The sequence below is a fragment of the Streptomyces diastaticus subsp. diastaticus genome (assembly GCF_011170125.1).
GTDB lineage: Bacteria > Actinomycetota > Actinomycetes > Streptomycetales > Streptomycetaceae > Streptomyces > Streptomyces diastaticus.
Window position 1 is genome coordinate 1,882,522 of record NZ_BLLN01000003.1, and the last position, 57,671, is coordinate 1,940,192.

Genomic DNA, 57,671 nt, shown 5'->3' on the forward strand with positions numbered 1-57,671 from the left:
TCGAAGAGGTGCCCACTCCTCAGCCTGGCGACCGCGAACTTCTGGTCCGCAGCACGGTCATCGGGGTGTGCGGGTCCGACACGCACGCCGCTCTCGGGCACCACCCCTTCATCGGCCTGCCCTACCGGCCCGGACACGAGGTGGTCGGCGTGGTCGTCGCCGCCGGCCGGGGTGCCGAGGACTTCACCCCGGGCACCCGCGTGATCATCGAGCCCAACCTGTACTGCGGCGAGTGCGACCAGTGCCGCTCCGGCCGCTACAACATCTGCCGGCACCTGCGGGTGTTCGGCTGCCAGACTCCCGGCGGCATGGCCGACCTGTTCACCATCGACGCCGGCCGCGTCCACCGTGTGCCCGAGACGATGTCCGACCTCCAAGCGGCCCTGGTCGAACCGCTCGCCACGCCCGTGCACGCCGTCGCCAAGGCCGGTGACCTCACGGGGCGTGCGGTGGCCGTCCTCGGCGCCGGGCCCATCGGGCTGCTCGTCCTGGCCGCCGCCCGGCACGCCGGCGCCGCGCGGATCGTGGTCACCGACCTGCTGGACACCAAGCGGGAGCGGGCCGTCCGGCTCGGTGCCACCGACGCGCTCCCGGCCGACGCGGACGACCTGGTCGCACAGGCCCAGGCGGTCCTCGGTGGTCCGGCCGACGTGGTCTTCGACTGCGTCGCCCGCGAGCAGTCCATGGCGCAGGCCACCGACCTCGTGGCCAAGGGAGGCCGGATCATCGTTGTCGGCGTCGGAGCCGCCGGGACCACCCCGGTGCGGCTGGACCTCGTCCAGGACCGTGAGATCCGCATCGAGGGGACTCTCATGTACACCGCTGACGACTACCGCGGAGCCATCGACCTGATCACCTCCGGCGCCGTCGACGCCGAGGCGCTCGTCACCGCCACCTACCCGCTGGAGGAAGCGGCTGAGGCGTTCGCCGCCTCGCTCCGACCGGAACACGTGAAGGTGCTCATCACCGCCGCCGCACCGTGAGGGCCGTCCGCACCTCGACGCCCGCGCGAAGAGGGCAAGCCGGCTCGGCCCGGCGCGGGCCAGCACCGCACGGCTCCGCCGGAACCGGCCGTGGGCTGCGTCTCGCGCCAACGCGCCGCGCCCCCGGGGGAGTTCCGCTCCTCGCCAACCGTGAAAGGAACCCGCAGTGATCGCTGTCGCCGGTGAGGCACTGATCGACCTGGTGCCCGAGACCGTCGGAGACACCTCGGCGCCGCTACTGCCCGTCCGGGGCGGTGGGCCCTACAACACGGCCGTCGCGCTGGCCCGCCTCGGTTCCGCCACCGCCTTCTGCTCGCGGATCTCGACGGACGCCTTCGGCGCGATGCGGGCCGACCGCCTGCGGGAGGAGAAGGTCGACCTCGCCCTGGTGCAGCGGGGGCCGGAGCCGACCACACTGGCCGTGGCCTCGGTCGGAAGCAGCGGCTCGGCCGAGTACGCCTTCTACTGCCAAGGCACCGCCGACCGCTTGTTCACGGTGCCGGGGGCCCTTCCCGACGGGATCAGGGCGGTGTCGTTCGGTACCTGCTCGCTGGTGCTGGAGCCCGGAGCGAGCGCGTACGAGGCGCTCATGCACCGGGAGGCACGGCTCGGACGGTTCGTCGCTCTGGACCCCAACATCCGGGCGGGCCTCATCCCGGACCCGGACGCCTACCGGGCGCGTTTCCGCCGTCTCTTGCCGTCGGTCTCGCTGGTCAAGCTCAGCGACGAGGACGCGCGATGGCTCGGGGGCGACATCGCGGGCTGGTTGGAGGCCGGCCCGTCCGCCGTCGTGGTCACCCGGGGCGAGGCCGGCCTGACGGTCCACACGCGCACCGGCGGCGCGTACTCGGTGCCCGGCGAGCCCGTCCGGGTCGTCGACACCATCGGCGCGGGTGACACCGTCAACGCGGCCCTCCTGCACACCCTGGCCGAACGGGAGCTGCTGTCCGCCGACGCCCTGGCCGGACTGTCCGCCGACACCTGGCGGCAGATCCTCGGCTTCGCCGCCCGCGCCGCCGCGATCACGTGCACCCGCGCGGGCGCCGAACCGCCCTTCGCCCGCGAACTGCCGCCCCCGGCACCCGCCGAGCAGGTGGGCCCGGCACACTGAACCTTCTCCCGCCTCACGCTGAACGGTCGCGATGCCGATGCCGAACCTCGTGGCGAGCCGGGCGCAGGTGCCACGGACGCCGCTCGTGATCGCGCACGAGCTCCGCGCTACTTCCTGGGCGTGCTCGACCGTGGTGATGCCGGTTCCCCGTCACCTGCGCGTAGTCGGCGAAGGGGCGGGATTCACCCGCGGGAGCGGGACAGAGCCGCCGTCTCGCGGGAATCGCAGAAGGCGAAGATGAGCGGCCCCAGCAGTGCTGCGCCCGCACTCGCGGCGAGCACCGCACCGGGCCGGAACCATGCCGGGAGTTCGGCGAACAGACCGCCGGCGGTGGACACCAGGACGATGAGGCTCACGACGGTCAGCAGGATGCCTGCCACCGAGACGAGCGCACTGCACTGAGCGAGAAGTCTCCATGCCCGCGCACGTCCCGCCCTGGGACCCTCAAGACCGGCTCGACACCGTTGCAGGGTTCTTCCGACCTCGACCGGCCACCGGACGACGCGCACGTCGTCCATGTCGTCGGGGTCGTGCGTGCGGTGCCGGATGCCGACGGCCCGTCCGACCAGGCCGCGTCCACTGCCGGGTAACGGCAGCGGGCAGGTCACCCTCCGGCGGAGAACGCCGTGCCCGTGCACGTCAGCGCCGATGATGAGCATGTCGGGGCCTTGGACCTTGCTGGGGCCGTCTTCGATCGCTTCCTCGATCACACCGACGGCGAGGTGCCCTTCGGTGAAGGGTTCCCGTGGCGGGCGGGCCAGGCCACCAGGGCCTTTGAAGGTCATCGGCGGCTCTCGGTCCAGTCCTCGGGCCACCCGTCGAAGAGCACGTCGTGCTCGTCGTCGGGGTCGAACGTGTTGTGGCGGAAGCAGACCGCCCGCCCGGCCCACCGATCGTCCGGCCCCGACGAATCCCCCGACCCCCAGTCGATGGTCCGCCGAAGCGCGGGCCGTCCCGGAAGCTCGGCGCTGACGAGGAGGTGGTAGGCCGGGTTCCCGTCGATGTCGGTCTCGGGCAGCTCGACCACCTCTCCGATGACGCCCACGGTGCGACGTCCGTCGGCGAACCGGGCTTCCACGAGCCGGGAGTTGGTCCACACGTCGAGGCCGGTCCCGATGAGCAGCACTCCCAGGCCGGATCCGTACAGCCAGGCGAAGACGTCGAACCGTTCGACGCCGGCGATCCAGAACCAGAGGGCGAGCCCGATACCGGCCGGGACCGCCGCGGCGAACGCCACCGCACCGACCGACAGGATCCACCGGGAGAGGTCCTCCAGCCGCGCCCACCGGCGGATCCGTGCCCGGGTCTGCGGCGTCCTCGCCCGGCTCATCCACTCCTCGGGCCGCCCATGCGTCACGACGCCGCCGCCTTCCTCGCGTGGCGGTCGTCGGCGAAGCGGCGCAGCAGCAGGTCCGACCCCGGCCCCGGCCTTTGATGCAGCACGTAGGTGCCGAGGTCGTATCCGGTACGGACGACGTCCTCGTGGGCTTCGGTGAGGATGACCCGGGTCCGGTGGTCGTTGTTCAGCTCGGCCGGGTCCTCGAACGCGTACACGTCCCAGACCGAGCCGACCGCGAAGCGCGCCAGGCTCTCCGCGGCGACGATGTCGGCGATCGTCGTGCCGACCTGGACGCCGTCGATGTCGACGCGGGCTTCGATGAGATCGAAGGCGGGCACGTCGCTGTCGGAGTCGGGATCCACCGCGAAGTGGACGCGCCCGGTGACGGTGGCTCGCCGTGGAGTCCGGTCGAGCGCGGGGAGTGTCCCGCGCCAGCCCCTCGTCACCAACAGGGGCACGGCGAAGCAGCAGGCGAGGACCGCGACGATCGACCGCTCCGCCCCGGAGGCCGCCGGCTCCCGGACGAACCCGAAGAGCAGCCAGGCGACCAGCACGGCGACCACGACCCACGTGGCCCGCACCAGCGAGCGCTCGGAGCCCAGACGGTCTTCGGGCTGCGGGTGCACGGGCACACCACCGGTTTCCGGCTCATGACCGGGCGGACGCTCATCGCTCAACGCAGTGAGCCTCCTTCGCTCGTCATCGCGCAGGAACGGTGCCCCCGAGCCGGTCGTGAGCGGCCGACGAGACCGTGAGGCCCCTGGCGAGCGTTGTCGACGGACGTCGGAAGTGCCTGGTCGCCCCGCTGCGGTCCGGTCTGCGATCTCTGCCTGCTCGGTTCCACCCAGTCGGCCCCTCGTCCTTCAGAGAGTGGCCGGACCGGCGCGCGGCGTCAAGGGCCAACAGAACCCGGGCCCTCGGCAAAGAGGTTGACACAAGCGGCCGGGCACTTCTCATGCCACCTTGACGACGACCTTGCCCGAGGTGTGACCGGTCTCGACGGTGGCCAGGGCGGCCGGGGCGTCGGAGAGCGGATGGACCGCGGTGATGACGGGGGTGAGGAGTCCGTCGAGGGCCAGCCGGGCCGACCGCTGAAGGTTCTCGCGGTCGACGCGACGCTCGACGAAACGCCCACCGAGATCGGGCACGGACCTGTCGCCCACGGCGATGACGTTGCGGGGATCCCGGGCCAGCGGAGCGACCGTCCGCAGCGAGGTGCCTCCGGCCAGGTCGACGATCCCGTCGAAGCCGTCCGGAAGCAGCGCGCGTGCCGTGCCGACGACGTCCTCGGCGGTGTAGTCGACGAACCGCACCCCGATGGACTCGGCGTGCTCGCGTTTGGCGGTGCTCCCGGTGCCGATCACCCGCAGCTCACGCCCGAGGGCCAGTTGGGCGACGGCGAGGCCGACCCCGCCCCCGACTCCGTTGACCAGGACCGTGGCGCCGGCCGGGAGGCTGAGCTGGTCGAGCACGTCCACCGCGGTCGTCCCGGCCACTGGCAGGGTCGCCGCCACGGTGGCGGACAGCCCCTCAGGGATGCGTGCGGTGTTCGGCGCGGACAGCACCGTCGTCTCGGCGTAGGTGCCGCCGCCGGTGAGTGCGAAGCCGAAGACCGCGTCACCCACCTCCAGCCCGTCGACGCCCTCGCCCCGCGCGAGAACGGTTCCGGCCGCCTCCATGCCCAGTACACGGGGAAACGGACGCCCGCCGTCGAGACCGTCGACCAGCCCCGAGCGCAGAAGGTGGTCGAGGGGATTCACGCCGGCGACGCCGACTCGGATCAGCACCTCGTCGCGACCGGGGACCGGGTCGGGACGATCGAAGAACTCCTGCACCTCGGGTCCGCCATACCTGCCGAAACCCCATGCCTTTCCCATCTTCCGCCGCCTCTCGTGTGACCGGCCCGGTGTTTCCGGGCACAGGTGCATCCTCACCGCTGACATCGATGTGAGGGGCAAGGGGAAGAGACGCAGGTCACAGCGTCAGGTCGACTGTGTCACCGGTCTCGCGGCCGTGGACAGCTCCGCACGGTGCCGGCTGTTGGTTCTGATCAGGACGTCGAGTGCCTCCCGGGTCTCGGTCAGACGCGCGATGTCGGCGTCGATCCGGTCACGCTCGCGCATCATCGCCGTGAACGTCTCCTCGGCGATGCCCAGGTCACCTGGGATGTCCACGCACGGCAGCACGGTCGCGATCACTCTGCTGGACATGCCCGCGTCGAACAGCTGTCGGATGAGTGACACGCGCTGGACCGCGGCATCGGAGTAGTGACGCTGCCCCGCGTCGGAGCGTGAGCTGGTCAGCAGGCCCTGCTCTTCGTAGTACCGCAGTGAGCGCGGACTCGCGCCCGTGCGCTTGGACAACTCGCCTATCCGCATCCCCGGGAGCCTACGCCCGCGAGCTCCAGATGCGGAGGGCCGTCGAGTCATGGGGGCTCCCGGTCACTCTCACGTCAGCGGTGGCGTCCTCGCCGGAGTCCGGGACTGAGCGCCGGCAGGGCATCCGTCGCCCTGACGGAAGAGGCCCAGCTCATCGTTTGTGACGAGACGGATCTTGAGCAGCCGCACCGGGCGGTACGCGCCGGAGCGGAACGGGAAACCCCCTACGGGCGGCTCGGACGGAAGGAGGCCGGGCGATGGGCCGGGAGCCCTTCGGCTCGGGTCCGGTGACGATCGTGATGGTCCTCAGCGGCAGATCGCGGGTCGGAGCAGCGCGAGGCCGTCCCGACCTCCGCGGCCGGGGAGGCCCGTTCTGCTCTCGATGCCGCCAGGGGGCCGGCGAGACCTGACCAGAGCCCTGTACCAGCGGGGCGCGAACAACCGGACGCGTCGGCGTCCTGATCGAGGAGGGCCGCGCTGGACGCCAGGGCGCACGCGGTGTCGGCGAAGAACCGCTCGTCGGCCTCGGGGGCGAGGCCCAGGGTGACGCCCTGCGCGAGACCGACGAACAGCGCCCTGAGCGCGGTGACCAGACGCTGTGCCTGATGGGGTGCCACGATCTGCCCGTTGTGCGATCGGCCGGTGAACCACGCGATCAGGTGCCTCTCCTGCGTCTGGACGGTCGCGGCCAGTCGGGACCGGAGTTCGGGGCCGTGGAGGGCCATGTCCAGCAGGGTGATCTGCAACGACAGGGCGGAGGTCGCGGCCGGGGCGTCACAGCTGCGCCGGTAGTGGCGGGCGAAGGCTCCCACCGCTTCCAGGAGAGCCAGTTCCGCGGGTACCGCCTGCTCGATCTCTTCCTGGTGCGGCCGCAGGCGGTCGGTGACCAGGGCCGCCACCAGGCCGCCCTTGCTGCCGAACATTCGCCCGCCGGACGGCCACCACCCGGCGTCTCGTCTCCGCCCGCCTCCGGTGGCCCGCGCCGCCCCCCCCGCCGCGCGGATGCCCTGTGCCTCCCGGGCAGCCGTGAGCAACTCCCGCGGGAGCCGGCCCATCCGGGTCCGTGGTGCGCGCGAAGGCGGACGTCCGTCGTGGTTCAGCCCTGGCTAAACAGCCTTCCCCCGGCCTCGTCCCTCCCGTTGGAATGACGCCGGACCCAGCCGCCTCACCGGGGAGAGCCAGTGACCCATTCCGGTGCACGCAGGCCGACCGCACCGCTCGCGGTCCGGGCGGTGGGCTCCTTCCTGCCGCCGGCCAGGACGAAGTTGGCGGAGCTGCCCTCGATCCTCGACCTGCCGGAAGAACAACGCGCCGTGTGCGCGCAGTTGGGCATCGAGACGGTCGGGGTGGACGACGCCGACGCGACCACCCTGGCCGAGCGCGCCGCCCGGCGGGCCCTGGCGGAGGCCGGGATCTCCGCCGAGGAGCTGGGCGCGCTGCTGGTGGTCGAGCAACGGGCACCGCGGACGCTGCTCAGCTCCGAGGCGACCCTGCTGCAGGCCCGTCTGGGCGCGACCCACGCGCTCACCTTCACCGTGGGCGGACTGGGCTGCGTCTCCGTGACCCCGGCGCTCCTCACAGCGAGGGGACTGCTGGCCGCCGACCCGGAGCTGGGGCCGGTCCTGGTCGCCCACGGCAGCAAGCCCGTCTCCGAGCACCGGTACCGCCACCCGGTCACCGTCAACGGGGACGGCGGACAGGCCCTGCTGCTCGGACGGCGGGGGAAGGTCACGATCGTGGACCAGGTCCAGGAGACCGACGGGCGGTACTGGGACCTCTTCCACGTCGACTACCGGGGCCGGCACCCGTCGCGGTGGCGCGAGGAGTGCACGGACCAGCCCGCCTACTCCTTCCGGCTCGCCGTGGAGACCCGCAACCGGCTGCGGGCCCTGCTCGACCGGCTGCTGCGGCGCAACGGCCTGGTCCGCGCGGACGTACGCGGCTTCGTGAGCCAGAACCTCTCCGCCGGCGGCCTCACCTTCACCGAGGAGGCCCTGGACCTGACGCTGCTCCCGGACTGCCGGGAGAACCTCCGCACCCTCGGGCACCTCGGCCCCAACGACGTCTTCCTCAACCTCTCGTCGGCCCTTCAGACCGGTCGGCTCGCCGACGGCGATCACGCCGTGCTGATCAACGTGAGCCCGGTGGCGGCCTGGAGCCTGCTGCTGGTCCGCATAGGCCCCGAGCGGGACGGGAACGCCCCGTCCCGCCAGAAATCCCAGGAGACGACGGCGTGAACGAGATCACCGGGCAGGTCACCGAGTTCCTCACCCAGGCGCTGCGCCGTCCCGTCGCTCCGGACGACGACTACTTCGCCCTCGGACTGGCCGACTCCCTGTTCGCGCTGGAGCTGGTCACCTTCGTCGAGGAGCGGTTCGCGGTCACCGTCGAGGTGGAGGACCTCGACCTGGACAGCTTCCGCACCGCCGAGCGGATCACCCGCTTCGTCCAGGCCAAGCAGGGCCACCCCGCCGGACTGGGCGCGGGCGATGACACGTCCGCCTGAGGCCGTGCCGGAGCCGGTGCGCGCCGCCCGGGAACTCGCCGCGCGCTGGCTCCTGCCGGCGGCCGCGTGGGACCGCTCCGAGGGGCTGCCCGGGGAAGTGGCCGGCGACCTGGCCCGCGCCGGACTCCTCGCCCCCGACGTCCCGGCGGAGTACGGCGGCGCGGGGGCCGGGCAGCAGGAGCTGGGCGAGGTCTGCGCGACGCTGGGCGGCGTGTGCGGCGCGGTCCGCGGACTGGTCACCGTGCAGGGCATGGTCGCCGCCGGGCTGCGCCGCTGGGGCACCGCCGGCCAGCGCCGGACGTGGCTGCCCCGGCTCGCCTCCGGGGAACTGGTCGCCGCCTTCGCCGCCACCGAGCAGGACGCCGGCAGCGCTCTCGCCCACGTGGCCACCACCGTCGAGGAGGACGGTGACGACCTCGTGGTGAGCGGCCGCAAGAGATGGGTGACCTGCGGTCAGCTCGCCGACCTCGTCCTGGTGCTGGGCCGGGCACCCGGTGGCCTGGCCGCCGTCCTGGTGGAGACCGGGCTGCCGGGGGTGCGCCGGGAGGCCGTCACCGGGCAGCTCGGGATGCGGGCCGCGCGCATCGCCCACCTGGAGTTCGACGCGGTACGGGTGCCCCGCGACCACCTCGTCGCGCCGGTCGGCCTCGGGCTCTCCCATGTCGCCGCCACCGTGCTGGACCACGGCCGCCACACCGTCGCCTGGGGCTGTGTGGGCATGGCGGAGGCCGCCCTGCACGACGCCGTCACCCATGCCGGCACCCGCCTCCAGGGCGGCACGCCGCTCAGCGCCCACCAGTCGGTGCGCGCCGTCCTGGCCCGGTCGGCGGTGGCCGCCACCGGGGCGCGGGAACTGTGCCGGCGCGCGGCCCGCGCCCGTACCCACGAGCCGGGGCGCGCCGTGCACGAGACCGTCCTCGCCAAGTACGCCGCCGCCGACGCGGCCGCGGCCGTCACCCGGGACGCCGTGCAGATCCTCGGGTCCGCCGGCTGCGCGCCCGACAGCAGGGCGGGGCGGCTGTTCCGCGACGCCAAGGTGATGGAGATCATCGAAGGAGCACAGCACGTGGCCGAGACACACATCGCCGACCGCCTCTTCCGCGACCACGGCGTCCCCGCGCCCCGGCCGGACGGAGCGACGGCATGACGGCGGACGCCCCGGCAACGGTCAAGTGCCTGGTGTGGGACCTCGACGACACCCTCTGGTCCGGCACCCTGCTGGAGGGCGACGACCCCCGCCCCGCCGAGGCCACCCTGCACACCCTGCGCGCCCTCGACGAACGCGGCGTACTGCACGCGGTGGCGAGCCGCGGCGACCACGCCACCGCCACCGCCCACCTCGCCAGGCTGGGCCTGGCCGAGCTGTTCACGGCGGTGGAGATCGGCTGGGGCGCCAAATCCGCCTCGGTGCGGCGGGTCGCCGAGGCGCTGGGCATCGGCGTCGACAGCCTCGCCTTCGTCGACAACGACCCGGTGGAGCGGGCCGAGGTGGCCGCCGCCCACCCCCGCGTACGGTGCTACGAGCCGGAGGCGGTGCCCAGCTTCCTCTCGCTGCCGGAGTTCCGCCCCCGCCACCTCACCGAGGAGTCCCGCAGGCGCCGCGAGATGTACCGCGCCGAGCTGGGCCGCAAGCGGGCCGAGGAGACGTACGAGGGAGCGCCCGGGGAGTTCCTCGCCTCCCTGCGACTGGAGCTGACGGTCCGGGAGGCCACCGAGGCCGACTTCGCGCGGGCCCACGAACTGACGGTCCGCACCCACCAGCTCAACACCACCGGCCGCACCTACGACCTGGCGGAGCTGCGGCAGCTCAGCCGCTCTCCGCACCACCGGGTGACGGTCGCCGGGCTGGAGGACGTGCACGGCTCGTACGGGACCGTCGGGCTGGTGGTCACCGAGAACGAGGCCGACCGGACCGTGCTGCGGCTGCTGCTGCTCTCCTGCCGGGTCATGTCCCGCGGTATCGGCCCGGCCCTCATCGGACACGTGGTGCGCCAGGCTCTCGCCGAAGGACGGCGCCCCCAGGCCGAGTTCGTCCCCACGGACGTCAACCGGGCGATGCTCGTCAACCTGCGCTTCGCCGGATTCCGGCCGCCCGGCGACGCCACCCGGCCGACGCCGGGCGAGCCCCTGCTGCTGGAGTTCCCGGCCGACGCCCCGCCCCCCGCCGTACCCGGCCACGTACGGCTCCTCACCCCGACCGGAGGTCCTGATGAGTAGCGGCAGCCGCCCCCCGACGACCACGCCGATCGGGGTGGTCGGCGCGGGGACGATGGGCGTCGGCGTCGCACAGTGCTTCGCCGAGGCCGGGCACCCGGTCACCCTCCACGACCCCGACCCGGCGGCGACGGCCGCCGGGGAACGCCGGCTGCGGGACGGCCTCCGGGCCGCCCGGCTGCTGCGCCGGCCCGCGCCCGGCGACCCGCCCGCCGAGGTCGCCGCCCGGGTGCGGTGGGAGACCGCGCCGGACGCACTCGCCGACGCCGCGCTGGTGGTGGAATGCGGCCCGGAGCGGATGGACGTCAAGGAACGCATCCTGCGCACCCTCGACGCCGCCTGCGGCCCGGACACCGTCCTCGCCTCGTGCACCTCCGCCATTCCCGTCGAGATCCTGGCCGGGCACACCGGACGCCCGGACCGCGTGCTCGCCACCCACTTCATGAACCCCGCGCACCTCAAGGACGCGGTCGAGGTGGTCCGCGGGCCGCGCACCTCCGAGGAGAGCCTCGCCACCGTCCTCGCGCTGCTCGACGCCATCGGGAAACGGGCCCATCTGGTGCGCGACAGTCCCGGGTTCGTCTCCAACCGGGTCCTCATGCCGATGATCAACGACGCCGCCGCCCGGGTCGAGGAGGGCACCGCCGACGCCGAGACGGTGGACCTCCTCTTCACCGACTGCTTCGGACACGCCATGGGACCCCTGCGCACCGCCGACCTGATCGGCCTGGACACCGTGCTGGACTCGCTCGTCGTCCTGCGGGAGACCACCGGCGATCCCCGCTTCGAACCCACCGCCCTCCTCCGCGGCCTCGTCGAGCGCGGACACCGCGGCCGCAAGAGCGGCCGCGGCTTCCACACCTACGGAACCCGGTGACCGCCGTGAGCGCCCCCGACGTCGCCGAGCGCCTGCGCGCCGCCCTGGGCAGCCACCCCGAGCGGACCGCCGTGGTGGTCGGCCCCGAGACCCTCGGCCACGGGGAACTGGACACCGCCAGCGGCGCACTGGCCGCCCGGCTGCGCGCCCTCGGCGTCCGGCCGGGGCAGACCGTCCTGCTCCACCTGCGGCAGAGCGTCCACACCCTGACCGGCATGATCGCCGCGCTCCGCGCCGGGGCCGCCTGGTGCGTCACCGAACCCGGCCACCCCGCCGAACGGCTCGCCGCACTGCCCCGGGACCTGGAGTGCGGCGCGCTGGTCTGGGACGCTGCCGCCGACCCGGACGCCCGGCAGGCGGTCGAGCGGCTGGCCGCCGAGGCCCCGTACCCGCTGCCGGTGCTCGACCTCGCCGAGCACCGGCGCGCCGCACCGCCGGACGACGGCACCTGGACCCCGGCACCCGACGGCGCCCCCGCGTACGTCGTCACCACCTCCGGCTCCAGCGGTGAGCCCAAGGCGGTCGTCGTCGGGCGCGACAACCTGTCCGCGCTGGTCGCGGACCGCGACGACGGGCCGTTCGGCACGGTCTTCTCGGCCTGCCGGTTCGCCTGGGACGGCGCCCTCCTCCTCACCTTCCCCGCACTGTGCGACGGCGGTACCGCCGTGCTGCCGGACCACGCCGCCCTCCCCGACGCCCGCGCCTGCGCGGAGCTGGTGCGGCGGTGGCGTGTCACCCGCGCCGTCTGCCCGCCCTCCTACTACCGGCTGATGCTGCCGCACCTCCCGGGCGCCGAGGCCCACCTGCGGCAGGTCGTCCTCGCCGGTGAGGTGGTGCCCGAGCCGCTGGTCGCCCAGCACCGCGCCCAGCTCCCCGGCACCGGGCTCCGCAACGAGTACGGCCCCACCGAGACCACCGTCGCGGTCCTCGCCCACACCGTGCCCGACGCCTCCTCGGGAACGGTGCCCGTCGGGCGCCCCCGGGGCGCCACCACCGTCCATGTGCTGGACGAACGGCTGCGGCCCGCCGCCCCCGATGCCCTCGGCGAGCTGTACGTCGGCGGGCCGCAGGTCACCCGCGGCTACGCCCGGAGGCCGGCGGCGACGGGCGCCCGGTTCGTCGCCGACCCGTTCTCCCCGCTGCCCGGCGCCCGCATGTACCGCACCGGGGACCTCGTGCGCGCCCGGAAGGACGGCGAGATCGTCTTCGCCGGGCGGGCCGACGGCCAGCTCAAGGTGCGCGGCATCCGGGTGGAGCGGCACGGGGTCGAGGCCGTCCTGGAGCGGCACCCCGCCGTCGGCCAGGCCAGCGTGCAGGGAGTGCCGGGCGACGGCGGCCTGCGGCTGACCGCCTTCTGGACCGCCGCACCGGACGCGGTGGCGCTGCCCGGCCCGCGCGAACTCCTCGCCCACTGCCGGCAGGAACTGGAGGCCGGCTCCGTGCCGGAGGAGTTCGTCCTCCTCGGCTCGATGCCGCTGGCCGCCTCCGGCAAGGTCGACGAGGCCGCCCTGACACGGCTGCTCCCGGCGGAGGGCGGCGGCCCGGACGGCGCCGACGACACGGCGGACGCCCTGAGCCAGGAACTCGCGGCGCTGTGGGCGAAGGTCCTGCGGCACGACGACTTCGGGCCCGAGGACAGCTTCTTCGACGCCGGGGGCAACTCCCGCAGCGTGGTCGAGCTGCACCTCTGCCTGGAACAGCGCTGGCCCGGCGCGCTCCGCGTGGGCCAGCTCTTCGACCTGGACCGTGTGGCGGACCAGGCACGGGCCCTGCGGGCGGCGGGCGCCCGCCCGGCATCGCGGTGAGCCGGCCCGGCACCGCACCACGGCGAACCCCACCACCGGTGGGCCGGACAACGGGGGAGACAGTGCGGGACAACGGTGACGCGACAGCGCGGCGGACCGGACGGACGGACGACGCCGCACCCGGCGGCGCGGCGGTCCCCGACGACGCCGTGGCCGTGGTGGGACTGGCGCTGAGGTTCCCCGACGCCGACGACCTCGCGGAGTTCCGCGCGAACCTCCTGGCCGGGCGCGACAGCGTCGGCCCGCTCCCCGAGGGCCGCGCCGAGGCGACCGGCCTCGACCCGGCCACGGCCCACCTGCCCATGGGCCACCTGCGGGACATCCACACCTTCGACCACGGCCTGTTCCGGCTCTCCCGTCGCGAGGCCGGCCTGATGGACCCCCAGCAGCGGCTCGCCCTGCTCCTCGCCCACCAGGCCGTGGAGGACGCCGGTTACGCCACCCGCCACCTCGCCGACGCGGGCACCGCCGTCGTCCTCGCCACCTCGCCCTCCTCCTACCGGGCCGCGGCGGGTGACCCGGGGACACTCAGCGCGCTCGGCAACATGACGTTCGGCGCCCCGGCCCGCGTCGCCCACGTCCTCGGCCTGACCGGACCCTGCTACGCCGTGGACACCGGCTGCAACAGCTCGCTGACCGCGATCCACCACGCCTGCCGCGAACTCACCTCCGGCGACGCCCGGTACGCCCTGGCCGGCGGGGTGAGCCTGCGCCCGGGCGGCCTGCCGGCCCAGGAGGCCGAGGCCATGCCCGAACTGGTCTCCGGCAGCGGGCGGTGCCGCGCCTACGACACGGACGCGGACGGCGCCGTGCCCGGTGAGGGCGGCGCCGTGCTGCTGCTCACCACCGTCGCCCAGGCCCGGGCCGACGGCGCCCCGGTCCACGCGGTGCTGCGTGGCAGCGCGGTGCTGCACAACGGCGGGGCCGTCGCCACCATCAGCTCGCCCAGCGCCACCGTGCAGAGCCGGACCATCCGCGCGGCCTGGGAACGTGCCGGGGCGGACCCCGCCGACGCCGGATACCTGGAGGGCCACGGCTCCGGCACCCCCCTCGGCGACGCGGTCGAACTGGAGGGCCTGGCGGCGGTGTTCGGCACCCGGACCACCCCGCTGCCGATCGGTTCGGTCAAGGCCAACATCGGACACCTGGACCACGCGGCGGGGGTCGCCGGCCTGGTCAGGGCCCTCCTCAGCGTGCGGCACGGCGAGCTGTACCCGACGGTCCACTTCCGCAGCGCGACCGGCGGCACCGACCCCGCCGGCCTCGGCGTGGAGATCCTGCGCGCCGCCCGGCCCTGGGCGGACCCGGTCCGCCTCGCCGGTGTCAGCTCGTTCAGCCTCGGTGGCGTCAACGCCCACTGCGTGGTCCAGCGCGCACCCGCCGAGGACGGCCCCGGAAAGCCGGCGGACCCGGCGCCGAAGGACCCTCCGCGCCTCGTGGGTGTCTCGGCACGCACCCCGGAGGCGCTGGCCCTGCTCTGCGTCCGGCTCTCCTCGGCCCTGCGTGACGGGCACCTGCCGCTGGACGACGTGGCCTTCACCCTCAACGAGGGGCGCGACCACTACGCCCACCGCGTCGCCGTACGGGCCCGGGACACCGAGGACCTGGCGGTGCGGCTGGCCGCCGAGGCCACCTGGCTGGCCCAGGAGGAGCCCCGCGCCGACGCCGGGGGAGCCCCGCGCGTCGTGCTGCTGCCCGACGCCGGGGGCCGGGCGGCCACCGAGCTGGCGGACGGGCTGCGCCGCGCCGGCGTACGGCCCGCCGCCGTGCTCGGCCGCGAGGGGGACGCCGGTACGCGGCCCGACCGGGGCGCCGACCAGCTGGCCAGGTTGCGGAGCCGGCGCCGGACGGTGCTCTGCGTGGCCACCGGCCCCGTGACCGAGACCGACCGGGCCCTGGCGCAGCCCGCCGCGGAGGAGAAGGGCGCCGTCGAGCTGATCGCCCCGGACCCCCGCCACGGGCTGCCGGGCGTCCTGGCCGACCTCTACCGGCGCGGCGTCGACCTCGACTGGCGGGCCCTCACCCCGGCCGGAGCCGCCAGGCCGCCCCGCCGTCACCGGCTCCCCGGCCACCCCGTCCTCGGCATCCGCTGCTGGGCCGCCCCGGCCGCCGCCCCCGCGCCCCTGCCCGCTCCCGTGCCCGCCGCGCCCGCGGCCCCCGAGCCGCGTGCGGCCGTGCCCGCCGCCCTCCCGGCGCCCGTGGAGGCCGACCGCCCCACCCGTACCGAGGACACCACCGGGTGGCTCTGCGCGGCCCTGGAGGAACTCCTCGGCGCCGGGACCCCCGTGACCCCCGAGGCCGACTACTTCGCCCTCGGCGGCAACTCGATCGTCGCCATGCAGCTCGTCCAGCGGGTCGGCGAGCGCTTCGGGCACCGCCTCAAGCTCATCGACACCTACGAGTACCCGCGCGTCGCCGACCTCGCCCGGTTCATCGACTCGCTCTCCTCGGCCCACAGGCCCGCCGTCCCGCCGGTGGTGCCCACCGACGCCCGCGTGCTGTCCTTCGGGCAGGAACGCATGTGGTTCCACCACCAGCTCGATCCCGCCACCACCCTCTACAACCTCCCGATGGTCAGCATGATCAGCGGGGAGCTGGACATCGCCGCCGTCCGGGGCATGTGGGAGGACTTGGCGGAGCGGCACGAGGTGCTGCGCTCCAACCTCGTCGACGACGACGGCGTACCCGGTCTGCGCATCCGGCGCGAACTGGGCGCGGAGTTCTTCCACTTCACCGATGTCAGCGACGCCCCCGACCCGGTCGCCGCCGCCCGCGAACGGGTCCGCCTCGCCGCCGCGCACCGCTTCGACGTGGCCCGGGACCCGCTGGTGCGGCTGGAGGTCATCCGCACCGGTCCGCAGGAGCACGTGGTCCACGTGACCATGCACCACGCCGTCAACGACGGCGGCTCGCCCCGGATCTTCGAACGGGAGCTCCCGGAGCTGTACGCGGCCCGGCGGGAGGGCCGCCCGCACCGGCTCGACCCGCTGCCGGTCCAGTACCGCGACTGGGCGCACTGGCAGCGGCAGCTCGTGCGGAGCGCCGCCCTCGACGGCGAACTGGAGTACTGGAAGCGGCGGCTGACGGGCGTCGAGCCGCTGCGGATGCCCACCGACCACCCCCGCCCCGCGCGCAAGGACCACAGCGGACAGCTGCACCCCTTCACCGTCCCGGCCGAGCTGATCGGCCGGCTGCGCCGGATCGCCGCGGAGGAGTCCGCCACCCTCTTCACGGTGCTGCTCACCTGCCTCTACCTGCTCCTCGCCCGGCACAGCGGGCAGCGCGACCTGGTCGTGGGCAGCCCCACCACCGGCCGCACCCGCCCCGAACTCCGCGACCTGATCGGCTTCTTCAACAGCACCGTCGCGCTGCGCGCCGACCTCGGCGCCGCCGCCTCCTTCGGCGACCTGCTGAAGCAGGTGCGCGGCGTCGTCGCGGAGGCTCTGGAGCACCAGGAGGTGCCCTTCGACCGGGTGGTCAACGCGCTGGTGGGGGAGCGTGACCTGAGCAGGACACCACTGTTCGACGTGTTCTTCGTGCACCAGGAGCTGCCGCGCGTGCAGCACGTGGGCGAGGCCCGCACCGACTTCTTCGACACCGTCCGCACCCAGGAGAACCTGTTCAGCGGACTGCCGCCGGGTACCGCCAAGTTCGACCTCACCCTCGTCACCCAGGACCGCGAGGGCGACGAGGCGATGACGGCCTGCCTGGAGTACAGCACCGAGCTGTTCACCGGGCGGACCGCCGCCGCGCTGACCGACGACTACCTCACCGTGCTGCGCGCCGTCGCGGACGGCCGCCGCGACACCCCGCTGACCGCACTGCTCGCCCCGGCCGGGCCGCCCGCGACCGAGCCCGTGCCCGCGGGAGCACCGTTCGGAACGGCGGCCGTCGTGCACGAGGCGATCGAGTCGTGGGCGCGGACCACCCCCGACGCGGTCGCGGTCCGCGCGGGCGAGGACCGGCTGACCTACCGGGAGCTGGACCGGCGCGCCGAACGGCTGGCCGGCGAACTGCGGGCCCGCGGCGCCGGCGCCGAGTCCGTCGTCGCGCTCTGGACCGACCGGAGCGTCGAACTGGCCGTCGCGATGCTCGGCGTACTCAAGTCCGGCGCCTGTTACGTCGCCGTCGACCCCGGACTGCCGCCGGAGCGGGCCCGTTTCCTGCTCACCGACAGCCGCCCGGCGCACGTGGTGACCACCGTCGCCCTGGCCGGCCTGCTCCCGGCCCAAGCGCCCGACGCCGTCCTGGTGGACGCCCCCGAGCCCGCCGCCGGCGGACAGGCCCCGCACCACCGTCCCGCGGGCGGCGGCAACGCCGCGTACGTCTGCTACACCTCCGGCTCCACCGGACGGCCGAAGGGCGTCGTCGTCACCCACCGCAACGTGCTCGGCTTCGTCGCCTGGTCCCGGCGGGCGCTGGGGCCGGGCGCCTTCTCCCGGACGCTCGCCGCCGCGTCGGCCGGCTTCGACATCTCGGTGCTGGAACTCCTCGCCACGCTGGCCTGCGGCGGCACCGTCGACCTGGTCCGCAACCTGCTCGCGCTGACCGAGCGGCAGGACTGGTCCGGTTCCCTCCTCGTCGCCGTCCCCTCCGTCTACCGCCGGGTGCGGCAGGCCGAGTGGGTCGACGAACGCGCCGGCCAGTACGTGCTGTGCGGCGAGCGGGTCCCCGGCGACCTGGTGCGCGACATCCACCGCCGCCACCCCGGCGCCACCGTCTGGAACGCCTACGGCCCCACCGAGTGCACCGTCTACGCCACCGCCTGGCGCTGCGACCCCGGCGCCGAGGGCGACCCGCCGATCGGCACTCCCGTCGACGGCACCCGCTGCCACGTCCTCGACCCGGACCTGCGCCCGGTCCCGCCGGGCACGGTGGGGGAGCTGTACGTCGCGGGCGACGGACTGGCCCGCGGGTACGCCGGCCGTCCCGGGCAGACCGCCGACCGCTTCGTGCCCGACCCGTTCGCGGCCGACGGCAGCCGCATGTACCGGACCGGGGACATGGCCTCCCAGGACCGCGACGGCGTGCTCACCTACCGGGGCCGGACCGACGACCAGGTGAAGGTGCGCGGGCACCGGGTGGAGCCCGGCGAACTGGAGGCCCTGCTGCGGGCCGTGCCGGGGGTGGCCGCGGCCGCCGTCGTGGCCGTACCGGCGGACGAGGGCCAGGACCTCGGGGACCACACACTCGCCGCCTTCCTCCAGCCCGGCCCCGGGGCGCGGCCGGACACCGGGGCCGCCCGGGAGGCGCTGGCCCGCGCACTCCCCGCGCCGCTGGTCCCCGCGACCTTCGAGGTGGTGGACCTGCTGCCCGTCACCGCCCACGGCAAGACCGACCGGCGGGAGCTGGGCCGGCGCGCGAGGGCCGGGGAACGGCCGCAGGGCCCGCCGCCCGCCGAGGCCACCGACCCCGTCGCCGTGCTGTGCGAGGTCTTCGCCGAGGTGCTGGGCCGGCCCTCGGCCGGCCCCGACGACAGCTTCTTCGCGCTCGGCGGCGACAGCATCCGCTCCATCCGGCTGGTCCGCGCGGCCCGCCGCCGCGGCCTCGCCCTGTCGACGGAGGACGTCTTCGTCCACCCCACCCCCGCCGGACTCGCCACCCGCCTCGGCGGCCAGTCCACACCCCGTTCCACCGACCCCGCCCCCGTGTCCGCCACCGGCGCGCGCGGCCCTCTCGACACGGCGTACCCCGGCCACCGGGGCGTGCTGCCGCTCACCCCGCTCCAGGCCGGGCTGCTCTCCGGCGGGCCGGGTGCGGGCTCCGTCATGCGGCTGGTGCTCGACCTCTCCGGGGAACTGGACGTGCCCGCGCTGCGCCGGGCCGTCCGCGAACTGGGCCGCCGCCACCCCAACCTGTGCGCCGCGTTCGTCCGGCAGCCCGCCGGGCCTCCGGTACAGGTGCTGTGCGACCGCCCCTTGACCCTGGAAGAGCTCGACCTGCGGGCCCTGACCCCCGAGGCCCGTGACACGCGCCTGGCGGAGCTGACCGCCGAGGAACGCGCCACCCGCCTCGACCCCGAGGACCCCCCGCTCCTCCGCTTCACCCTGGTGCGGCAGGCCCCCGACCGGTTCCAGCTAAGGATCGTCGGCCACCACCTGCTCCTCGACGGGTGGTCCAACCAACTGCTGCTTCCGGAACTGCTGGCGCTCTACCGGGGCGACGTGCTGCCGGACGCCGTGCCCTTCGGCGACCACCTGGCCTGGCTCGGCGGCCTCGACCGCGAACAGGCCATGACCGCCTGGGACGACCACCTCGCAGGCGCCGAACCCACCCTGCTGGCCCCCGGGGCCCCGGCGGCCGACGGCTGGCCCGGCCGGACCACCCACCGCCTCGGCCCGGAGGAGACCGGCCGCCTCACGGCCACCGCCGCCGCCCTCGGGGTCACCGCCAACACCGTCCTCCAGTGCTGCTGGGCCCTGGTCCTCGCCGAGCGCACCGGTCGCCACGACGTGGTGTTCGGGGCGATCACCTCCGGCCGCTCCCCACAGGTACCGGGGGTCGAGTCGATCGTCGGTTTCCTCATCAACACCTTCCCGGTCCGGGTGCGGCTGCGACCGGAGGAGACGCTCGCCGCCCTGCTCCGCCGCGTCCAGGGCGAACAGGCCCGCATGATGCCGCACCGCCACGCGGACCTGGCCGCTGTGACCGACAGGCTCGGCGTCGAGGCGCTGTTCGACACGGCCGTGGTGTTCGAGAACTTCCCGCCGGCCGATCCCGAGGCGGCACGGAACCTGCCAGGGCTGCGCGTGGAGGACGCCACCACGGAGTCGGCCGGCCACCACCCGCTCTCCCTGATGGTGCTGCCCCGCGACGGCGGCACCGACGTCAACCTCCTCCACCGCACCGGCGCGGCCGCCCCGGGGCGGTCCCGCGTCCTGCTGGACGGCGTCCTCACCGTCCTGCGCACCCTGCTGGCCGATCCGGACACCCCGGTCGGCCGGCTCACCGGGACCGGTGCCGCCGCCCCCACGCCCGCCGGCCCCCGGGTGGCCGCCCTGATCGGGGGCGAGGACGCGCACCCGGCCTTCGACACCCTGCTGCCGCTGCGTGAGAAGGGCGGGGAGACCCCGCTGTTCTGCGTCCACCCGGCGGGCGGCGTCGGCTGGATGTACTCGGCGCTCACCCACCACCTCGACGCGGACCGGCCCGTGTACGCCCTCCAGGACCGCGGGCTGAACGGCGCGGACCGGCTCCACGGCTCCGTCGAGGACATGGCCGCCGACTACGTGGCCGAGATCCGCGCCCGGCGGCCGCACGGCCCGTACCAGTTGCTCGGCTGGTCCTTCGGCGGCCTGGTCGCGCACGCCATGGCCTGCGAACTCCAGCGTGCCGGGGAGCGGGTGGAGCGCCTGATCCTGCTGGACTCCCACGTCCTCGCCGACCTGGACGAACTGCCCCCGGCTCCCGAGGGCGCCGGGGCACGGCAGATGTACGGCGCCCTGCTGGACTTCGCCGGGGTACGCCCGCCCGGCCTGCGCGACGACGAGCTGGACGACGCGCGGTTCCTCGGCATCGTCCGGGACGGCGACAGCCTGCTCTCCGACATCTCCGAGCGCCACCTGGTCGCCATGGGCGGGGCGTACGACAACAACCTGCGGCTGGCGCGGACCCACCGGCCCGGACGGTACACGGGCGACGTCCTCCTCGTACGGGCCCGGCCCGACGAGGGGCCCGGCGCCCTCTCGCCTGACCCGGCGGGATGGCATCCGTACGTCAGCGGGCGCGTCGACGTCCACACCAGCGAACACACCCACGGCGACCTGGCCTGCCCCGCCTCGCTGGCCGGCATCGCCCGCGTCCTGGAGCCGGGCGGCCCCGGGGAGAAGGAGGGCGACCATGGCTGACCGGAGCCGGCCGCTGACCGCCGCGCAGTCGGGCATCTGGTACAGCGGCGTCCTGGACCCCACCGGCCTGCGCTACGTGGGCTCCCAGTACGTCCACCTCCACGGCCCCGTCGACGAGGAGCTGTTCGCCCGCGCGGTCCGTACCGTCGTGGCGGGCAGCGAGACGCTCAGGGTGCGCTTCGCCGACCGGGACGACGGTCCGGTCCAGTTCCTGGAGCCCCTCGACGACTGGGAGGTCCGCCTGCTCGACCTGCGCGCGGCCGAGCAACCGCACGAGGAGGCGCTGCGGCTGATCGAGGAGAACAGCCTGCGCCCGTACGACCTCTCGCGGGCGCCCCTCTTCGACCACCACCTGCTGCGTGTCGCCGACGACGCGTACCTGTGGGCCATCCGGATGCACCACCTCATCTGCGACGGCACGGCCGCCGCGAACCTCATCCGACGGGTGGCCGCCACCTACACCGCGTGGGCGACCGGCACCGCCGGCCCGCCGCCGGCCGGCGGCCCCGCGCTCTTCGACACCCTCGACGCCATGGTGGAGCGCGACACCGCCTACCGGAGTTCCGCACGCTTCGGCCAGGACGCCGCATGGTGGGCCGGGCGACTGGCCGGCCGGGACGAGGCGCCGCAACTGGCCACCGGAGGGGCACCGGCGGGCGCCACCGGCCACGTCAGCCACGTCCGGTGGCTGCCGGCCGACCGCTGGCACACCCTGACCACCGCGGCCGCCCGCCACGACGTGCGCTGGCCCGCCCTGTTCGCCGCCGCCACCGCCCTCGCCGTGCACGCCGACACCGGGCAGCGGCAGACCGTCCTCGGCCTGAGCGTCCCCGGGCGCACCGGCCGGGCGGCCCGCCAGGCGCTGGGCACCGCCGCCAACGTCGTGCCGCTCCACGCGGCCGTGGACCCGGCCGCGCCACTCGCGGAACTGGTCGCCACCGCCTGGGCCAACACCCTCGGTGTCCTGCGCCACCAGCGGTACCGCTTCGAGGACATGCTGCGCGACCAGGGCGCGGTCCGCGACGGCCGGCCCCTGGTGGGCCCCGTCCTCAACGCCATGACCACGGAACGCGGCCTGTCCTTCGCCGGCACCCCGGCCGTCGTCCACCAGGTCACTCCGGGACGCGGCGACCACCTGGCCCTCGGCGTCCACGACAACGGCGCCCCCCAGGTCCGGATCGACCTCGGAGTCCCCGAGGCACTCTGCACCGCCCCGGCCGCCCGCGCCCAGCTCGACCGCCTCGTCGACCTCACTCTGGCCCTCGCCGACGCCGACCCCGCCACTCCCCAGGGCCGGGTCGGCGCTCCTCGTCCCGCACGACCGCCCGTACCCGCCGAGCCCGAGGCCGGGCGCGAGGCGGAACCGGCCACGCTCACCGGCCTGTTCGCCACCGTGGCCGCCGCCCGCCCGGACGCCGTCGCCGTGGTGGCGGGGCGCGACCGGCTGACCTACGCCCGGCTCGACGCGCGGGCCGAGGCACTGGCCCGCCACCTCGCCGCGCGCGGAGTGGGCCCCGGCGACCGGGTCGCGGTCTCCCTGCCCCGCTCCGCCGGCCTGGTCGTCGCCCTCCTCGCCGTCCTCAAGGCGGGCGCCGCCTACGTGCCGCTGGACCCGGCCCACCCGGCCGAACGCCTGCGCGCCACCCTCGCCGACGCCGAGCCCGTCCTCACCCTCGTCCACCCCGGCGCCGACGTGATCCCGCTGCCGGCCGAGGACGAAGTCCCCTCGCTGACCCTCGACCCGCGCCAGGGCACCCTCACCGGTCCCGACGCCGAAGGCCCTGCCGGGGTGGCGCCGCGCCGTCCGACGCCCGGCTCTCCCGCCTACCTGATCCACACCTCGGGCTCCACCGGCACCCCCAAGGGCGTGGTGGTCACCCACCACAACGTCACCCGGCTCCTGTCCGCCGCCGCCCGCCACTTCACCTTCGGGCCCGACGACGTGTGGACCCTCTTCCACTCCTACGCCTTCGACTTCTCGGTCTGGGAGCTGTGGGGCGCCCTGCTGCACGGCGGCCGCCTGGTGATCGTCCCCGAGGACGTGGCGCGCTCGCCGCACGACTTGCTGGAACTGCTGGCCGAGCAGCGCGTCACCGTCCTGAACCAGACGCCCTCGGCCTTCGGACAGCTCGCGGAGGCCGAGGCGGAGCACCCGGCCGTCGGCGACCGGCTCTCGCTGCGGTACGTGGTCTTCGGAGGTGAGCCGCTCGAACCCTGGCGGCTGGCCACCTGGCTGGCCCGCCACCCCGGCCCGGCTCCCCGCCTGGTCAACATGTACGGGATCACCGAGACCACCGTGCACGTCACCCACCACCCGGTCGACCCGGCCGCCGCCCCCTCCGGCCCGGCCGGGGGCGTCATCGGCAGCCCCCTGCCCGACCTGCGGGTACGCCTCCTCGACGCCGCCCTGCGTCCCGTCCCCGACGGCGTGCCGGGCGAGATGTACGTCTCGGGCCCCGGCGTCGCCGACGGCTACTGGCACCGGCCGGCCCTCACCGCCGGACGGTTCGTCCCCGACCCCGACGGGCCGCCGGGAAGCCGCGCGTACCGCAGCGGCGACCTGGCCCGGCGGCTGCCCGGCGGCGCCCTGGAGTACGTGGGGCGCGCCGACCGGCAGGTCAAGGTGCGCGGCCACCGGGTGGAGCCCGCGGAGGTCGAGGCCGCCCTCGTCGCGCTGCCGGGCGTCCGCGACGCGACCGTCCTGCTGACCGAGTACGGGCCGGGGGACCGGCGCCTGGCCGCCCATCTGGTGGCCGACGCCGACAGCGCGGCGCTCGCCCCCGAACGGGCCGCCGCCGTGCTCCCCGCCCATCTGCTCCCCTCGGTCTGGACCACCCTGGACGCCCTCCCGCTCACCCCCAACGGCAAGCTGGACCGGCGCGCCCTGCGGACCGCCGGCCACCAGGTGCCCGGCGAGGTCCGCGCCCCCCGGAACGCCGCCGAGACCGCGCTGCGCGACCTCTTCGCCGAGGTGCTGGGGCGCGAGCCGGACCAGGTCGGCGTGGACCGGAGTTTCTTCACGCTCGGCGGAGACTCGCTGCTCGCCGGACGGCTGGTGGGCCGGGTCCGCGCCGTGCTCTCCCGCGACCTCGGCGTCCGGGACGTCTTCACCTGGCCGACGGTGGCCGGGCTGGCCGTCCGTCTCGGGGAGGCGGACGGCACGGCGGACGCGCGGCCCGGCCCCGTGCCCCGCCCCGGGCTCGTCCCCGTCTCCCACGCCCAGCGGGGCCTGTGGTTCCTGCACCGCCTGGAGGAGGCCGGTCACGCCTACCACGTCCCGCTGGCAGCGCGGCTGGAAGGCCCACTGGACACCGAGGCGCTGCGCGCCGCCGCGCGCGACGTGCAACAGCGCCACGAGATCCTGCGCACTACCTTCCCGCACGATGGCGACGGGCCCCGGCAGCACGTCCTCCCGGAGGCCGAGGCTCCGGACCCGCTGACCGTCGTCCCGCAGGCCGAGGGGCAGGGCGCGCACGACGACGCCTACGAGGCCGCCCTGCGGCGGCCCTTCGACCTGGCCGCCGCCCCGCCCTGGCGCATCACCCTCCTGCGCCGCTCCTCACACGAGCACACCCTGCTCGTCGTCCTCCACCACATCGCCGCCGACCAGCAGAGCATCGGTCCCCTCACCCGGGACCTGGCCACCGCCTACGAGAGCCGGCGGCGAGGCGAGCCCCCCACCTGGCCGCCCCTGCCCCTGCAGTACGCCGACTTCACCCTCTGGCAGCGTGCCCGCCTCGGCGCCCCCGACGATCCCGGCAGCCCCCTGGCCCGCGAACTCGCCCACTGGCGCGAGGCCCTGCGCGGCGCGCCCGCCGAAACCCCGCTCCCCGCCGACCGGCCCGGCCGGCCCGACGCCGGACATCCGGGCGACGCCGTCGACTTCGACTGGGGGCCCCGGCTCGGCACCCGTCTCAAGGAACTGGCCGCCGCCCGCGGCGCCACCACGTTCATGGCGCTGCACGCCGCCCTCGCCTGCGCGCTCAGCCGGTGGGGCGCGGGCACGGACGTGGTCGTCGGCACGGTCACCGCCGGGCGCGAGGACCCCGCGCTGGAACCCCTGGCCGGCTACTTCGCCCAGGCCCTCCCGCTCCGCCTGGACCTGACCGGCCGCCCCGGATTCGCCACCGTCGTGGACCGGGCCCGCGCGGCGGACCTGACCGCCTTCGCCCACACCGGCGCCCCCTTCGACCGGATCGTGGAGACCCTGGGGCCGCCCCGCGAACCGGGCCGCCATCCGCTCTTCCAGGTCATGCTCAACCACCGCTCCGGCGCCCGGCCCGCCCTGCGCCTCGCGGGCCTGCGCGCCACCGAGCTGCCCCAGCGCCGCCCGGTGGCCAAGTACCCCCTCCTGTGGGACGTCGCCGAGGAGGCCGACGGCACGTTCCACGGCTGCCTGGAGTACGCCACCGACCGCTTCGAACGCCGCACCGCCGAGGCCCTGCTCGACGCCGTACGCCACTTCCTGGAGGCCGCTCTCGACCGGCCGGAGGCGCCCTTCGCCGACCTCCCCTGCCCGCGCCCCGGCACCGGCCCCGCCGACCCCGCGCCTCCCGCCCCCGTACGTCCCGCGCCCACGCCCGGCGAGGAGGCGCGGGCGGGGGAGGCGGCCACCGAGGAACTCCTGCGCTCCCTGACCGCCGCCCTGCTCGGCCGGGACTCCGTCGACGCCGACGCCAACTTCTTCCGGCTCGGCGGCGACAGCATCCTCGCCGTGCAACTCGCCTCCCGCGCCCAGGCCGCCGGCGTGCCGGTCGGCCCCAAGGACGTCTTCGCCCACCAGAGCCCCCGCGCCCTGGCCCGGACGATGCAGCGGCGCGTCCGCGACACCCCCGGCCCCGCCCGGCCCTCCCAGGACCCGGGCCCGCTGGAACCCACTCCCGTCGTCGAGTGGCTGGCCTCGCTCGGCGGTGACGCCGGGGGCTTCGCCCAGTCCGTGGTGGTGCCGCTGCCCGCCACCGCCACCGGCGCGACCGTCCGCGACGCCCTTCAGCGACTCGTCGACCACCACGACGCCCTGCGCCTGCGCCGCACCGCCGTCCAGGACGACCGCTGGGAGCTGGAGGTGCGGCCGCCCGGCACCGTCCCGGCCGGTGAACTCCTGCGCCACGTCGACCTCGCCCGGGAGGGCGCGGACGACCCCGCAGCGTGCGACGAACTGGTCGAGCAGGAGCGGCGCGCCGCCCGCCGCCACCTCGACCCGGACCGCGGCGACATGGTGCGCGCCGTGCTGTTCCACGGCCTGGAGGACCGGCTGCTGCTGGTGATCCATCACCTCGCCGTCGACGGGGTCTCCTGGCGGGTGCTCCTGCCCGACCTGGAGCAGGCCCACCGCCACGCCCTGCGCGGTGAGCACGCCCCGCTCCCGCCGGTACCGACCCCGCTGCGCGCCTGGACCCGCGCCCTGCGCGCGGCCGCCCGGTCGGAGGCGGTCCGCGCCGACGAGACCTGGTGGCGCGCCCGCCTCGCCGCCCCCCACACCGGCCTCGGCAGCCGCCCGCTCGACCCGGCGTGCGACACCGTGGCCCGCGCCGGACGGCTCAGCTCCACCTGGGACGAGACCTGGATCGAGCCGCTGCTGACGGCCGTCCCGGCCGCCTTCCGCGCCCGCGTCCCCGAGGTCCTGCTCGCCGCCCTCTCCATTGCGCTGCGCCGTTGGAGCGGTAACCCGCAGGGCGCTGCGGTCCGCGTCGACCTGGAGGGGCACGGCCGGCGCACCGACCTGGCGGGTCTGGCCGACCTCGACCTCTCCCGCACGGTCGGCTGGTTCACCACCCTCCACCCCGTGCTGCTGGACCCGCCGCCCGCCACCGGCTCACCGGCCGAGGAGTCGGCCCGCGCCGTCACCCACGTCAAGGAGCGGCTGCGCGAGGTGCCCCACGACGGCCTCACCCACGGGCTGCTCCGCCAGGAGGGCCGGCTGCCCGACGCCCGCGCCCCGCTGGCCTTCAACTACCTCGGCCGCTTCGACACCGAGGACCCCGCCCCCTGGCAGCCGCTGCCCGGTTCGCTGCGCGGCGAGGCCGACCCCCGCCAGCCCCTCGCCCACCCCCTGACCCTCGACGTCTTCGCCGAACGCGGCCCCACCGGCTCCCGGCTGCGCACCGAATGGACGTGGGCGTCCGGCGTGCTGACCGGCAGCCAGGCCGAGGAACTGGCCGGCCTGTGGCACACCGCCCTCGCCGAACTCGTCCACCACCACCCCGGCACCGGCCCGGTCCGGTCCACCCCCTCCGACTTCCCGCTCGTACAGGTCGACCAGGACCGCGTCGAGACGTGGGAGGAGCGGTACGGGCCCCTGGCCGACCTGCTGCCCGCCGCACCGCTCCAGCAGGGCCTGCTCTTCCACGCGCTGTACGGCGCCGGCACCGGGCCCGGAACGGCCGGCTCGGGCGAGGACCCCTACCTGGTGCAGCTGAGCCTGGACCTCTCCGGCGACATCGAGCCGCACCGCCTGCGCACCGCCCTGCGCGCACTGCTGCGCCGCCACCCTCATCTCACGGGCTGCTTCCCGCCCGACGCCGGCCGGCCGCTCCTCCTGGTCCCCGCGGACGAACCCGCCCTGCCCTGGCGCACCGTGGACCTCACCTCGGAGCCCCAGGACCGGCTCGCCGCACGGACGGACGAGGAGGAGCGGGCCGAACGCCGCCCCTTCGATCCCGGCCGCCCGCCTCTGCTGCGCTTCGCCCTGCTGCGTACCGGCGAGCGACGGTGCCGGCTCGTCTTCACCCACCACCACCTGCTGCTCGACGGCTGGTCCGTGCCGCTCGTCCTGCGTGAACTGCTCGACCCCGCCGCCACCGGCGGACCCGCTCCCGCCCTCGGGGAGTACGCGCGGTGGCTCGCCGCCCGTGACCAGGAGGCAGCCGCCGAGGCGTGGCGCCACGAACTGGCGGGCGCCGAACCCACCCGGGTGGCCGGCCACGCCCCCGCTGCCCCCACCACGCTGAGCCACCGTTTCGAGCTGTCCGGGGAACTGGCACGGGCACTCACCGACCGCGCGGCCCGCTGGGGCGTCACCCTGAACACCCTGGTGGAGTCCGCCTGGGCGCTGCTGCTCAACCACCTCACCGGCCGTCAGGACGTCGTCTTCGGCGTCACCGTCGCCCAGCGTCCCCCCGAGGTCGCGGGGGTGGAACGCCTTCCCGGCCTGCTGCTGAACACGGTCCCCGCCCGGGTCCGCCTCGATCCGGCCCGGACCGCCAAGGAGGTCGCCGAGCACACCCACGCGCGCCGCGCCGACCTGCTCGACCACCACCACCTCGGCCTCACCGCCGTCGAGGAGGCGGCCGGCACCACCGGTCTCTTCGACACCTCGGTGGTGTTCGAGAACTACCCCCTGGACGAGGCGGCCTTCACCCGGCTGCCGGACGGCGTGGAGGTCACCAACACCGGCATCCTCGACGGAACCCACTACCCCCTCAGCCTCGTCGTCCTGCCCCGCTCCGGCCGCATCGAGTGCCGCCTCTACAGCAGGCCCGGCGCCCTCGACCACTACGGCACCCCCGCCGACCTCGCCGCGCTCTGCACCGCCGCCTTCCACGCGCTGCTCGAAGACGAACGACGCCCTCTGGCCCGGCTCCAGCTCCTCGCCGCCCCCGCGCGGAAGGCCGTCCTCGCCGCCGGGCGCGGGCCCGCCTCACCCGTGCGGGAGGACACGTCCCACCTCGCCCAGGTCTTCCAGGCGCGGGCCACCGCCCACCCGGACCGCCCCGCCCTCTCCGACGGCACCCGCACCCTCACCTACGGTGCGCTGGAGGCCCGCGCCAACCAGCTCGCCCACCACCTGGCCGACCGGGTCCAGGTCGGCACCCCGGTCGCCGTCGCCCTGGACCGCTCGCCCGAGGTCGCCGTCTGCTACCTGGCCCTGGCCAAACTGGGCGCCCTCTGCGTCCCCCTCCACTCCGGGCTGCCGCCCGAGCGGCAGCGCGCCCTGCGCGAGAGGACCGGCGCCGCCCTCCTGCTGGACCGCCTTCCGGACGAGGAGACCCTCGCGGCCCGCCCCGACGTGCCACCGGGGCGGCACGTCCCGGCGGACCTCGCCGCCTGCGTGGTGTTCACCTCCGGCTCCACCGGTGAGCCCAAGGGGGTCCGGCTGACCCACCGCTCCGTACTCAGCCGCGCCCTCGACCCGCGCTGGTGCGACGAGGACCACCGCTGCGTGCTCCTGCACTCCCCGCACGCCTGGGACGCGGTGGTCTACGAACTGTGGGCGCCCTTGCTCACCGGCCGTCAGGTCCGGGTGGCGCCCCCCGGGGACCTGGACGGAACGGCCCTGCGGAGCGCCGTGGAGGACGGCGGCGTGACCGCGGCCTTCCTCACCTCCGGGCTGCTGGACGTCCTCGCCGAGCAGGATCCCGGCGCCCTCGCGGGACTGCGCCTGCTGGCCACCGGCGGTGACGTGGTCTCACCCCGGTCCGTGGAGCGCGTCCGCGTCCGGCACCCGGAACTGAAGGTCGTCCACCTCTACGGCCCGGTCGAGAACACCACCTTCTCCCTCGGCCACGCAGTGCCGCCCGGCCGCCCGGACCCCGCGCCGCTGCCGCTCGGCACCCCGGTGCCGGGGTGCCGCGTCACCGTCCTCGACGCCGCCCTGCGCCCGGTGCCCCCGGGAGTGCCGGGCGAGATCCACCTGTCCGGCGAGGGACTGGCCGAGGGCTACCACGGCGCCCCCGCCGCCACCTGCGAGCGCTTCGTCGCCGACCCGTACGGCCCGGCCGGCGCCCGCACCTACCGCACCGGAGACCTGGCCCGCTGGGACCGGGAGGGCCGCCTGCACTTCCTCGGCCGCGCCGACCGGCAGGTCAAGGTCAACGGAATCCGGATCGAGCCCGGCGAGATCGAGGCCGCACTGTGCGAAGAACCCGGGGTCAGGGCCGCCTGGATCGTCGTCCGCGGCGAGGGCGCGGCCGGCCGCTCCCTGGTCGCCTACGTCCTGGGCACCGACGCCGCCCCGGACACCGCCTCCCTGCGTACCCGCCTCGCCGCCCGGCTGCCCCGCCACCTGGTACCCGCCGCCGTGGTCCCGGTCGCCGAGCCACCGCTCGGCCCCACCGGCAAGGTCGACCGGGACGCCCTGCCCGCCCCGGAACGCGCAGCGGTCACCGAGGCCCCCACGCCCCGCGCCGAAGTCCTGGCCGCCGCCTTCGCCGCCTCCCTCGACCTGCCCTCGGCCCGCGCCGACGACGACTTCTTCGCTCTGGGCGGCAACTCGCTCAGCGCCGTCCGGCTGGCCGGTCGCGTCCGCGACGCCCTCGGCCTCCCCGTCTCTGTCCGCGACCTCTTCGAAGCGCCCACCCCGGCCGCCCTGGACCGGCGACTGGGCGAGGGCGCGACCCCGGGGCCCGCCTCCGACGACGCGCCCTTTCCAGCGCGACCGGCCCGGCTGCCGCTCTCCCCGGCCCAGCTTCGGCTGTGGACCGCCAACTACCTGGGAGAGCACCGCCCCACCTACCTCACCACCCTCGCCCTCGACCTGGCAGGCCCCCTGCACCGCCCCGTCTGGGAACAGTCCCTCGACGACCTCGTGGCCCGGCACGAGATCCTGCGCACCGTTCTGCCGTACGGCCCCGACGGCCCGGAGCAGCGCATCCTGCCCCCGGCCGAGGCCCCACTCGACCTGCGCTTCCTGGAGCTGGACCCCGGTGAGGAGCGCGCCGCCGTCGAGGCAGAACTCGCCCGCGGCTTCGACCTGCTGACCGGGACACCACTACGGGCCCGGCTGCTCAGCACCGGCCCCGAACGCCACCTGCTGCTGCTCGTGGTGCACCACGTCGCCGTCGACGGACACTCCCTGGGCGTCCTCCGCGGCGACCTGCGGCACGCCTACACCGCCCGCCTGAAGGGCGAGGCCCCCCGGTGGCGGACTCCCGCACCCCAGTACGCCGACCACGCCCTGCGGCTGGCCCGGCGCCGAGGCGACGAACGGGACCCCGACAGCCCCGCCGCGCGCGACGCCCGCCACTGGGCGACCGAACTGGACGGCGTGCCCGAGCGGTTGCCCCTGCCCGGCGAGCCGCCGACGGGGGAGGACGACGGCAGGGCGGGCCAGGTGCCCCTCTCCTGGGGGCCACGGGAGCACCGCCTCCTGGAGGAGGCCGCCACCCGTCACGCGTGCAGCCCGTACATGGTGCTGCACGCCGCCTTCGCCGCGGCCCTGAGCCACCTCGGCGCCGGCGAGGACGTGCCGGTGGTGGTGGCCCTGAGCGGCCGGGACGACGCGGCCACGGACGGCCTCGTCGGGTGCGTCACCAACCCCGTGGTGCTGCGCGTCCGCACCCACGGCGCGCCCACCGGCGAGGAACTGACCGCCCGGGTACGCCGCAGCCTCCTCGCCGCCCACGCCCACCAGGACCACCCCTACGAACGGGTGCTGGAGCACCTGGACCGCGACCGCGCCGACCGGGGCCGGGGCCTGTTCACCGTGGCCTGCTCCTACCTGCGCACCGAGCCCCCGCGCCCCGAGGACACCGACTGGCCGGGCGGCCTCGGCGTGACCCCCCGCGTCCTGGCTCCCACCCACACCGACCAGGACCTGCTCCTCCAGCTCCGCGACCACCGCACCCCCGAGGGCGCCCCCGCCGGCCTCACCGGCGAGCTCATCCACTCCCTCGCCCACTGCGCCCCGGCAACCGCCCGGCACCTCGCCGACACCCTCCGTGCGAAGCTCCGCGAGCTGGTCGGTGGCCCCTGAGAGGCGGGACGCGAGAGGGCTGAGGGCGCTCGCCGGGGCAGATCGTCCGACCACCGCCTGAGCCGGCCGGACACGGGTAGGAGGCGGCCTGCAGGAGCACGTGACGCGGGTGGTCGAGCACCGGAGCTTGCTGAGGAGTCGCCCGGACCGGAGGTGGCGACGGTCTCGACGAGGGCCGGGGTTCTGGCACGGGACCGGTTGAGGGCCTGCCGGCCCGTGGGCAGCCCGGGCAGGAGGCGAAGGGCGGAGCTGGACACGTCGACGCCCGGCGGATGAACGGGCCCGCGAAGCCTCTGGTCGGATGGTTCTCCCGGTGGAGGACCCGTTCCTCAGGGTTTCCACCTGCCGGTGAGGCCGACTGCCGAGCCCGTCCGCCATGGTGGAGGGAGCAGTGAGCAGGCCACGGTGAGGAGGCGAGTGGTGATGTGGCGAGGCGGTCGGGAAGCGGTACGGCGGGGGACGGTGGATCCTCAGAAACGTGGACATGGAGGTCGCGGCCGGTGACGTCCTGGCGGTGGTCGGCGGCAACGGTTCGGGGAAGTCGACCTTGCGAGGTGCGGCCGGTTCGGGTGCGAGTCCGTCCCGCGGACGCCGGTGCTCCGGACGGACCGCACCGAACCCTCGTCTCCGTCTGCTCGGGTCCGCTGCCTACCGGCCCGACCGACGTCGTGCGGACAGGTGCTCCTGGAACCAGCGGTAGGAGTCCTTGGGCGTCCGCACCTGGGTGTCGTAGTCGACGTGGACCAGGCCGAACCGCGGCTCGTAGCCCAGGGCCCACTCGAAGTTGTCCAGCAGCGACCACGCGAAGTACCCCCGCACGTCGACGCCGTCCCCGATCGCCCGGGCCACCGCGGCGAGGTGGTCGCGGTGGTAGGCGACGCGCTGTGGGTCGCGGACCGCGCCGTCCGCGGCCGGACGGTCGTGGAAGGCGCAGCCGCTCTCGGTGATGTAGAGCGGCGGCAGCCGGTCGCCGTACCGCCGCGCGAACGTGGTCAGGATCTCGTGCAGTCCGTCGGGCACGACGGCCCAGTCCAGGCCGGTCGTGGGCACGTCGGGCAGGACACGGGGTTCGAACGGCAGGCCTTCGGGCAGGGCGGCGCCCTCCAGAGCGGGTGAGCTCGCGGACGCGGAGCCGGGGGTGCCGACGGGCACCGGCTGGTAGTAGTTCACCCCGAACCAGTCCAGTGGTGTGGAGATGATCTCCAGGTCCGCGGCGAGGGTGCCGTCGGCGTGGCCGGGCATCAGCGAGGCGAGCAGCTCGTCGGGGTAGGTGCCGCACAGGACCGGATCGGCGAAGAGCCAGTTGACCAGGGTGTCGTAGGACTCGGCGGCCTCCCGGTCGGCGTCGGATCCGGTCGCCGGCCAGGTGGGGGCGTGGTTGGAGGCGATGCCGATGTTGCCGACGCCGGCGGCGCGCAGTGCCTGCACGGTGAGGCCGTGGCCCAGGAGCAGGTGGTGGGCCACAGGCAGCGCGTCGAAGCCGAGAGCCAGGCCGGGGGCGTGGGTGCCGACCGCGTGCCCGAACATCGTGGCCACCACCGGCTCGTTGACCGGCATCCACATCCCGACCCGGTCGCCGAGCCGTTCGGCGACCACGGTGGCGTAGTCCGCCATGCGCTGAGCCGTCTCCCGCACCTGCCAGCCGCCTCGGTCCTGCAGCGCCTGGGGGAGGTCCCAGTGGTACAGGGTCGCCGCCGGAGTGACGCCGGCGGCCAGCAGGTCGTCGACGAGCCGGTCGTAGAAGTCCAGACCGGCGGCATTGACATGTCCCGCGCCGGACGGCATGACGCGCGGCCATGAGATCGAGAAGCGGTAGGAGTCCACTCCCAGCTCCCGTATCAAGGCGACGTCCTCCTTCGACCGGTGGTAGTGGTCGCAGGCGACCTCACCGGTCTCGCCGTTCCTGATCCTGCCGGGCTCGGCGCAGAACGTGTCCCAGATGGAGGGCCCCTTGCCCTCCTCGGCGGCGGCACCCTCGATCTGGTACGACGCCGTGGACACCCCGACGACGAAGTCCTCGGGCAGGCGGGGGAATCCGGTCATGGTCACACCTTTCGCGGCTGACGGTCAGAGACATCCTGGGTGGTGGCCCGGTAGGCGGGGACGGTGTCGGCGACGCGGCCGCCCACGACGAGGCGTGATGCGGACGGGTGCTCGCAGTCCGCACGGTTCGCAGGCCGGTGCCCGACCTGGTCGCCGCCCCGGCGCGCGGGGCACCTCCGGTGTCGTCCCGCCGGCCGGCGAAGGGGCAAGGCGCGCTGCGGGGCATCCGTGCCAGGTGCCGGGCGCGCGGGAGGGAGGTCAGCTCCGGGCGGCTCGGGGCACCCACGGTCAGCAGGTCGGTGGTGCGGGCGATGCCGCCGCCCCTGTCCGGGACGGGCGGCGCCGATGCCGGCGAGCCGCCCCTCGTAGGCCGTCACGCTCACGAGGTGCGGCCGGGGCCTGGCGACCGCCGCTCGCGCCTCGTCCCGTGCGGCGCGAGCGGTGTGTGCGGGGAAGGGCCGGGCGCCGACGCGCGCGCGGCCCCCGGCCGGCCACGGCCAGGCGCCGACCTCGACGCGGGCAGCCGGCGGGGCGCCGGTCGCGAGGCCGGCGAGGACCTCGTCGATCAGGCCGAGGTGCGCCGGGAAGCCGGCCAGGAGCGTCACGCGGGAAGCCGGCACCTCGCCCCGGGCGAGCCGGGCGACGGTCGTTGTGCCGACGGCGGGGCTGCCGACCGCCACGCCCTTCAACTCCGCGGCACGCCAGGGCACTTCGGGCAACGAGAACGCCGGTGCCCCGGACCGGCCGGGCCCGGCGGTGACCTCCTCGGCGCGGGCGGGAGCGACGGCCCGGTCCGGTGTGGCCGATGCGGTGCGGGCCCGGTTCTCCCAGCGCGTGGTCATCGCAGCCTCCGGCGGACGAGTCGGTCGGTGGCGCGACTATGGCAGCGGCCGGAAGTCGGGTCAACCGTCTTGGTCACGCGTCCAGGACACAGTCGAGGAGAATGGCACCTGACGCGGAGGGGCGCGCCCCGTGCCCCCCGTACACGAGTGAGGAGCCGATTCATGAGCCGGATGGCGGCGAGCGAACGACGCGGGCGGCTGGTCGACGCCGCGATCGCGGTCATGGTCAGGGAGGGGGTCTCGGCCGCCACGACCCGCGCGATCGTGGCCGAGGCGGACATGCCGCTGGGCTCCTTCCACTACTGCTTCCGTTCCAAGGAGGAGCTGCTGGTCGAGGTCATCGAGGTCATCACCAGCCACACGCTGGAGCGGGCGCTGTCGGAGGTGACCGGCCCCGGTGACCTGGAGGGGCGGCTGCGGCGCGGGATGCGCGCCTACTGGCAGCATGTGGTCGAGGAGCCGGGCCAGCACCGCCTCACCTACGAACTGACGCACTACGCGGCGCGGCAGTCCGGCCTGGCCGCCGTCGCGGAGCGGCAGTACCAGACCTACCTGGCGGCCAACACCCGCCTCATCGAGGCGCTCACCGACGACGACGGGAAGCGGCTGGAGTGGGACGCGCCGGTGCCCGTACTGGCGCGCTACGTCACGGCGGCGCTCGACGGCGTGACGCTGCTCTACCTCAACGAGGGGAACGCCGCCGCGGCCGGTGAGGCGCTCGAACTCGTCGCCCGACACGTGGCGGGGCTCGCGCGCCCGGCCTGAGCCAGGCGCTGGTGGCTCAACTGGGACTCTTGACCCGGACAGTTGACCAACTCTAGGGTGCGCTCCACCTCATGCCTCGGGAGAGCCCATGAAGAGAGCGCGTCCGGGTGGCACGGCCGCCCTTGTCCTGTCACTCGTCGCCGCACTTCTGCTCTCCGGCCTGGGTGCCGGCGGGGCCGGTGCCGCCGAGCGTCCCTGGTGGGAGCCGGTCGACCGGCCCGCCCCCGACTCTCGGATCGACGTGAGCGGCGAGCCGTTCACGGGCACCGACGCGAACGGCGACGTACGCGGATTCGTCGACACCCACAACCACCTGATGACCAACGAGGCCTTCGGCGGCAAGCTGGTCTGCGGCAAACCGTTCTCCGACAAGGGAGTCGCCGACGCCCTGAAGGACTGCCCCGAGCACTACCCCGACGGGGCCGGCGCGCTGCTGGAGAACCTCACCGTCGACCCTGACGGCCACCACGACCCCGTGGGCTGGCCGACGTTCGAGGACTGGCCCAGCTCGACCACGATGTCGCACCAGCAGAACTACTACGCCTGGCTGGAGCGCGCCTGGCGGGCCGGCCAGCGTGTCCTGGTCACGGACCTCACGTCCAACGGCGTCATCTGCTCGATCTACGTACGCGACCGGGGCTGTGACGAGATGGAGTCCGTCCGCCTGCAGGCCGAGAAGACCTACGAGATGCAGGACTACGTCGACAAGATGTTCGGCGGTTCCGGCAAGGGCTGGTTCCGGATCGTGAAGTCGCCCGAGCAGGCACGCCAGGTGGTCGAAGCGGGCAAGCTGGCCGTGGTCCTCGGGATGGAGACCTCCGAGCCGTTCGGCTGCAAGCAGGTCCTCGGTGTCGCCCAGTGCAGCAAGGCCGACATCGACAAGGGGCTCGACGAACTCGACGCGCTCGGCGTGAGCAGCATGTTCCTGTGCCACAAGTTCGACAACGCGCTGTGCGGGGTGCGCTTCGACGAGGGGACGACGGGCACCATCATCAACGTCGGCCAGTTCCTCTCCACCGGCACCTTCTGGCAGACCGAGAAGTGCACCGGGCCCCAGCACGACAACCCGATCGGCTCGGCCAGGGTGCCCGAGATCGAGGCCGAGCTGCCACGCGGGACCAGCGTGCCGGAGTACGACGAGAACGCCCAGTGCAACACCCGCGGGCTGACCCGGCTCGGTGAGTACGCCCTCAACGCGATGATGGACCGGGGCATGATGGTCGAGGTCGACCACATGAGCGTCAAGGCCGCGGGCCGGGCGATGGACATCATGGAGTCGGTGCGGTACCCGGGGATCGTCTCCAGCCACAGCTGGATGGACCGCGGCTGGACCGAGCGGCTGTACCGGATGGGCGGCTTCGTCGGCTCCTACGACATGGACTCGGAGGCGTTCGTCGAGGACACGGCGGCCACCGCCGACCTGCGCGAGAAGTACGGCGTCGGGCTCGGCTACGGGACCGACTTCAACGGACTGGGCAGCCACCCCGCGCCCCGCGGGGCCGACGCGCCCGACAAGGTCACCTACCCGTTCCGGTCCTATCCCCAGGGCCCGCTGGTGGACCGCCAGCACACCGGCGAGCGGGTGTGGGACGTCAACACCGACGGCGGCGCCCACGTCGGACTGATTCCGGACTGGATCGAGGATGTCCGCCATCTCGGCGGTGACCCGGTCGTCGACGAACTGCTGCACGGCGCGCAGTCCTACCTGGACACGTGGAAGGCCACCCGTACCTGGGACCGGCCGGCCGACCTGGCCCGGAGCGGTGCCGCGTCGGCCAGCAGCAGCGAGTTCTCACTCGTCACCAGCTACCGGCCCGACCGGGCCGTCGACGGGAACTCCGCCACCCGGTGGGCCAGCGACTGGAGCGACGACCAGTGGTGGTCGGTCGACCTGCGAAGCCCCCAGCCCGTCGGACGGGTGGTACTGGACTGGGAGAAGGCCCACGCCGCCGCCTACCGCGTCGAAGTGTCCGAGGACAACCGGAACTGGCGCACGGTGTGGCGGACCACGGAGGGGCGCGGCGGAGTGGAGACCGCCGTGTTCCCCCCGACGACCGCCCGGTACCTGCGCGTGCACGGCACCGGCCGGGCCACCGAGTACGGCTACTCGCTGTGGGAGGTGGCCGTCCACGCACGGTGAGTGCCGCCGCCTACGGTGCGTCCGGGCCCGGAAGGTCCCAGACGCACCGGAAGCCGGCGTTGGCGGCCGACGCGTCCTCCTCGTTGACCGACCGCGCGGCCACACGGTAGCGGTTGCACCAGGAGTCGTGGCACAGGAACGAACCGCCCTTGATCACCCGGCCGCCGCGCCACGCATCGGCACACCACTCCCACACGTTGCCGACGGTCTGGAAGAGGCCGAACCCGTTGGGAGCGTAGGTCGTGACCGGGGCGGTGCCGGCCCAGCCGTCGGCGGCTGGGCCGCGGTGGGGGAAGTCGCCCTGCCAGATGTTGCACCGGTGCTCCCCGCCGGGGCGCAGGTCGTCGCCCCACGGGTAGCGCGCGCCCTCGAGTCCGCCTCGGGCGGCGTACTCCCACTCCGCCTCGGTCGGCAGCCGGCCGCCGGCCCACGCGCACCAGGCCCGCGCGTCGCGCCAGGACAGGTGCACGGCGGGGTGGTCTTCGCGACCTGCCAGGCCGGACCCGGGGCCCTCGGGATGCCGCCAGCTCGCGCCGTGGACCGCGCACCACCACGGTGCCGACCGGACCCGGGGCGCGCGTGCCGCGACGGCGGGCGGCAGGTGCAGGTGGAAGACGTGGGACCAGCCGAAACGTTCGGCGTCGGAGACGTGCCCGGTCTCCTCGGCGAACGCCGCCCACTGGACGGTGGTGACCGTCGTCGCGGCGACGGCGAAGGGGCCGACCGTCACGGCACGGGCGGGCCCTTCCAGGTCCTCGGGATGGCCCAGCCCCTCGTCGCTGCCCATCCGGAAGGTGCCCCCGCAAAGCCGCACCGCGTGGTCCGGCGGCTCGGCGCCGTGGCCTGGAGCACGGTCGGGGTGGTCCACGGCGGCTGGTTCCACCGGCTCGGCCGCTTCCTCCCCGCCCTCACCGCCGCGCCCGGGTGAGCAGCAGGGGCCGCTCACAGTTCGGCCAGCTCGTCGGCGATCCGGTGGAGTGTGGCGGTGGGGATGAGTCCGACGGCCACGCCGGCGACGTCCAGCAGCCCCAACTCGAGCACCTCCCCGGGCAGTGGTCCGTCGACGAGGTCGCCCAGATGGGCCCGGAGGACCGAGACCGCGGCGGGCTCGGCCAGCAGCGTCGAGATCGGTGTGGTCACGTCGATCCTGGACCTGGGGAAGTCCTCGGCCCGCAGCGGTCGCCGGCGGCTGGTCTCCACCTGGCCGGCCTGCTCGCGGCAGAGCAGGTGCTCTTGGGCCAGCGGTCCGGTCGCCGGCAGCCCCATGCGCTCGAACTGCTCGGCGGGCGCCTCGCTCGCGACCATCAGGTCGCGCATCAGGGTGGCCATGCGCAACTCCTGCTCGTCGTCGATCACCGGGCGCCGCTGCCCCGGGTCGGTGCCGAGGTCGAAGAGCATCGAACCGAAGGCGTGAGGGTCGGTGTAGGCGGTGCCGGCCACCCGCAGCGGCGACACGCCCTTGGTGAACTTGAACGGAGGGGCGAGAGTGGCCTCGCGCAGGACCTCGACCGGCATCCGGCCGCGCATGAGGGTGGGCATCAGGGTGTACTCCGAGAGTGGCTGGTTGCCGGGCCGCGCCGGGGCGCGCAGATAGACCCAGCGGCCGTCGGTGACGTTGACGTGTCCACCGAAGATGCCGAACAGGCCGGCCTCACGGACGGGCGCGTCGCACGCGACGGTGTGCGCGAGGGCCGCGCCCTGCATATCAGGGGGCACGGGCTGTCCGAAGTAGTCGAGCAGGGTCGGGGCGAGGTCGATCGTCTGCACCAGCGAGGTGCGCCGCTCGTCGCTGCGGCGCGAGCGCGGGTCCCACACGAACAGCGGCAGGTGAATGGTCTCCTGGAAGTACGGCGGTGTGTTCTTGCCCCACCAGTCGTGCTCGCCGAGCAGGAAACCGTGGTCGGTGCCCACGATCAGCATCGTGTCGTCCCACATGGCGTGCTCGTCCATGGCGGCCAGCACCCGGCCCAGGCTGTGGTCGCACATGGTGAGCAGCGCCGAGTAGAGCGAGCGGGTGCGGTCGACGGTCTCCTGCGGCTCGCGGACCCGCACGTAGTCGGGCCAGTCCAGTTCGGGCCCGTCGTAGGCGGTGTCGTAGAGCTTCCGGTAGTCGTCGTAGGTGAAGAAGGGCTCGTGCGGGTCGAAGGTCTCGATCTGGAGGAACCAGTTGTCCTCGTCGGCGTTGGTGCGGATGAAGTGCAGCCCGGCGTCGAAGGTGCGTGTCTGCGGGTGCTCCGCCTCGCTGGTCATGTAGAGCCGGTTGACCCGGTCCTGCCGGCGCAGATCCCCGTTCGTCACCGTCGGCGCCTGGTTGTCGGGCACGGGCGGATCGGCGACGTGCCCTTCCACTCGTCGCCTTCCTGGCCCCGGAAGAACTCGAAGGTCCGGAACCGCGGATGGTAGGTCGCCCCGCCGTCGGCCCAGTAGTGCTGATGGTCGGTGACCAGGTGCGTGTAGACGCCGGCCCGGCTGAGCAGTTCGGGCATCGAGTCGTCGAACGGCTCCAGAGGGCCCCAGCCCCGGTGCAGGAAGTTGTGCCGCCCGGTGTGCAGTTCGCGACGGGCCGGCATACAGGGCATCGAGCCCCCGTACGCGTTGTCGAAGGTCACGCTGCGCCCGGCGAGATCGGCGAAGTGCGGGGCGACGACGTCCTTCGCCCCGTACGGGGGCAGGAACCGCCGGTTGAGTGTGTCGAAGAGCACGAAGATGGCGCGCATGTCAGGACACCGACCTTATCCGCGTCACCGACCAGGCGCCGAGCATCACGATCAGTGCGCTGGCGGCATAGAGGGCGCGGTAGTTCTCGTTGGTGAGGGTGAGGACCGTGAAGCCGACCACGGGCGCGATCGGCAGGTTCTGAGCGGCGTTGACCAGGCCCAGATCGCGGGCACGGGTGCGTTCGTCGGGCAGGACGTCGGTGGTGAGCACCTGGTCGACCGAGAGGAAGGCGCCGTACCCGACGCCGAGGAGGGCCGCGGCCAGCAGCGCCGCCTGCCACGTCGGTGAGACGGCCAGGCTCAGTGCCGCGGCGCTCTGCAGTACGGCGCTGACGAGCACCAGCGGCTTGCGCCGCGGCATACGGTCGGAGACCAGGCCCGCGGCGTACGTGGCGACCACGCAGAACAGCAGGTAGACGAGGGTGAGCGTGAGTGCCGCGCTCTCCGGGTCGGGCCGGTGGAGCACATCCTCGACGTAGTAGAGCAGATACGCCGTGCCGACCAGGTTGCCGGCGTTGACCAGCACTCGCGTGGTCATGGCCCAGTAGTAGTCCGGCGCCCGGCGCGGACGGGGCGGCGTCAGATCGTGCAGCAGGCTCCCGGCCGGTCCGGCCTGCGGGGACGGCGCCGGTTCGCCGACGCCGAGCAGGAAGGGCAGACAGCAGGCCAGGGCGAGCAGGGCGATCATCCACCACGCGGTGGGCACGTCGTCGATGACCTCGGTGACCAGCGCCATACCGCCCGCCAGCGCGATCACTTGAGGCACACCGAAGGCGGCCGAGGCCCGGCCGCGCTGGTTCACGGGCACCTGGTCGGCGATCATCGCGCTCAGGGCCACCAGAACGCAGGCTTGCCCGATCGCGACGAGCACGAGCAGGCCGCACACCACCGGCACCGAGTCGATCTGGCCGACGAGGGCGAAGGCGAGTGCGGCGAGAACGAACCCGCTCAGCGCCCACACGCGTCGACGCCCCCAGGCCAGGCGGGTGCGGTCGCAGAGGAAGCCCGCCAGAGGCACCGCCACGACGATGCTGACCAGCAGGACGCCCTGGAAGACGCTGGCCAGGCGGACCTTCTGATCCGGATCGATGGCGCGGGCCAACTGGGCGAGCATGACCTGACTGGGCAGCATCACCAGTAGCCAGAACCCGAGCCAGGCCAGTGCGAACAGCCACAGCCACGCCAGGGTGACAGCGGTGCCGGGCACCGAGGGGGCTGCTGCCGGACGCATCGGTTCCAGGGAGCCGGGCCGGGTCTTCGGACGGTGCGGTCACCGGCGCCTCCTGGTCCGAGCGGGTCCCGGGAGTTTAGGTGGCGCCCAAGGACTGGTCAATCGTCTTGGACGAGCGACCAATTGGCCGTTCGGAGGGTGGGGCGGAGGGCGACCGGAGAGCTTGCCGGAGACGGACCCGGGCGGGGCCTGACCGGGCCGCGGCCGCGCACCGCCCTCGGCGCCCGGCCTCAGGTTCGGCTCCACGCTCCGTTCCGGCGCGAGCCCTCACCCTCCGGGCCACGGAAGGCGACCGGAGAGCCCCCGGCGCCGCACGGCGCCGGGGGCTCTGTACGAGCTACCGCGAGCTAGGGACCGTACGTGCGCTTCGCGGTCACGGCCCGCCCGGGGAGGCGGCCTGTGCGGCGGGCCCAGACCTCGAAGGCGATGGTCATGAACGGGGGTATCGCTGCCAGCAGAGCGAGGATCGTCGTCCGGCCCAGCCGCCACTTCAGCCGGACCGCGACCAGGACGGTCAGGAGGACGTAGACGACGAAGGCGGCGCCGTGGAGGGTGCCGAAGATCCGCACGCCGAGTTCGGTGGTTTCGGGGACGTACTTGAAGTACATCCCCACCAGCAGACCTGCCCACGTGCACGCTTCGACGACCGCGATCCAGGTGAACGCGCGCAGCAGTCGCCCGGAGCCGCCTTCGGGCACCCGTGCGGCCGGCGCGTCGGCGGCAGGCGGTTCCGTGCGGGGCGCGGAAGGCGTCTGCGGGGTGCCGGGGCGGGAGGGCCACAGGGCGCGGTCGCCGAGCAGGCGGACGAGGGCGGGGACCAGGAGCGGGCGGATGAGGAAGGTGTCCAGCAGGATGCCGAAGGCCATGGCGAAGCCGAACTGGAACAGCTCGCGGATCGGCTGGGTCATCAGGACGGCGAAGGTCGCCGCGAGGATGAGGCCGGCGGAGGAGACGACGCCGCCGGTGCGGGTCAGGGCGGCGGTGACGGCCGCGGCCGGGGGACGGGTGCGCAGCTCCTGTTTGAACCGGCTCATGATGAAGATGTTGTAGTCGACGCCGAGTGCGATGAGGAAGATGAAGATGTACGCGGTGACGCGGTTGCCGATGCCTTCGTCGCCGAGGACCGTCACCGTGAAGAAGGTGGTGACGCCCAGGGTGGCCAGGAACGACAGGACGAGTGTCGCGACCAGGTAGAGCGGGGCGAGGACCGAGCGCAGCAGCAGCGCGAGGACCGCGGTCACGATGGCCAGGACCAGGAGCGCGATCAGGGTCGTGTCGTGGTCGAGGGCGGAGCGGATGTCGGCGTTCTGCGCGGTCTCCCCTCCGACCAGGACCGTGGCGTCCTGCACCCCGGCCGCGTCGGCCGCGGTGCGCGCGGCCTCCTGGAGTGGAGCGATCGCGTCGAGCGCCTCGGAGCTGTACGGGTCGAGGTCGAGCACGACGTCGTAGAAGACGGTTGTGCCGTCCTCGGCGAAGCGGGGATGCTCCCCGACCCGGCTCACATGGCCGGCGTCGGCGATGCCGGCGGCGATCTCGGCGGGTGCGGAGCCGGAGCGGAGGTCTTCGTGGGAGCGGACGACGACCGTGCTGGGGGCGATCTCGCCGGGCCCGAACTCTTCCTGGATGAGGTGCTGTCCGCGTTCCGACTCGGTGGCGGTCCTGAAGCCGCTGAGAGTGTTGAAGCTCTCCTGGTAGCCGAGCAGTCCCGCGCTCAGCACCACGAGCAGCGCGACCACCGCCGACGCCACCCGGACCGGCGCCTTGGCGACGAGCGCGGCGACGCGGTGCCAGACGCCCGCGCCGCGACCGCGCTCGGCGGCCTTGTCCACGCCGCCAGGCCAGAAGACGCCCCGCCCCAGCAGGAGGACCAGAGCGGGGATGAGGGTGAACGCCACCAGCGCCATGACGGCGACGCCGAGGGCGAGGTAAGGGCCGAAGCCGCGCAGCGCGGGGGAGGCGGCCACCAGCAGGGCGAACATGGCGAGCACGATGGTGGAGGCGCTGGCCAGGACTGATTCGGCCGTCCGGTGCACGGCCGTCCGCATCGCGCGCGCCCGGTCCGGCTCGTCGAGGAGCGCCTCGCGGTAGCGGACGGTGATGATCAGCGCGTAGTCCGTGCCCACCCCGAACAGCAGCACCGTCATGATCGAGGCGGTCTGGGAGCTGACCGTGATGAGTCCGGCGTCCGCGAGGAGGGCGCCGACGGTCTCCGCCACGCGCATCGCCACGCCCACGGCGACCAGCGGCACGAGCGCCATCAGGGGCGAGCGGTAGATCGCCAGGAGGATGACCAGGACGAGCAGGATGGTGGCGGCGAGCAGGATCCTGTCGCCGCCGCTGAAGACCTTCACGGTGTCGGTGGCGATCCCGGCGGGGCCGGTCACGGCGACCTCGGTGGGCCCCGCACGGTCGGACACGAGGGAACGTACCTTGTCGACCGCGTTCTGGAAGGACTCGTCCGAGGGGCTTCCGGTCATGGGGACGACGAGTAGCTGCGCACTGCGGTCGCGCGAAACGAGCTCGGCCGCGGCGTCGGGGGCGCTCACCGTGGAGATCACGCTCGCGACCTGGTCGGGCCGGGTGGACTCCGACAGGGCGGCGGTGATGCGGGTGACGGCCTGCTGGGCGCTCGCCGCGGCGTCGGCGCCCTCGCCGCGTACCACGACGATCGCCGGCGTCGCGTCCTGGCCCGGTAGCTGCGCGCGCACGAGGTCGCGGGCCTTCATGGAGTCGGAGGCCGCGGGCGGAAGGTTGGCGGAGGCGTTGTCCTCCACGGACTCCAGCGTCGGGGCGACCCCGGCGAGGAGACCCGCGATCAGGATCCAGAACGCCACCACCACGGCGGCGCGTTTCCTCGAACCCAGAAGACATCGGAGCAGGCGGGAGTTGGTCGGTTGCATCGGGGGCCTTCAGTCGGCTGCACGGACGGGGACACTTGGAGACAGGGTGTCTCCAAGTGTGGCCTCGAGTTAAGCACGACCTCTCGGCGCCCTGGGCGCAGGGGTAGATTGGCGCGGGACGGCGCAGTGCCCGAGGGGAAACGGAGAGCATGCCCAAGATCGAAGCCGGTAGCGTCCGTGAGCACCGGGCCCAGCGGCTCGCCCAGTTGATCGACGCGACCGAGGCGATCCTCGAAGAGGGCGGCGCGGAGACCCTCACCGCCGGGGCGGTCGCCGCCCGGGCCGGCATCGCCCGCAACAGCATCTACCGTTACGTCGACTCCGTCGAGGACCTGCTCGAACTCGTCGTGACCCGGGAGTTCCCCGCCTGGATCGACGCCGTGGAGCGGGCCATGGCGGCCGAGGCCACGCCCGAGGGCCAGGCGGCCGCCTACGTCCGGGCCAATCTCGAACAGGCCGCACGCGGCACCCACGGCTGGCGGGCCTCGCTCTCTCGCCGCTCGCTCTCCCCGACGGCACGGGAGCGCGTGAGGAACCTGCACACCTCGCTGCACGAGGCGCTCGACCGGGTGGTACGAGTCCTGGGCAAGCCGCAGCCCGAGCTGACCGTCGCCGTGCTCCAGGCCGTCGTCGACGCGTGCATCCGCAGGATCGACCAGGGCGACGAACTGGCGACCGTGTCCGAGTTCGCGGCGGGGGCCACGCGCCGGCTGCTCGCACCCGACGAATCCTGATCTCCCCGGCGGGCCGCGACGGTGACGGGTGGCAGCGCCCCGTGGCGCCGTCCGTCACGCGGCAGGGGCCCGCAAGAGATGCGCGCGCCGTCGGGGGAGGGCGCGGCGCGGGCTGTGGTCCTTGTCCCTGAACCAGCAGTGGTCCGGGGACCGCCCGCAGGCGGCGCCGGCTTCCCGCCGCCTCGACGTCGGCCGAGCCCCCGCACTCCAGGTCGTCGGCGACGGAGCGGTCCGATCGCCTGTGGAGCGCTTCGTCGAGGTGTGCCGGGAAGCCGGTCAGAGCTGCCGCGCGTTCGTCGTCGCGAACGTGTACGCGTGGGCCGAAGCGCGACCTGTCGGTGAGGGAGGCTCCCGGGGGCGCGGCCCCTCCTGGCGCTTCACGACCCTGGCGCGATTCGGCCGCGGTCGGCGCGGAAAACGTGCGGGCCGGGGTCCGGGGCTCGGTGCCGTGCCCCGGACCGGCCTTGAGGGCGCCGTGTGCGTCGGCCCCGGCCGGGAGCCGGCGACCTGGCCGGCCGGGGCTTCACGGGCCACTGGCCGTACCCGGCCGGGGAGTGCCTGGGTGATCACCGTGCGTTCGCGGGGCGCGAGCCGCCTCCCGGGCTTCGCGGCCCGCGATTCCCAGGGTTCGGCCGTGCCCGTGTCCTGCCGCGTCCGCCGCTGCGGAATATACCCCCGGGGGTAAGGTGTTAAGGTCGGTTGTATACCCCTGGGGGTAAGTGTTTCCTGTGGAAGGAGTGTCGAGATGTTCTTCGTTGACGTGATCGGGCTGGAGGGCCTGGGCAACCGCAGCTACCTCGCCGGCGGCGACTCGGAGGCGGTGGCGGTCGACCCGCCCCGGGACATCGACCAGGTGCTGACGGCGGCCGCACGGCGCGGGGTGCGCATCTCGCACGTCGTGGAGACCCATGTCCACAACGACTACCTCACGGGCGGCCTGGAGCTGGCGAGGATCACCGGAGCCGCCTACCTTGTCCCCGCGGACGCCAACGTCTCCTTCGCCCGGGTCCCGGTCTCCGACGGCGACACCGTCGACATCGACACGGGAGCCGGTCTCACCCTGACCGCCGTCGCCACCCCCGGGCACACGCCGCATCACACCGCCTACGTGCTGCGCGAAGCCGGGCGTCCGGTCGCCGCGTTCACGGGTGGCTCCCTGCTCATCGGCACGGTCGGCCGGCCCGACCTCGTCGAGCCCCGGCTGACCGAACAGCTGGCTCGTGCGCAGCACGCCTCCGCGCACCGCCTGGCCGACGCCCTGCCCGACGACACGGCGGTACTGCCCACTCACGGGTTCGGCAGCTTCTGCTCCTCGGCGCAGGCGGACGGCGACACCACGACGATCGGCAGGGAGAAGGCCGCGAACACGGCGCTCACCACGGACGTGGACACCTTTGTCGCCGAGCTGCTCGCCGGACTGGAGGACGTTCCCGCCTACTACGCCCACATGGGACCGGCCAACGCCGCCGGACCCGCTCCCGTGGACCTGACTCCGCCCGCGGTGGCCGATCCGCAGGAGATCGCCGCACGCCTGGCGGCGGGGGAGTGGGTGGTCGATCTGCGGAACCGGATCGCCTTCACCGAGGGGCATGTGGCCGGATCGTTCAACTTCGAGGCGGACGGCAAGCTCGCGACCTACCTCGCCTGGCTGATTCCGTGGGGCAAGCCCGTCACCCTGCTCGCCGAGAGTGCCGCACAACTGCACGCCGCCCAGCGTGAGCTGGTCAGGGTCGGTATCGACCGGCCGGCCGCCGCCGCGACCGGAGGCCCCGCCGCATGGCTTGCCGAGGGGGAGAGCCCGGCCACGTTCCCGCGGGCCACGTTCGCCCGGCTCGCGGCAGAGGATCTCGACGGGATCGTCGTGCTCGACGTACGCCGCGACTCCGAGCGGGCCGAGGGCTGGATCGAGGGCTCCGTCCACATCCCGATCCACCAGGTGCACAGCCGGCTCGGCGAGGTCCCCGAAGGCACGGTCTGGGTGCACTGCGCGGGCGGGATGCGCGCAGCCATCGCCGCCTCCCTGCTGGACGCCGCCGGACGCCGGGTCGTGGCCGTCGATGACGGTTTCGACGCCGCCGCCGACGCGGGGCTGACCGTTCTCACCGGCTGAAACGCCCAGCGTGACCTGACGGCACCCACGAGAGAAAGGCGATGCAGACGATGTTCCCTCTCCACCGCAGGACGACACGGTTGTCCGTGGGCGAGGCGCGCGCCCGGACGGGCGGAAAGCGGCCCGAAGCAGTCCTGCTGGACGTACGGGAGAAACCCGAATGGCGCGCCGGGCACGCCCCGGGCGCCGTCCACGCCCCTTTGACGGGGCTGGTCGCGGGTGCGGCCCTGCCGGTGTCCACGCGGGGACGTGCGCTGGTGGTGATCTGTCGCAGCGGGCACCGCTCGCAGCGCGCCGCCAGGCTTCTGGCGGGGCGGGGCGCGGACGCGGTCGACGTGGTGGGCGGCATGAACGCGTGGGCCGCCGCCGGGTACCCGGTCGTCGGCGAACGTGAGAGCGGCGGTCCGCCGGCGTGAGCGCCCTTCTCCTCGCCCTGGCTGCCGGGGCGGTCATCGGACTGGCCCTCGGTGCCCTGGGCGGCGGCGGCAGCGTGCTGGCGGTCCCCGCCCTGATCTATGTGCTCGGCTTCTCTCCCGCGGCCGCGACCACCGCCAGCCTGATCATCGTCACCGCGACCTCGGCCACCGCCCTGTACGCCCACGCCCGGGACGGCGACGTCGCCTGGAGGACGGGCTCGCTCTTCGCGGTGGCGGGCATCGTGCCCGCCTTCCTCGCCGGCGCCGCCGCCGGACACCTTCCGGCCGCCGTGCTCACCGGGGCCTTCTCGGTCGTCGCCGCGCTGGCCGCCCTGCGGATGCTCCGCCCGGCCGCGTCCGGGCCGCCCGAGCGGGTGCGCCCCGTCAAGGCCGCGGGGGCCGGCGTGGGACTCGGCGCCGTCACGGGTTTCCTCGGCGTGGGCGGCGGATTCCTCGCCGTCCCGGCCCTGGTGAGTGTGGTCGGCCTGCGGATGAAGCGGGCGGTGGGCACCAGTCTGCTGGTCATCGCCGTCAACTCGCTGGTCGCCCTGGCGGCCCGCACGGGCACGGGCGGGGACCTGCGATGGGAGGTGATCGCCCCGTTCACCGGGGCCGCGATCCTGGGTGCCTGGGACGGCAGGCGTCTCGCCACGAAGATCAGCGGGGACACTCTGCGACGCGCCTTCGGCTTCGTCCTGCTGGCGGTGGCGGCCGTGATGCTCGTCGACGTGGCCGTATGAGTCTGTCCGGCCCCGTCGCCCGGCGGATCAGGCCAGGGACAGGAACAACTTCTCCAGCCGGCCGCGCATCGCGTCGCGATCCTCACCGGTACGGCCGCTGTCCTCCGGCCCGGTCAGGCACTGCTGGAGCCCGGTGGCGATGATCGCGAAACCGGCCCGGTCCAGTGCTCGGGAGGCCGCCGCCAGCTGAGTGACGACCTCCTCGCAGTCCCGCCCCTCCTCGATCATCCGGATCACCCCGGATATCTGCCCCTGCGCCCGGCGCAGCCGGTTCAGGACCGCCGTCAGCTCCGCCGTAGCCAGATCAAGCTCCATCATCACTCCTCATTGAATACCCCCGGGGGTAACAATACTCCGCGGTGGGGTCCGGCCCACAACAGAAGGAACAACCAGTCATGACCACGCCCACCAGCCTCGGCGCCGGCGAAGCCCGCACCCGACTGCACGAACTGACCGTGATCGACGTACGCACCCCCGGCGAGTACGCCGGCGGTCACCTGCCCGGTGCCCTCAACATCCCCCTGGACCAGATCCGGCGAGCCCTGCCCGACATCCGACGAGCCGCCGAACACAGCGAGATCCTGGTCGTCTGCGCGTCCGGGGCGCGCTCCGAGAACGCCTGCCGCATCCTCGCCGAGCACCACGTCACCACCGTCACCCTGGCGGGCGGCACCGGCGCCTGGGCCGCCGAGGGGCACGACCTCGACCGCCCGCGGAGCACCTCGCGCGCTGTCTGGGGCATGGAACGCCAGGTCCGGCTCACCGCGGGGACCATCGTCCTCATCGGGCTCCTCCTCGGTGTCCTGATCCATCCGGCGTTCCAGATCCTGTCGGCCGGCGTCGCCGCCGGTCTCGTCTTCTCCGCCCTCACCAACACGTGCGGCATGGCCGCCCTGCTCGCCAAGCTCCCTCACAACCGTCCGCGCACGGCCGACCTCGAGACCACCCTGGCTGAGCTTCGCAACCGCTGAGGGGACGAGAGGGGCGGGAACCGGTTCCCCGGCTCCCGCCTCTTACGACGCGTGCGCGCCCCCGAGCGTGACACCGGGCGGCGACGGCTTACGCCCGGACGGCTCGGTCGCCCGTCTCCTGGACGGTGGCGGTGGCGAGCGGGCTCCCACCGCTGCCACCACGGCGGCCGGGCCCGGCCGGAACAGTGGTCGGACGCCACCGTGCCGACGGCGTTCGGCGCCGCACCGGTCTCGTCATCGCCCTCGCGGAGGACGACGGTCGCCGGTCCGGCACACGACAGATGGCTGGAGGCGGGAAAGCCTGCCGCGTCGTACCTCGGCGCACCGCGAAGACTCCCCCGTAGGGGCCCGACGCCGTCCTGGTGCGCACCCGCAGGCGCCGCCGGTGGATGAACTGGCCCGCTCCAAGGTTCCCGGCGCCGCGAGGCGAAGCGCCGGCGGGGCGGCGAGGAGTTGCCGGCCGCCGGCAACGAGGTGATCTCCACCGTCACCCTCCGGCATCCGCAGTCGCTCGACGACTTCGTCCCGTGCGGCATCAGGGCCCGGCAGAGCGAGGCGGTCCGGGATGAGGCGGGCCGGTCCGCATCCCGGACCGAACCCGTGGATCTCGGCCCACGTCCCGCGCCGCCGGTCCGCCCCGGGCCCGGGTGACATCAGCCATCCGGCGGGCAGGTCGCGTGTCCCCGTGGCCAGGTTCCTCCACTACCGTCGTGACGGACACTGCGGTTCCCCTGAGAGCGTTCGCCCGCGCCGGGCGGCGTGCGTTGCCGGCTTCGGAGCCTTCCGCCATCATGACCGACCCCCTCTTCGCCGGCCCCGTCCTCGTGGTCTTCCCCTCCTCAGGGCCCTCGCCGACGCGACCGGCCGGCCTTGAACGCCGACGACGTGCTGGGGCTGATCGTCGCCGGGGAGCGTGGTGCGTGCACCTGAGGGTCTGTCTTCTGTCTCCCGGGAGATTCTGACGTGACGGACGTGCTCGCCTGCTGTCTTGCGATCCTCGCTCCGGCCGTGGCGTCGGCCCTCTCCCTCCGCCCACCGGGCGACCCCGTCGCGTGGTTCCTGTCCGCGCCGGCGCAGCGGGGGGCCGAGAGCCTGTTCCACCGGGTGGGCGGTGGGGACGAGGAGGCAGGCCGGCGATGGCGTGTGGACCTGAGCGGCGTGCCGGCCCGCACGAGCAGCGCGACCGAGCGGTACCGTCGCGGACAGGCCCGGCGCGGCCTCGCCGCCGGGGACCTGCTCCGGGCGTGCGCGGCGCGGCCGGCACGCCCACCGGCTGGTTCCGGCGAGGTACCCGACCGGCCTCCGGTGACCCGCGCGACGTCCCCGGGGCGCGACACGGGCGGAACGCGGTGGGTCCGCCGCTGCCCGGACGCGGGAGAGGCGGCAGAGGAATGCGGATGAGCTCTTCCGACGGCGCGTCCCCGGTACGCCGCTGGGTGACCGCCGCAGCCAACATGTTCGAGTCCGCCCTCCTCGTCCTCACCGCTGCGGCCCTGCTCTCCGGAGCCGGCGCCTGGGCCACCGGTGCCCTCGGGCTCGCCGATTCGCTGTGGGCGCTGGGCACGCTCGTCGCGGTCGTCCCGGCCGTGGCGTGGGTGGTCGCGGCGCTACGGCAGGGCCGTGCGGGGGTGGACCTGATCGCGGTGCTCGCCCTCGGCGGGACCCTGGCCGTGCGCGAGTACCTGGCGGGAGCGCTGATCGCGCTGATGCTGGCCACCGGACGGGCACTGGAAGCCGCAGCCCGACGGCGCGCCTCCCACGACGTCCGCTCCCTCGTGGAACGGGTGCCTCGCACCGCGCGCCTGCGCACCGGCACCGGAGTGCGCGCGGTGCCGCTCGCGGATGTGGCCGTCGGTGACCTGCTCGTGGTGGGCCCGGGAGAGGTGGTCCCGGTCGACGGCGATGTGGAAAGCCCGCGAGCGGTGCTGGACGAGTCCGTGCTCACCGGGGAGTCCCTGCAGGTCGAGCGCGTGCAGGAAGAAGCCGTACGCAGCGGGGTGATCAACGCCGGCGGCGCCTTCGATCTGCGGGCGACCGCCACCGAGGAGAACAGCGCCTACGCCGAGATCGTGCGGCTGGCCCGACAGGCCGGCGCGGAATCTGCACCCGTCGTCCGCCTGGCCGACCGGTACGCCGCCTGGTTCCTGCCGGTCTCCCTGGGGGTCGCCGGGCTGGCGTGGCTGCTGAGTGGCTCCGCCGAGCGTGCGGTGGCGGTGCTGGTCGTGGCGACCCCGTGCCCCCTCCTGCTGGCCGCCCCGGTCGCGATCGTCTCCGGACTCTCCCGCGCGTCACGGCGGGGCGTGGTGGTCCGCGACGGCGGCTCGCTGGAGAACCTCGGCCAGGCCCGCACCCTGCTTCTGGACAAGACCGGCACACTGACCGGCGGCCGTCCACGCGTTCTGGACGTCGTCGCCGCGCCCGGCCGGCGACCTGCGGACGTGCTCGGTCTGGCCGCGGCACTCGACGCGTACTCCCCGCACGTACTGGCCCAGGCCATCGTCGCCGCCGCACGAGAGCGCGGGCTCGAACTGCCCTCGGTGACGGACGTCCGCGAAGACCCGGGCCGGGGTGCCACGGGCACCGTGGACGGGCGCCCGGCCTCGATCGGCCGGATGGACACCACGAAGGCCATGCCCGCCTGGGCCGAGGCGGTGGACAACCGCGCCCTGCTCGACGGGGCAGCCGTCGCCTGGCTGACCGTGGACGGGACGACGGCGGGCGCCGTCCTCCTGCACGACCCCGTGCGGCCCGACGCCATGCGGACTCTGCGTCACCTGCGCGCCTCGGGCATCGAGCGGATCATGATGCTCACGGGTGACCGCGCCGAACCGGCGCGCGAAGTCACAGCCCTCCTCGGCCTCGACGGCGTCCGGGCCGAGCTGAGCCCCGCGGACAAGGTCGCCGCGGTGCGCGCGGAACGCGAACGTGCCGTCACGGTCATGGTCGGGGACGGCGTCAACGATGCTCCCGCTCTGGCCGCCGCGGACGTCGGAGTGGCCATGGGCGCACGCGGCTCCACCGCCTCGTCGGAAGCCGCTGACGTCGTGCTGACCACCGATCGCGTGGAGCGCCTCGCCGATGCCGTCGCCATCGCCCGACGCGCCAGGCGGATCGCCGTGCAGAGCGCCCTGGCCGGCATGGTGATGTCGCTCCTGGCCATGGGGGCCGCTGCCTGGGGTCTTCTTCCGCCCACCGCGGGGGCCCTGCTCCAGGAAGGCATCGACGTCGCGGTCATCCTCAACGCTCTGCGGGCACTCCGCGCCGGCGCGGAGAGGCGGCCGGCCCTCACCCCGGCAGCCGCGCGACTCGTCCGCCGCCTCGCAGCCGAACAGCATGACCTACGGGACGACGTCGAGGCGGTGCGGACCGCTGCCGACCGGCTGTCCGACAGCCCCGGCCCCCGAGCCCTGGCGGCTGTCGAGGAGGTGTACCGGCTGCTGACCGAGCGGCTGTTGCCGCACGAGGCGGCTGTCGAGCACCAGCTGTACCCCGCACTCGCCGGGCAGCCGGACGGCCCGGCGGTGGCGGCCCCCGCCGTCCGCCGCTCCCGCGCCGAGACCGAGCGTCTGACCCGGCGCGTCGCCCTGCACCTGCGCATGGCCCGGGAACGCGGCAGCCTGGGCGCTGACCAGCTCAACGACCTGCGTTCCTGCCTGTACGGACTCCATGCCGTCCTGCGACTGCAATTGGCTCAGGAGGACGAGGAGTACACCTCCTTGACCGACTGAACCTCCTTCATCCTCAGGAGTCCCAGGTCAGTGCAGTGCGGACGGGATGGACGACGGAGCCGAAGCGGCGGGCGGAGTAGCTGGCTCGCTGGTGCGGTCGCCGGGACTCCAGCTGTGCCGCGGTGGGCCGGTCCGTGCTCCCGGCCGGGCGGGGTCCAGTCGGACCGACCGCGGTGCAGTGGTTGTCCGCGAGGGTGGCAACAGGGGGTTGGCCAGAGGGCGCCGTCGCCCTGGTGCGCCGGGACGGCGAACTGCCGGAGCCGGGAAGGCGGGTACGGCCACGTCGGCACGGTCCGTGATGGTTCTCCCGCCTTCCCGCCGGGTGCGCTTCAGTCCTTGGTGCGCAAGCGTGCGGCAAGGGCCCCGACGCGATGGGGGGCGTCGTCCAGCACCAGATGGCCGGCGCCGTCGAGGACGTGCGCTTCGGCACCCAGAAGACGCCGCGTGGCCCTGCCGAGCGGTGCCGAGGGCAGGAAGACGTCGTGGGAGCCCACCGCCACCACGCACGGGACGGGGCGAGCGCGTCGCAGTACGTGGGAGGGCAGAGGGCTGGGGGCGAGGGTGCTGCGACAGCTCCGGCCGACCAACGTCATCCACTCGACGAGCTGCTCCGGCACAGCGTGGCCAGGAGCGCTCATCTCTCTCAGCAAACGCCTGGAGCGGTGCTCGGCAGGCCGCAGCACCCAGGGGAGAGTGGCACGCAGCACGGAGGCGGGGACAGCCAGGCGCGTCACGCCGCCGGGGGAGAGCAGCAGACGGCCGGTGATGTGTGGAGAGTGCGCGGCCAGGGCGATCGCGGCGCCCAGGGAGTGGCCGACGGCGATCGCCGGCCCCGTGGCGACCTGTTCCAGAGCCTGGCTCAGCCAGTGGCCGTACCAGGGCAGACGGGCTCGGTGAGGACGGTGACCGGCGCTCAGTCCGGGCTGGCCGGGGATGTCCAGCACCGCCACGGCCCCGGTCGTCGCAAGAACGGCGACCGCCTCCAGGGACACGGCCGCGTTCATGTTGGTGCCCGGCACCAGCACCAGCAACGGCACCCCTTCCCGAGCCTGTCCGGCCATCACCACGTGCGTGGGACCGGCGTCAGTAGGTACCTCCCATCGCCGGTGCGGAACGCCCCATGCGTCCAGCCGGGCCGCGCACCACGCGCGTACCTGCTCCCGGCCGGCCACGCTGCGGTACACCGACGCCATCGTGCTCGCCCTCATTCGCCCCACCCGCCATCGACTGTCCAGCTCACCTCGGGCTGGTACGGCTACGTCTACGTGAGATCCGGTGGGCTTTCACCCTCATCGCGGGAGCATCAGCGGGCGGTCCACGACGAGAGGAGGCCGGCAGACCCGCCACCGGCGCACCCAGCGGCACGCCCAGGGTCGCCGGCTGTCCAGGCGACGCCGACTGTGACGACCTGAGGTCGCCTGCTGACAAGATGGCCCGGTGAACATGGCACACCGCGAGGACGCCCCTGTCGTGCGTCCCCTCACCGACACCGACGTCCCCACCTCGGTCGACACGCTCGCCCGAGCTTTCGCCGACTACCCCTTCACTCGGCACGTGATTGCCGAAGAAGGCCATGAGGAACGGGTCCGGCGCTTCCAGGAAATCTGTCTCACCCGCATCGGCATGGTGTACGGCCGCGTGTGGGTCGCCGACGAAGGGCGAGCTGTCGCCGTGTGGTCCACGCCCGACACGGATCCCTCGTCCGCTTTCGCCGAGGTCGCCCCGGTGCTCGGCGGACTGACCGGTGACCGGCAGGCTGCCTACGCGTCCGCGGAGCAGGCAGTCGCCCCACACCGGCCACAGGAGCCGGCGTGGTTCCTCGACACGGTGGCCGTCTCTCCTGAAGCGCAGGGGAGGGGCCTTGGCAGCGCGGTGCTGGTTCCCGGTATCGAGGAGGCAGGGCAGGCCGGGTGTCCGGCCTTCCTGGAGACCTCCAGCGAGAGGAACGTGCGGTTCTACGAGCGGCTCGGCTTCCGGGTCACGGCTGCTGTCACCCTCCCCGACGGCGGCCCCCGCACATGGTGCATGCGCAAGGACCCGTGCTGAGACGCGGGTGCCCTGCTGATGACGGGACGCCCTCGGGCGTACGCCCGACGCAGACGAACAGGACGGACGGCTTGTCGGCCACGGTGATCGTTCTCTCTCCTCGCAGGGCGAACCCAGCCACCGCTGACATCAGCCCCTGCTGATATCAGCGGCAAGCGATGTGAAAGCATCAGCCCATGCTGACTTCAGTCGATCCTGATGTGATCCGGGCGCTGGGCGATCCGCTCCGCCTGGAGATCGTGAACCTGCTGGCGCGCGAGACGCTGTGCACGACGCACCTGGTCGAGGAGACCGGAGCCAAGCAGACCAACCTGTCCAACCACATGAAGGTGCTGCGCGAGGCCGGACTGGTGGACACCGAGCCCTGCGGCCGCTTCACCTACTACAAGCTCAGACCCGAGGTCCTGGCCGGCCTTTCCGGGCGGTTCGCCGAACTCGCCGCCTCCGCCCGGACCGCCGCGGAGAACAAGAGGGCCTGCCCGTGACCGCCGGCGAGTCCACCTCGCCGGCACGGAGCGCCGGCCCGGCCGGGGACGACTCGGTCGTCAGGAAGCTCTCCACCCTCGACCGCTACCTGGCGCTCTGGATCCTGCTGGCCATGGCCGCCGGTCTGGGCCTGGGCCGCCTGATGCCCGGCATGGACGACGCGCTCGCGAAGATCGAGGCCGGGGGAGTCTCCCTGCCGATCGCACTCGGCCTGCTCGTGATGATGTACCCGGTCCTGGCCAAGGTCCGCTACGACAAGCTCGACCGTGTCACCGGCGACCGCAAGCTGCTGATCTCCTCGCTGCTCGTCAACTGGGTCGTCGGGCCCGCGGTGATGTTCGCCCTGGCCTGGATCTTCCTGCCGGACCTGCCCGAGTACCGCACCGGCCTGATCATCGTCGGCCTCGCCCGCTGCATCGCCATGGTCATCATCTGGAACGACCTCGCCTGCGGTGACCGCGAGGCCACCGCCGTCCTCGTCGCCCTCAACTCGGTCTTCCAGGTCCTCGCGTTCGGCCTGCTGGGCTGGTTCTACCTCGACGTGCTGCCGCGATGGATGAACCTGGGCGACGGCCAGGGCCTGGACGTCTCCGTCCCGCACATCGCGCTGAACGTCGTCGTCTTCCTCGGCGTCCCGCTGCTGGCCGGCTTCCTCACCCGTCGCGTCGGTGAGCGCGGGATGGGCCGCACCGCATACGAGGCGAAGTTCCTTCCCAGGATCGGCCCGTGGGCCCTTTACGGGCTGCTGTTCACGATCGTCGTCCTCTTCGCCCTCCAGGGTGCGACGATCACCTCCCGGCCATGGGACGTCGCCCGGATCGCGCTGCCCCTGCTGGTGTACTTCGCGGTCATGTTCTTCGGAACCTTCCTTCTGGGCAAGGCTCTGGGCCTCGCGTACGACCGCACCACGACGCTCGCCTTCACCGCGGCCGGCAACAATTTCGAGCTGGCGATCGCGGTCGCCATCGCCACCTTCGGCGTCACTTCGGGCCAGGCGCTGTCCGGTGTCGTCGGCCCGCTCATCGAAGTCCCGGTGCTGATCGCCCTGGTCCACGTGGCGCTCGCCTGGCGCAGAAGGTTCTCCGCCGACGCGGTGACGACGGCCCGGTGACCCGGCGCGTCGAGGCGGTGGCCGGCGGCGGCCGGGCCGGGTCCGCCGCCGGCTGCCACCCGCGCTGTCGGCGTCCGCCCCTCGTCGCCCTCCGCACCGATGCGGAGGCCGGCTGATCCCGGTCGCACGGGTGGGGCTCGGCGCGGTCGCTCTCCCCGGCCGGACGGCTGGGCGCTGCCCGGCCGCCGCCTGCCGCCCGGCCGGGCCGGCTGCATCCGGACGCCGGGCACGTCGTGGACCACCGCGCGAACCAGGTGAGGCGACGACCTGCCCGTCCGGCACGGCACCTGTGTGCACGCCGGGCGCCGCGACGGCGACCGGCTTCTGCTCGAAGGAGCTCCCGCCGGCGCCGCCGTGCCGAGCGGACGTGCGGTGTCGCCCTCGGGGGTACCGGCCCTGCTCCCGGCGTGAAGTCCAGCTTCCCGAAGGCACTCAGAGTCGGCCGACCCGGCCACGAGCCCTGGCTCGTTGTCCTTCCGGCGGCCTCACCGCTACGGCGCCCGCCGCCGGCGCCTCCGCCCCGGGGGGACGATCGCCGATCGCCTTGCGCGTGCACCGACTGGGCGGACGTGAAGGGTGTGGATCGCCCGGAGCTCGGGGCCGGAACCGAGGCCGGAGCTTCTGGCGCGGTGACTCCGTCCGCATCTCTTCACTCGGTGGGGGAGGCCTGTTACATTCCGGAAAACAAGAATTCATTTCAGTCTGTGACTGGAGGCTCCCATGACGGCTGTCGATGGTCTTCCCACCGCACGCGCGTCGGCCCGTCGCGAGTTGCCGCCGTCGATGGTCGAGCGGGTGACGCTGATCATGGACCTGTTCGAGGGCCGCACCGCCCGTCTGACCTTGGAGGAAGTGGCCCGGTGCACGAGCCTGCCCCGGTCCACGGCTCACCGCATCCTCGACCAACTGGTGCGGCTGTGCTGGCTCGACCACACCGC

36 protein-coding genes and 1 pseudogene (2 of these 37 only partly in view) are annotated in these 57,671 nt (G+C 74.2%); 23 read left to right on the forward strand and 14 right to left on the reverse strand.

What is annotated here, in order from left to right; translation table 11 throughout:
- Positions 1–983 carry the 3' portion of a zinc-dependent alcohol dehydrogenase gene (locus tag Sdia_RS16350; protein ID WP_100457065.1) on the forward strand. 52 nt of this gene lie to the left of the window's left edge, so only the last 983 of its 1,035 coding nucleotides appear in the window; its start codon lies off the left edge, out of view; its stop codon occupies positions 981–983.
- 166 nt (positions 984–1,149) lie between these two features.
- The gene (locus tag Sdia_RS16355) at positions 1,150–2,094 is read left to right on the forward strand and encodes a carbohydrate kinase family protein (protein ID WP_124288336.1); all 945 of its coding nucleotides are present in this window, start codon (positions 1,150–1,152) and stop codon (positions 2,092–2,094) included.
- Between the two features lie 182 nt (positions 2,095–2,276).
- Here Sdia_RS16355 and Sdia_RS30175 read toward each other — a convergent pair whose 3' ends face one another.
- The 6 genes and pseudogenes from Sdia_RS30175 to Sdia_RS16385 form a co-directional block, all read right to left on the reverse strand.
- Positions 2,277–2,474 (reverse strand): hypothetical protein, encoded by a 198-nt coding sequence (locus Sdia_RS30175; protein ID WP_229831165.1) that lies wholly within the window; start codon positions 2,472–2,474, stop codon positions 2,277–2,279.
- A gap of 401 nt (positions 2,475–2,875) precedes the next feature.
- Complete coding sequence (locus Sdia_RS16365; protein WP_124288338.1) at positions 2,876–3,424, reverse strand: hypothetical protein; 549 nt, start codon at positions 3,422–3,424, stop codon at positions 2,876–2,878.
- Between the two features lie 23 nt (positions 3,425–3,447).
- A complete protein-coding gene (locus tag Sdia_RS16370) occupies positions 3,448–4,059 on the reverse strand; it encodes a hypothetical protein (RefSeq protein ID WP_124288339.1) in 612 nt (203 codons plus the stop codon).
- A gap of 327 nt (positions 4,060–4,386) precedes the next feature.
- A complete protein-coding gene (locus Sdia_RS16375) occupies positions 4,387–5,310 on the reverse strand; it encodes an NADP-dependent oxidoreductase (RefSeq protein ID WP_115069655.1) in 924 nt (307 codons plus the stop codon).
- A 105-nt stretch (positions 5,311–5,415) separates the two neighbouring features.
- Complete coding sequence (locus Sdia_RS16380; protein ID WP_115069654.1) at positions 5,416–5,811, reverse strand: MerR family transcriptional regulator; 396 nt, start codon at positions 5,809–5,811, stop codon at positions 5,416–5,418.
- 452 nt (positions 5,812–6,263) lie between these two features.
- A pseudogene (locus tag Sdia_RS16385) lies at positions 6,264–6,734 on the reverse strand (TetR/AcrR family transcriptional regulator); the annotation flags it as partial.
- A gap of 309 nt (positions 6,735–7,043) precedes the next feature.
- Here Sdia_RS16385 and Sdia_RS16390 point away from each other — a divergent pair.
- From Sdia_RS16390 to Sdia_RS30750, 9 genes are all read left to right on the forward strand, one after another.
- The gene (locus Sdia_RS16390) at positions 7,044–8,048 is read left to right on the forward strand and encodes a beta-ketoacyl-[acyl-carrier-protein] synthase family protein (protein ID WP_115069689.1); all 1,005 of its coding nucleotides are present in this window, start codon (positions 7,044–7,046) and stop codon (positions 8,046–8,048) included.
- A complete protein-coding gene (locus Sdia_RS16395) occupies positions 8,045–8,317 on the forward strand; it encodes an acyl carrier protein (RefSeq protein WP_100457072.1) in 273 nt (90 codons plus the stop codon). The genes Sdia_RS16390 and Sdia_RS16395 overlap by 4 nt, the downstream gene beginning before the upstream one ends.
- Positions 8,301–9,464: an acyl-CoA dehydrogenase family protein gene (locus Sdia_RS16400; protein ID WP_203605529.1), complete on the forward strand. Its 1,164-nt coding sequence runs from the start codon at positions 8,301–8,303 to the stop codon at positions 9,462–9,464. The genes Sdia_RS16395 and Sdia_RS16400 overlap by 17 nt, the downstream gene beginning before the upstream one ends.
- A complete protein-coding gene (locus Sdia_RS16405) occupies positions 9,461–10,534 on the forward strand; it encodes an HAD-IIIC family phosphatase (RefSeq protein WP_115069653.1) in 1,074 nt (357 codons plus the stop codon). Before Sdia_RS16400 ends, Sdia_RS16405 begins: the two co-directional genes overlap by 4 nt.
- A complete protein-coding gene (locus Sdia_RS16410; protein WP_115069652.1) occupies positions 10,527–11,408 on the forward strand; it encodes a 3-hydroxyacyl-CoA dehydrogenase family protein in 882 nt (293 codons plus the stop codon). Before Sdia_RS16405 ends, Sdia_RS16410 begins: the two co-directional genes overlap by 8 nt.
- 5 nt (positions 11,409–11,413) lie before the next feature.
- Complete coding sequence (locus tag Sdia_RS16415) at positions 11,414–13,213, forward strand: non-ribosomal peptide synthetase (RefSeq protein WP_229831176.1); 1,800 nt, start codon at positions 11,414–11,416, stop codon at positions 13,211–13,213.
- A 62-nt stretch (positions 13,214–13,275) separates the two neighbouring features.
- The gene (locus Sdia_RS16420; protein ID WP_164495096.1) at positions 13,276–21,060 is read left to right on the forward strand and encodes a non-ribosomal peptide synthetase; all 7,785 of its coding nucleotides are present in this window, start codon (positions 13,276–13,278) and stop codon (positions 21,058–21,060) included.
- Positions 21,053–31,753 carry a non-ribosomal peptide synthetase gene (locus Sdia_RS16425; protein ID WP_229831179.1) on the forward strand — a complete coding sequence of 3,567 codons (10,701 nt, stop codon included), beginning with the start codon at positions 21,053–21,055 and terminating at the stop codon, positions 31,751–31,753. Before Sdia_RS16420 ends, Sdia_RS16425 begins: the two co-directional genes overlap by 8 nt.
- A gap of 478 nt (positions 31,754–32,231) precedes the next feature.
- On the forward strand, positions 32,232–32,453 hold the full coding sequence (locus Sdia_RS30750; RefSeq protein WP_371874258.1) for an ATP-binding cassette domain-containing protein: 222 nt from the start codon (positions 32,232–32,234) through the stop codon (positions 32,451–32,453).
- On the opposite strand, the gene Sdia_RS16435 is transcribed toward Sdia_RS30750, so the two are convergent.
- On the reverse strand, positions 32,402–33,796 hold the full coding sequence (locus Sdia_RS16435; RefSeq protein WP_100457079.1) for a GH1 family beta-glucosidase: 1,395 nt from the start codon (positions 33,794–33,796) through the stop codon (positions 32,402–32,404). The genes Sdia_RS30750 and Sdia_RS16435 overlap by 52 nt on opposite strands.
- 1,004 nt (positions 33,797–34,800) lie before the next feature.
- Between Sdia_RS16435 and Sdia_RS16440 the strand changes: the two genes are divergently transcribed.
- Complete coding sequence (locus tag Sdia_RS16440) at positions 34,801–35,403, forward strand: TetR/AcrR family transcriptional regulator (protein WP_100457080.1); 603 nt, start codon at positions 34,801–34,803, stop codon at positions 35,401–35,403.
- Positions 35,404–35,491: 88 nt separating this feature from the next.
- Positions 35,492–37,543, forward strand: a complete 2,052-nt coding sequence (locus Sdia_RS16445; protein WP_100457081.1) for a galactose-binding domain-containing protein — start codon at positions 35,492–35,494, stop codon at positions 37,541–37,543.
- Between the two features lie 10 nt (positions 37,544–37,553).
- Here the strand turns inward: Sdia_RS16445 and Sdia_RS16450 are convergent, their stop codons facing one another.
- The 5 genes from Sdia_RS16450 to Sdia_RS16465 all read right to left on the reverse strand — a co-directional run bounded on the left by Sdia_RS16450 (position 37,554) and on the right by Sdia_RS16465 (position 44,391).
- A complete protein-coding gene (locus Sdia_RS16450; protein WP_258565733.1) occupies positions 37,554–38,411 on the reverse strand; it encodes a formylglycine-generating enzyme family protein in 858 nt (285 codons plus the stop codon).
- A gap of 74 nt (positions 38,412–38,485) precedes the next feature.
- On the reverse strand, positions 38,486–39,865 hold the full coding sequence (locus Sdia_RS16455) for a sulfatase-like hydrolase/transferase (protein WP_262417691.1): 1,380 nt from the start codon (positions 39,863–39,865) through the stop codon (positions 38,486–38,488).
- Positions 39,838–40,260 (reverse strand): sulfatase-like hydrolase/transferase, encoded by a 423-nt coding sequence (locus tag Sdia_RS30185; RefSeq protein WP_262417692.1) that lies wholly within the window; start codon positions 40,258–40,260, stop codon positions 39,838–39,840. The genes Sdia_RS16455 and Sdia_RS30185 overlap by 28 nt, the downstream gene beginning before the upstream one ends.
- Position 40,261: 1 nt before the next feature.
- Positions 40,262–41,491, reverse strand: a complete 1,230-nt coding sequence (locus tag Sdia_RS16460; protein WP_189500196.1) for an MFS transporter — start codon at positions 41,489–41,491, stop codon at positions 40,262–40,264.
- A gap of 347 nt (positions 41,492–41,838) precedes the next feature.
- The gene (locus Sdia_RS16465; protein ID WP_100457085.1) at positions 41,839–44,391 is read right to left on the reverse strand and encodes an MMPL family transporter; all 2,553 of its coding nucleotides are present in this window, start codon (positions 44,389–44,391) and stop codon (positions 41,839–41,841) included.
- Between the two features lie 149 nt (positions 44,392–44,540).
- Here Sdia_RS16465 and Sdia_RS16470 point away from each other — a divergent pair, with 149 nt between their 5' ends.
- The 4 genes from Sdia_RS16470 to Sdia_RS16485 all read left to right on the forward strand — a co-directional run bounded on the left by Sdia_RS16470 (position 44,541) and on the right by Sdia_RS16485 (position 48,391).
- Positions 44,541–45,125, forward strand: coding sequence for a TetR/AcrR family transcriptional regulator (locus Sdia_RS16470; protein WP_115069644.1), 585 nt, complete (start codon positions 44,541–44,543; stop codon positions 45,123–45,125).
- 745 nt (positions 45,126–45,870) lie between these two features.
- A complete protein-coding gene (locus tag Sdia_RS16475; protein ID WP_189500197.1) occupies positions 45,871–47,235 on the forward strand; it encodes an MBL fold metallo-hydrolase in 1,365 nt (454 codons plus the stop codon).
- 50 nt (positions 47,236–47,285) lie between these two features.
- On the forward strand, positions 47,286–47,651 hold the full coding sequence (locus Sdia_RS16480; protein ID WP_100457185.1) for a rhodanese-like domain-containing protein: 366 nt from the start codon (positions 47,286–47,288) through the stop codon (positions 47,649–47,651).
- The gene (locus Sdia_RS16485) at positions 47,648–48,391 is read left to right on the forward strand and encodes a sulfite exporter TauE/SafE family protein (RefSeq protein WP_100457088.1); all 744 of its coding nucleotides are present in this window, start codon (positions 47,648–47,650) and stop codon (positions 48,389–48,391) included. The genes Sdia_RS16480 and Sdia_RS16485 overlap by 4 nt, the downstream gene beginning before the upstream one ends.
- A gap of 27 nt (positions 48,392–48,418) precedes the next feature.
- Here the strand turns inward: Sdia_RS16485 and Sdia_RS16490 are convergent, their stop codons facing one another.
- A complete protein-coding gene (locus tag Sdia_RS16490; RefSeq protein WP_100457186.1) occupies positions 48,419–48,706 on the reverse strand; it encodes a metal-sensitive transcriptional regulator in 288 nt (95 codons plus the stop codon).
- An 80-nt stretch (positions 48,707–48,786) separates the two neighbouring features.
- Between Sdia_RS16490 and Sdia_RS16495 the strand changes: the two genes are divergently transcribed.
- Both Sdia_RS16495 and Sdia_RS16500 read left to right on the forward strand, forming a co-directional pair.
- Positions 48,787–49,362: a rhodanese-like domain-containing protein gene (locus Sdia_RS16495; RefSeq protein WP_100457089.1), complete on the forward strand. Its 576-nt coding sequence runs from the start codon at positions 48,787–48,789 to the stop codon at positions 49,360–49,362.
- Positions 49,363–50,759: 1,397 nt separating this feature from the next.
- A complete protein-coding gene (locus tag Sdia_RS16500; protein WP_371874259.1) occupies positions 50,760–53,090 on the forward strand; it encodes a heavy metal translocating P-type ATPase in 2,331 nt (776 codons plus the stop codon).
- 329 nt (positions 53,091–53,419) lie between these two features.
- Here Sdia_RS16500 and Sdia_RS16505 read toward each other — a convergent pair whose 3' ends face one another.
- Positions 53,420–54,151, reverse strand: coding sequence for an alpha/beta fold hydrolase (locus Sdia_RS16505; protein WP_229831181.1), 732 nt, complete (start codon positions 54,149–54,151; stop codon positions 53,420–53,422).
- 382 nt (positions 54,152–54,533) lie between these two features.
- On the opposite strand from Sdia_RS16505, the gene Sdia_RS16510 reads away from it, so the two are divergent.
- From Sdia_RS16510 to Sdia_RS16525, 4 genes are all read left to right on the forward strand, one after another.
- Positions 54,534–55,136, forward strand: coding sequence for a GNAT family N-acetyltransferase (locus Sdia_RS16510; protein WP_115069686.1), 603 nt, complete (start codon positions 54,534–54,536; stop codon positions 55,134–55,136).
- A 176-nt stretch (positions 55,137–55,312) separates the two neighbouring features.
- Positions 55,313–55,621, forward strand: a complete 309-nt coding sequence (locus Sdia_RS16515) for an ArsR/SmtB family transcription factor (RefSeq protein WP_100457092.1) — start codon at positions 55,313–55,315, stop codon at positions 55,619–55,621.
- Positions 55,618–56,733 carry an ACR3 family arsenite efflux transporter gene (gene arsB, locus Sdia_RS16520; RefSeq protein WP_124288349.1) on the forward strand — a complete coding sequence of 372 codons (1,116 nt, stop codon included), beginning with the start codon at positions 55,618–55,620 and terminating at the stop codon, positions 56,731–56,733. The genes Sdia_RS16515 and arsB overlap by 4 nt, the downstream gene beginning before the upstream one ends.
- A 720-nt stretch (positions 56,734–57,453) precedes the next feature.
- Positions 57,454–57,671, forward strand: the start of a protein-coding gene (locus Sdia_RS16525; protein WP_100457094.1) for an IclR family transcriptional regulator. 676 nt of this gene lie beyond the right edge of the window; 218 of the gene's 894 nt are visible here — the first part of the coding sequence; it begins with the start codon at positions 57,454–57,456; its stop codon lies beyond the right edge, outside the window.

Coding starts and splice junctions, on each gene's coding strand:
- Sdia_RS16365 (WP_124288338.1), bottom strand. CDS start 3,424: ATGAGCCGGGCGAGGACGCCGCAGACCCGGGCACGGATCCGCCGGTGG.
- Sdia_RS16375 (WP_115069655.1), bottom strand. CDS start 5,310: ATGGGAAAGGCATGGGGTTTCGGCAGGTATGGCGGACCCGAGGTGCAG.
- Sdia_RS16380 (WP_115069654.1), bottom strand. CDS start 5,811: ATGCGGATAGGCGAGTTGTCCAAGCGCACGGGCGCGAGTCCGCGCTCA.
- Sdia_RS16400 (WP_203605529.1), top strand. CDS start 8,301: ATGACACGTCCGCCTGAGGCCGTGCCGGAGCCGGTGCGCGCCGCCCGG.
- Sdia_RS16405 (WP_115069653.1), top strand. CDS start 9,461: ATGACGGCGGACGCCCCGGCAACGGTCAAGTGCCTGGTGTGGGACCTC.
- Sdia_RS16410 (WP_115069652.1), top strand. CDS start 10,527: ATGAGTAGCGGCAGCCGCCCCCCGACGACCACGCCGATCGGGGTGGTC.
- Sdia_RS16425 (WP_229831179.1), top strand. CDS start 21,053: ATGGCTGACCGGAGCCGGCCGCTGACCGCCGCGCAGTCGGGCATCTGG.
- Sdia_RS16435 (WP_100457079.1), bottom strand. CDS start 33,796: ATGACCGGATTCCCCCGCCTGCCCGAGGACTTCGTCGTCGGGGTGTCC.
- Sdia_RS16440 (WP_100457080.1), top strand. CDS start 34,801: ATGAGCCGGATGGCGGCGAGCGAACGACGCGGGCGGCTGGTCGACGCC.
- Sdia_RS16445 (WP_100457081.1), top strand. CDS start 35,492: ATGAAGAGAGCGCGTCCGGGTGGCACGGCCGCCCTTGTCCTGTCACTC.
- Sdia_RS30185 (WP_262417692.1), bottom strand. CDS start 40,260: ATGCGCGCCATCTTCGTGCTCTTCGACACACTCAACCGGCGGTTCCTG.
- Sdia_RS16460 (WP_189500196.1), bottom strand. CDS start 41,491: ATGCGTCCGGCAGCAGCCCCCTCGGTGCCCGGCACCGCTGTCACCCTG.
- Sdia_RS16465 (WP_100457085.1), bottom strand. CDS start 44,391: ATGCAACCGACCAACTCCCGCCTGCTCCGATGTCTTCTGGGTTCGAGG.
- Sdia_RS16470 (WP_115069644.1), top strand. CDS start 44,541: ATGCCCAAGATCGAAGCCGGTAGCGTCCGTGAGCACCGGGCCCAGCGG.
- Sdia_RS16475 (WP_189500197.1), top strand. CDS start 45,871: ATGTTCTTCGTTGACGTGATCGGGCTGGAGGGCCTGGGCAACCGCAGC.
- Sdia_RS16480 (WP_100457185.1), top strand. CDS start 47,286: ATGTTCCCTCTCCACCGCAGGACGACACGGTTGTCCGTGGGCGAGGCG.
- Sdia_RS16490 (WP_100457186.1), bottom strand. CDS start 48,706: ATGGAGCTTGATCTGGCTACGGCGGAGCTGACGGCGGTCCTGAACCGG.
- Sdia_RS16495 (WP_100457089.1), top strand. CDS start 48,787: ATGACCACGCCCACCAGCCTCGGCGCCGGCGAAGCCCGCACCCGACTG.
- Sdia_RS16500 (WP_371874259.1), top strand. CDS start 50,760: ATGAGCTCTTCCGACGGCGCGTCCCCGGTACGCCGCTGGGTGACCGCC.
- Sdia_RS16505 (WP_229831181.1), bottom strand. CDS start 54,151: ATGGCCGGACAGGCTCGGGAAGGGGTGCCGTTGCTGGTGCTGGTGCCG.
- Sdia_RS16510 (WP_115069686.1), top strand. CDS start 54,534: ATGGCACACCGCGAGGACGCCCCTGTCGTGCGTCCCCTCACCGACACC.
- Sdia_RS16515 (WP_100457092.1), top strand. CDS start 55,313: ATGCTGACTTCAGTCGATCCTGATGTGATCCGGGCGCTGGGCGATCCG.